Raw genomic sequence first — 56,204 nt, forward strand, 5'->3', positions numbered from 1 at the left:
CCCTTGGCGCCCTCCGGCGCCTCTCCGCAGCCCCCCCGCCCCCGGGGGCGGGGGGGCTGCGGAGAGGCGCCGGAGGGCGCCAAGGGGAGAGGCCCGGTGGACCTCGGAGAAGAACTCGCCGTGACTCGCAGGATCCGGCGCGACCTCCACCTCGAGGCCTCCGACGCCGCCAGCTGCACGGTTTGTTCACGGTAACAGGGCGTCTGCGCAAACTCAACGGCCCCCGTGAGCGGGGGTGGCATCACTTCACGGCGCCTGCGGTCCGCGCGGTCGCTCTCGTCACGGAGGAAGGATCCGCGGCGCCCCGTGGAACGGCGCAGGCGACGTGGGCCGGATCGGACGTTCGTCGTGAGTCGTGATCAGCACCGCCGTCCCGAGCCGCCGTCCTCTTTCTTCCACCGCCGCTCGCGCCTCCGCCGCCGCTGTCAAGAGGGGAGAGACGGTCCGCGCCCCTCGCCTAGGGTGCCGGGATGCACCGCACCCGGACGTCCCGCGCCGCCCTCGCCTGGCGGGAGGCGGTCACCGGCTCGCGCCTCATGCTCGCTCTCAAGACGGCGCTGGCGGTCGGCATCGCCTGGGCCGTCGCGCCGCTCGCTCCCGGAGTCGCGGAGCAGTACCCGTACTACGCGCCGCTCGGCGCCCTCGTCAGCATGTACCCGACCCTGATGGGCTCGGTCCGCACCGGACTGCAGACCCTGCTCGGCCTGGCGGCGGGGATCGGGCTCGCCGCCCTCGTGGTCGTCACCGTCGGACCGACCTGGTGGACGATCCCGCTCGTCGTCGGGATCGGCGTGGTCCTCTCGGGGACGGGGTGGTTCGGCGCGGGCCGCGAGTACGTGCCGATGGCGGCCCTCTTCGTGCTCATCATCGGCGGGGCCGACGCCGAGGACTACTCCCTCGGCTACCTCGTGCAGATGGCGGTGGGCGTGGTGGTGGGGCTGCTGGTGAACGTGGTCGTCGCCCCCGGGCTCACCGTCGAGGCGGCCTCCGCCCGGGTCGACGCGTTCCAGCGCGAGCTCGCGGAGCACCTGCGCCAGCTGGCCGCCGCGCTCGAGGAGACGTGGCCGCCCGAGCACGAGGCGTGGGCGCGCAACGGCGAGGAGCTGGCCCGGACGGCGGAGGAGGTCCGCGCGGCCCTCGCGGACGCGGACGAGAGCCGCAAGGGCAACCCGCGCGCGCTGCTGCACCGGCGCGACTCCCGACCCGACCACCTCCGCCTCGAGACGCTCGACGCGATCCTCTTCCACGTCCGCGATCTGAGCGGCGCCCTCGCGGACACCATCTGGGAGCGGCCGGGCGCGCTCCCGTTCGATCCGGCCCTCGGCCCGCCGCTGAGCGAGGCCTGCCGGGCGGTCGCCGACGCGATCGACCGCGACGACGTCGGCTCCCCCGCCGCGCACCGGGCGATCGGAGGCGCGGCCCGCGCGATCCGGCACCTCGTGCAGGTCGTCGACGAGCGGACCGCCGCGACCTCCCGGACCCTCGGGCCCGGCGTCCTCGCGGCGATGCACCTCCGCCGCGTCCTGGTGCGCCTGCAGCACGACGGCGCGGAGCCGCAGGAGGAGTGAGGTCTGGCGCCTCCCGCCCCATACTGATATGGTGATGGGACATCAGGAGGACGGGGACGACGTGGAGCGGACGGTGACGACGACGAGCCTCCGTGGTCGCACGCCGGAGCGGACGACCACGGAGGCTCACCTGGCCTTCGGGCAGGCGCTACTCGCAGACGAAGAAGGCGACCTCCACGTAGCCCATCGTCTGCGAACGGGTGTCGACGTCGGAGTTCTCGACGGTCACGCCGGACGCGGCGAAGCTGCTGCCTCCTGCGCCCGTCGACGCGTTGGCCGCGTAGGAGCCGCCACCCCGCACCCACAGGGAGGTGCCGCCGCCGGCACCGCCGAAGTAGCCGCCGCCGCCACCACCGGACGCATAGGTCACCTGGCGGCTCGCGTTCGTCCTGGCTGCGCCGGCACCGCCGTCGCGCCCGGAGCCCGGGCTGCCGAGAACCGTCTCGGACACGTTCACCGTCGTCACACCGGGCTGCCCCGGCCCGGTCTGGCTTCCGCCCGTGCTCGGGGCCTGCTCGGTGGAACCGGTGCTGCTGTCCGCGCGCGAGACGGCGCTGTCGTAGCCGGAGCCGCCGACGGGACCGCCGGACCCCGCGTTCGGCCCGACGCGGGCGGACCGGGTGAAGTCGTTCGAGGTGAAGCCGGCTGCGCTACCGCCGCCGCCGCCCGCGATGACGAGCAGGGAGCCCGCGGCGGTGATCCCGCTGGCCCCGCCCCCTCCTCCGGAGCCGATGTAGCCCGGAGTGCCCGGAGCCCCGCCGTTGCCGAGCCCCCGGCCGCCGGCCTGGTTGCTGCCGCCCGAGCCCGCGGTGATGACGATCTCGGACGCTCCGCCGAGCGCGTCGACGGGGATGGTGCCCGTCACCCGCGCACCGGCGCTGGTGACGTCCGACCCGGTGCGGACGCCGCCGCCGTCTCCGCCGACCGCCGTGAAGCGGACCCACTGGGTTCCCGCGGGCACGGGGATCGTCCGAGCCGCGAGCGCGGTGGTCGAGGTGGCGTCGATGCGCTGTGCGTCCTGCAGGGCGCACTGGGGGGCGGTCGAGGCCGACGCCATCGGAGCGGCGATCGAGGCGGCCACAACAGGAATCGCCCATGCGGCGCCCTTCACCACGGTTCGGCGCTGGGTCAGACGATCGGGGGCGCCGGTCGGCGTGCTGGTGTCTTCGTTCTGCATCGGAGTCCTTCTGTCATCGTGCACCCCTGGGTATCGGGGGCAGAGTCGGGTGAGAGGCGCGGGAGGATGCCCGTGCCGCTCCGACAGAGTCGCCTGCTCCGCGACGGGGCACGCCGCTCGAGGCCGCTCTGGCGCGAACCTGCCCTGAGGCGGCGCGCCGCGCCTCCCGCGCCTCATCCTCAGCAGCTTCCCCGCACCGCCGACCAGTCGTGCACGACGTCGCAGATGCCCCGTCGGACTCGCCGATACGGACCCTCCGAGCGGGCGGCCCGACTCGCGAGCACCCTGGACCGAGCGGCCCGGAGAGCCCGCGACGGCCGAGCGCAGAACCCGACGTCAGTCCGGCGCCGGCCCGCGACGGCCGAACGGGCAGCCCGGCGTCAGCCCGGCGTCACGCCCGGACGGCCGAACGGCCAGCCCGGCATCAGCCCGGCATCAGCCCAGCGCCAGCCCGGCGTCAGCCCGCGTCGGCGAGCAGCGCCTCGCGGTCGAGCCGCTTCGCGTAGCAGCGGGCGCTCGGCTCGTCGCCCCAGTAGCCGTAGCCCGCGATCGGGTCGTAGCCGGCGCTCGCATAGAGCGCCATCGCCTCCGGCTGCTCCGTGCCGGTGACCAGTCGGAGCAGCTCCACGCCCTCGCGGGCCGCCAGCCGCTCGACGCCGGCGAGCAGCACGCGGCTGAGCCCGCGGCCCCGCGCGGCGCTCACCACGAACATCCGCTTGATCTCGCCGATGCCGTCCTCGACCGCGAGCGCCACGCAGCCGACGAGCCCGCCGTCGACCTCGAGCAGCAGGGTCGGAGCGTCGGCGGGCGGACGCGGACCGGTGTCGTCGCCGCCGTAGCGGGCGAGGAGGTCGGCCTCCTGCAGGGCGAAGAGGTCCGTGGCTGCCGGGTCTCCGGCCGTGGTCTCGATCAGGCGGTGCACGGCACGATGCTACGGCGCGGCGGCGAGCCCCGCGGCGATCCCGGTCAGCTGCTCGAGCACGGCCCGCACGGCCGAGCGCTCCAGCGTCTCGGGCCGGGCGAGGCAGTCGATGTGGCGGCCGAGCCCCGGGATCCCGAGCGGCCGCAGCACCACCTCCGGCGTGCGCCGCAGGTCGGTCGTGTACCGCGGCAGCAGCGCCACGCCGTCGCCCGCCGACACGACCGCCGCCGCGACCAGGAAGTCGTTGATCCGGTGCGGGATGCGCGCGTCGCCGCCCGCGAGGACCGCGATGGCGTCGATCGCCCGTTCCAGGGGGAAGCCCTCGTGCACCGCGACCCACTCCTCGTCGCGGAGGTCGGCGGGACGGACGACGTCCTTCGCGGCGAGCGGATGGTCGCGCCGCAGCGCGAGGTCGAGCGGCTCGAAGAGGAGGGGCGTGGAGCGCACGGTCCCGGGCCACTCGGCGCTGCCGGCGAGCCGGTGCGCGACGACCAGGTCGTGATCCGCGGTCAGCCCGGCGAAGGCGCTCTGCGCCACGTCGAAGTCGGCGAGCGCGACGCCCGGCCGACCCGGTGCGCGCAGCGCCTCCAGCAGTGGGCCGAACATCGCCAGCCCCGCGCTGTGGAACGCGGCGACCGAGACCGTGCCGCTCGGCTCCCCCTCGAAGTCCGCGACCGCCCGGGCCGCGCGCTCGAGCGCCACCTCCACCTCGACCACGGCCGCCGCGAGAGCGCGGCCGGCGGGGGTCAGCGCAGTCCGGCGCCCGACGCGGAAGGTCAGCGCCGTCGGAGTGCGGCGCTGCAGCGCGCTGATCTGCTGCGAGACGGAGGAGGGGGACACCCGCATCGCGGCGGCGACGGCGGCGATGCTCCCGCGCTCGCCGAGCTCCCGCAGAGCCCTGAGCTGTCCGAGTTCCATGAGTTCCAACTTACGCGTCGGCGAAGAAGATGCAGTCTTGTCCTTCGGGTCTCCGTGCCGCCACGATGAGCCGTGCGTGCTCTCCTCTCCCGCTTCCGGGTCGACCTCCTCCTGCTCGTGGTCGCCGCCTCCTGGGGCTCGACCTACTTCGCGGCGAAGGAGCTCGTCACCGACTCGAGCGTGATGGCGCTGCTCGGCTCGCGGATGACCCTCGCCGCCCTGTGCCTGGCCGTGATCGTCGCGGCGCGGCGGCACCGGATCACCGCGGCGGAGTGGCGGGTCGGCGTGACCATCGGGGCGCTGCTCGCGACGATCTTCGCGCTCGAGACCTACGGCATCGCCGGCACCTCCGCCACCAACGCGGGCCTCATCATCAGCCTGACGATCGTGATCACGCCGATCCTCGACTCCGCCGTCTCGAAGCGCCGGCTCCCGGGCCGCTTCCTGCTCGCATGCCTCGTGGCGGTCGTCGGAGTCGCGCTGCTCGCGGGCAACGGCGCCCTCCGCCCGCTCTCCCCCGGCGACCTGCTGATCCTCGGCGCCGCCGTCGTGCGGGCCGTGCACGTCACGTCGATGCACCGCCTCTCGGCGCGGGCGCCGATGGACTCCCTCCGCCTGACCACGGTGCAGCTCGGCACCTGCGCCGTCGTCTTCAGCGCCGCGTCGCTCGTCGTCGGCGTGCCGATCCCCGAGTACGTCGCGGGGCTCGACCCCGTGGGCGCCGGCCTGTTCCTCTACCTCGTCCTGGTCTGCACCGTCTTCGGCTTCCTCGTGCAGACGTGGGCGGTCCGCCGCACCTCGCCCTCCCGCGTCAGCCTGCTGCTGGGCACCGAGCCGGTGTGGGCCGCGGTCGTCGGAGTCGCGCTCGCCCGCGACCCGATCGCGCCGGTCGGCTTCCTCGGCATCGCGCTGATCCTCGCGGGCACGGCCTGGGGGCGCTCCCTCGAGCAGCGGACGGCACCCGACGTGCCGACCGCGGCGGCCGCTCCGGAGGCGCTGCTCGCCCCCGAGCCGGAGGACGAGCAACGGCGTCCCGTCGAGCGGTAGCCGGGTCAAGGGACTCGCGTGCGGCGTCCCGATGTGGGGGAATCGGGTCGGGAGGCGTCCGCCGCGGGCGCCGCCGGAGGAGGATCCATGTCGCTCAGCGTGCTGTTCATCGGCGGGACGGGCATCATCAGCGCCGCCTGCGTCCGCGAGGCGCTGCAGCTCGGCCACGACGTGACCGTGCTGAACCGGGGGCGGACGTCGCTCCGCCCGCTGCCCGAGGGCGTCCGCGAGGTGCAGGCCGACGGCCGCGACCGCGACTCCGTCACCGCCGCCCTCGGCGACAAGACCTTCGACGCCGTGATCGACTTCGTCGCCTTCACGCCCGAGCACGTGCAGCAGGACATCGACCTGTTCGCCGGCCGCACGGGCCAGTACGTCTTCATCAGCTCGGCCTCGGCCTACCAGAAGCCGCCGCGCAGCCTCCCGGTCACCGAGTCGACTCCGCTCCGGAACCCCTACTGGCAGTACTCCCGCGACAAGATCGCGTGCGAGGACCTGCTCGTGGCCGAGTACCGCGCGAGCGGCTTCCCGGTCACGATCGTCCGCCCCTCGCACACCTACGACCGCACCGCGCTGCCCGTCGACGGAGGCTGGACCGTCGTCGACCGGATGCGCCGCGGCCAGGAGGTGGTCGTCCTCGGCGACGGCACCTCGCTCTGGACGCTCACGCACGCCGACGACGTCGCTGTCGGCCTGGTCGGCCTTCTCGGCGCCTCCGCCGCGATCGGCGAGGCGTTCCACATCACCGGGGACGAGACGCCGACCTGGGACGAGATCCACCGCTGCCTCGCCGCGGCGGCCGGAGTCGAGCCGCGCCTCGTGCACGTCGCCTCCGACGCGATCGCCGCGGCCGACCCCGAGCTCGGTGCCGGGATCATCGGCGACAAGGCGCACTCGATGGTGTTCGACAACGCGAAGATCCGCCGCCTCGTCCCGGCGTACTCCCCCTCGGTGCGCTTCAGCGACGGCGCCCGCGAGATCGTGGAGTGGTACGACGCCGACGAGTCGCGCCGCGTGGTCGACGAGCGGATGAACGGCCTGTTCGACGCGCTGATCGAGCGGTACCGGCCGCGCCCGTTGTGAGGGGCGGGGGGAGGGGGTGCGCGAGTCCGCCGGCTCCGCCCCTCCCGGCTGCCGCACCCCGCTCGGCTCCTCCACCTGCGCCGGCGCCCCCGCTCAGCCGATCGGCTCGAGCCGCACCAGGAACCCGCCCGGCACTCCCGGCAGCAGCTCCTGGTACTCGGACGGCACGCGGTAGGAGCCCTCGCCGACCGCGGTCACGGTGAAGGCGACGTCCGTGCGCGTGCCTGCGAGGAAGACGGTGTAGACGTCGGTGCCGTCCTCGGCGGTGCGCTTCCCGGCCGCCGCGCCGACCCAGCGGTGCCCGCCCGGATCGGCCGTCGCCGTCTCCCCGAGGGTCGCGTCGATCGCGGCCGGGTCGACGCCCACAGTGCGGATCCCGTCCTGGCACTCGCGCCAGACGCCCGTGAATCCCGGGTCGGGGTCGGAGTAGCAGAACATCATCGACCCGTCGGGCGCGACGTGCAGGTCGCCGTAGCCGCCGACCACCGGCCCGGAGACGGGGGCGGCCGTGGGCCCGGTCGTCGGCTCGGGGTCGGCCGGCGCGGTGCACCCGGCGAGCGCGAGGACGAGCACCGCCACCGCTCCCGCTCGCCACCTCATGTGCGAAACCTACTGGAGCCGCGCCCCCGCCCGTCCGTGTGCCGAGCCGGGAGTCCACCGGGAGGCGGCCCGCCCTCAGACCAGCCGGCGGCCGCTGAAGCGGTCGACGGGGGCGTCGTGCCGCATCGCCCGCTCGTACATCCGCCGGAACGGCTCGGTGAGCACGCCGTTCGTCCGGTCCAGCGAGTCCTGCCAGGCCACGATCTCCCCCAGCTGCGCGGCGAGATCCGCACGGAGGGCCGCCTCGTCGACGGTGGTCGAGACGCCCTTCGAGACGACGACCCGGCCCGCGACGATCACGGTGTCGATCGACGAGCCGTTCTCGGAGTAGACGAGCTGGTTCTCGAGCCGCTGGCGCGGGGTGAAGTTCAGCGTCTCGAGGTCGTAGACGACGAGGTCGGCCTGCTTGCCGACCTCGATGCTGCCGGTGACGTCGTCGAGCACGGCGCTGCGCGCGCCTCCGATCGTGCCGGCCGTGAGCACCTCGGACACGGTCGGCCAGGTGGCGATGTCCGGATCCGTGACCTTGTGCAGGAGCGCCGCGGCCTTCACGACGTCGAGCATGCGCGGAGAGTCGCTGCTCGAGCAGCCGTCGGTGCCGAGGCCGAGGTTCACGCCCGCGTCGTGCAGCGCGCGCCACGGGGCGATGCCCGAGCCGAGCTTGAGGTTCGAGATCGGGTTGTGCGAGACGGACGTGCCGGCGGCGGCGATCCGCTCCATGTCGGAGTCGGTGAGCCAGATCCCGTGGGCGAAGGTCGTGTTCGGCGAGAGCGCGCCGATCCGCTCCATGTACTCGACCAGGGTCGAGCCGTAGGACAGCTCCCCGGTCACCAGCTGCGTCTTCGTCTCGAGGACGTGGATGTGGCACTCCGCCCCGTGCTCGAGCGCCAGCTCGGTCGCCCCCGCGAGCAGCTCGGGCCCGCAGCGCTGAGGAGCGGACGGGGCGACCATGTAGCGCAGCCGCCCGCCTCCCCTCCCGTGCTGGGTCGCGAACGCCTCGCGGCTGAAGGCGAGGTAGCCCTCCGTCGTCGGGCGCGACGCCGACCGCGCCTGGTCGAGGATCTCCGCGGGCACGTACTCCTCGAGGAACGGCATCGTCTCGTGGAAGGGCCTGCTGATCACGTGGCCCGAGATGTTGGCGCGGACTCCGATCTCGTCGTACGCGTCGAAGACCGCGGCGAGCTGCTCCGCGTCCTGGTCCGGGTTCTCGAGCACGTCGTCGACCAGGGTCGTGACCCCGGCCTTCAGCGATTCGAGGGCGAAGAGCGACGAGCGCAGCCGCACCAGATCCGGAGCGACGCGGCTGTTCCCGAGGATCGGGTACGACAGCAGCATCCACAGCTCGAGCGGCAGGTTGTCGTAGCGGCCCTTGTAGAGGTACTCCCACGAGTGGGTGTGGGCGTTGACGAAGCCGGGGACGACCAGGCGGTCGCGCCCGTCGATCACCTCGTCGCCCGGCTCGGGGGCGAGGCCCGGGCCGATCGCGACGATCAGCTCGTCGACGATGCGGATGCTCGCCGTGATCGGGACGGCGCCCGAGACCGGGTCCATGGTGATCACGGCGGCGTCGGAGAGGAAGAGGGGCATGGCGGTTCCGTTCGTGGTGCGGGGTGGGACGGGGCGGGCCGGCTCGCGAGGGGGCCGGCCCGCGGAGGGGCTCGGGCTCAGCCGCGGACGGGCTCGGGCTCCGCGGCGACCGGCGCGGCCGACTCCCGGCGCTCGACCCAGGCGGGAGCGTCCCGACCGAGCAGGAGGTAGGCGATGCCGGCCGAGACTCCGCCCGCGAGCCACGAGACGTCGACGCCGCCGAGGGCGGTCGCGGCCGGACCCTGCAGGGCGGGCACCGAGCCGTTCATGAACAGCCAGGTCAGAGTCGCGCCGATCGCGAAGGAGAGCAGCGCCCGCCAGCGGACGTCCGGCAGCAGCGGCGAGCCGACCGGGGCGAACAGGTGCCCGAAGGAGCGGACGCGCGGCTCGAACACGGTGTAGTGCACCAGCACGATCGCACCCCAGGGGGCGACCCAGCCGACGAGGCCGACCAGCCACGCGTCGAGCGTGGTGGCGAGGTCGTCCTGGAAGACGAAGAACACCGCGGCCGCGAAGGCCAGCACGCCGACGATGAGGCTGAGCGCGCGGCGCCCGAGCCGGATGTCGAGGGCCTGGGTCGCCATGCCGAACGAGTAGATGTTCAGGACGTTGGTCGCGATCGGGCCGTGCACCACCAGGAGCAGCACGGGGATCGCGAGGGCGCCGAAGTTCTCGACGATCAGCTCCCCGGGATCCACGGAGCCGTTCTTCGTCGCGAGGGTCGCGCCGAGGACGCCGAGCCAGACCACCGGGATGAACTGGCCGAGGACGCTGGCCAGGTAGAGCCCCCGCTTCGAGGAGCGGGGCCCGACGAAGCGGGAGTAGTCGCCGGCGTAGGCGAGCCAGGTGAGGCCCCAGCCGATGCCGATGGCGGTCATCACGATGGACATGGCCGCGATGCGGTCGCCTCCAGTGAGCGCGCCCTCCGCGGGGCCGGCGTAGGACCAGTCGATGTCGAGGAAGAACCAGGCGACGACCGACATGATCGCCAGCACCAGGAGGGTCGGCGGGACGGTCCAGCGCTCGAAGGCGGCGATCGCGCGGTAGCCGAGGAAGGAGATCGCGACCTGCACCGCCATGATCACCGCCGCCACCGCGATCTTCCAGCCGATGTTCGCCTGCTCCGGGTCGACGACGCCGACGGAGCCGAGGAGCGCGATGACCAGGTCGAGGACGATCCAGGTGTTGATGGCGCACCAGCCGATCACGACCACGGCCTGGATCGCGGCCGGGACGTAGTTGCCGCGCCGGCCGAAGATCGCCCGGCCCACGAGCATCCCGGTCGCCCCCGTCCGCTGGCCGAGGAGGACGAAGAAGCCGAACACCGCCATCCCGACCACGTTGCCGAGCACGAGGACGGTGACGGTGTCCGCCAGGCCGAGGCCCATGTTCACGCCGAGGGCGCCGAGCACCCAGTTGATGGGGGCGATGTTGGCGCCGGCCCAGATCCAGAACTGCCCGTCGAGCCGGGCGGTGCGCCGGGAGTCGGGCAGGGGACTCAGCGCGTCCTCGGCGTCGGCGGTGCCGTGCAGGGTGTCGGTGCTCATGGCGGATCCTCTCGGGGAGGGGGATGAAGGGGAGGGCGGGGCGCCCGGTGAGGCTCCACTCTCGTGCGGACCCGTTTCGGGCGGCGCGTCCGCGTGTAAATTCGCCGTGACGCGAGAGGACGTTCTGTATGGCTTACCTGCTGTCGGACGCGATGCGGGATCCGCGCCTCGCCGCCATGCTCCCGGTGGTGGCCGCCGGGCACGCGGCCGCCGAGCGCGCCGTGATCCGCTGGGCCCACACGAGCGAGCAGCTCGACATCGCGCCCCTCCTCCTCGGAGGCGAGCTGCTCCTGATGGAGGGCGCGCTCCTCTCGACCGACCAGGACCCGGCGGAGTGCCGCGAGTACGTGCGGTCTCTGGTGGATGCGGGAGTCGGCGCCCTCGCTCTCGAGCTCTCGCCGCGCCTGCCCGCGGTGCCGCCGCCGATCGTCGCGGCGGCCGACGAGCTCGGCCTCCCCGTGCTCGCCCTGCCCCGGCGCGTCCCCTTCGTGCAGGCCTGCGAGAGCATCAACACCCACCTCACCGAGCAGAAGTTCCGGAGCATCCGACTGGCGGACAGAGTGTCCGGTCTGCTGGCCGACGCGGCCTCCGGGGACGCCGGTGTCGACGAGCTCCTGCAGGTCGTCGCCTCCGCGACGGGCGCCTCCGCCTCGCTCGTCTCGCTCACGGGCGACGAGATCGCCCGCGCCTCGCCCGGGCCGGGCGTCGACACGGAGCCGACGGCCGGGACGTTCTCGAACGTGCTGCACGCGGGCGACTCCCTTTTGGGCACCCTGCATCTGCGGGCCCACGCCGACGCCGACCTCCACGCCGTCGCCGTCGCGCTCGACCGGGCGCCGGACGTCCTCGCGATCGCCGTGCTCCGGCACCGCCCGCCGTCGGTCACCGAGCGGCTGACCGCCCAGCTCTTCGCGATCGCATCCGTCGAGCGCGCGGACCCGGCGGCCGACCTCCAGATCGACGCCTTCCTCGGCCGCCTCGGCGCCGGATCCCGGGAGCGCTACCTCGGCGTCCGGGCCGACACCGGTCACGACGACCGGCGGCTCCGCGCTCTGCTCCGCCTCCTGACGGGCGCGGGAGCGGATCCCGGCCCGGTGCTCTGCGTGGTCGGCTCCGAGCTGCTGGCGCTGCTGCCGTTCGCCACCGCCGCCGCGATGGAGGAGGGCCGGACGGAGCTCCTGCGCCTCGGCGCCGCCCTCGACTCGGACGCTCTGCTCTGCGTCGGAAGCGGGCTCGGCGGGCAGGAGCGGGTGCCGCGGGAGCTGGCGGAGGTGCGCGGCGCGCGCGAGTGGGCGCCCGCAGGCGGAGTCGTCGACTCGCGCCAGTACCGCCTGGAGCGGTTCGCGAGCTCTCTGCAGGACGATCCGGAGGCGGACGACCTCGTCGAGGAGGTGCTCGGGCCCCTGCGCGCCCAGCGCGGCGAGCTGCTCGCCACCCTCGAGGCCTTCGCGTCGCTGTGGGGGAGCAAGACGGCGACGGCGGCCGCGCTCGGCATCGGCCGGCAGACCCTCTACGACCGCCTCGCGCGGATCGAGGAGCTGATCGGCCCGCTCGACTCGTCGCCGGCCCGCGCCCGGGTCGTCATGACCGCCGTCTTCCTGCACCGGGCGCGCGCGGCGCTCCCGGCGGGCTCGCCTCCGGTCGGGCGGACGTTCCCGCCTCCCGCCGAACGCTGACGCGGCCGGACGGGATCGAACGGCTCAGGCGGGCAGCAGCTCCGCGACGAGTGACTGCACGCGGGCCCTGATGTCGTCGCGGATCGAGCGGACCTCCTCGAGCGGTCGGCCCTTCGGGTCGGCGAGGTCCCAGTCCTCGTAGCGCTTGCCCGGGAAGACGGGGCAGACGTCGCCGCAGCCCATCGTGATCACGACGTCGGAGGCCTGGACCTGCTCGGTGGTCATCAGCTGCGGGACGGCCTGCGAGATGTCGATGCCCTCCTCCGCCATCGCCTCGATCGCGATCGGGTTGATGCTGTCGCCGGGCTCGGAGCCGCCGGAGCGGACCTCGACGGCGCCGCCGGAGAGGGCGCGGAGGTAGCCGGCGGCCATCTGCGAGCGGCCGGCGTTGTGGATGCAGACGAAGAGGACGGTGGGGGCGGCCATCGGGGCTCCTGGTGTCGAGGGGCGGTGCTCGGAGGAGCACGGGGCGAGGGTAGCGCGCCCGGGCGAACGGCTCGCGCGCCTGCGGAGCCGGAGGAGACTCCGACGGCCGGGTCGGGAATATACCCCCCGGGGGTATGTTGCACTCCCCTGGACCGAACCGGAGGAGACACCATGACCGACCACGCCCACCACCACCCGACCACCTGGCGCGCCGCCGCCCTCGCGACCCTGCACTGCCTGACCGGCTGCGCGATCGGCGAGGTCCTCGGCATGGTGATCGGCTCCGCCCTGGGGCTGCCCGCCCTGGCGACGGTCGCCCTCTCGATCGTCCTCGCCTTCGTGTTCGGCTACGCGCTCACGCTGCGGGGCGTGCTCCGCTCCGGAGTGACGTGGCGCGCCGCCGTCGGCATCGCGCTGGCGGCCGACACCGTCTCGATCGCCGTGATGGAGGTCGTCGACAACACGGTGGTGCTCGCGATCCCCGGAGCGATGGACGCGGGCCTCTCGTCCGGCCTCTTCTGGGGCTCGCTCGCCGGCGCCCTGGCCCTGGCCTTCGTCGTCACGACCCCGGTGAACCGCCTGCTCATCTCCCGCGGCCGCGGCCACGCGGTCGTCCACGGCCTGCACGGCTGAGCCGCGCGGGTCTCGACAGGGCGCCTGCGGCGGCTGCTCGACCAGCAGGAGGCGCGTGCCGATCGAGCAGCACGCTCCTGCTGATCGAGCAGCGGGCGCCGCGAGATCCCGCCGGGAGTCAGCCCTGCAGGCGGCGGTAGTGGCGGTTGCGGACCGAGAGGATCGCGCCTCCGATCACCGCCGCGAGGAACGAGCCGGCCAGGACGCCGACCTTCACATGGTCGTCGGACTCGCTGCCCGCGCCGAACGACAGCTCGCCGACCAGCAGCGACACCGTGAATCCGATGCCGGCCACGAACGCCATGCCGATCACGTCCACCCAGCGCAGCGACGGATCCAGGCCGATGCCGCGGAACCGGGTCAGGAGGAAGGTGCTCCCGGCGATGCCGAGTGGCTTGCCGAGCACGAGGCCCGCGATGATGCCCACGGCGATCGAGTCCTGGAACGAGTCGACCAGGCCCGCGACTCCGCCGACCGTCACTCCGGCCGAGAAGAACGCGAAGACCGGCACCGCGACCGCGGTCGAGAGGACGCTCCAGCGGTCGGCGAAGTGCGCGGCGAGGCCGTCGTAGACCGGGCGCCCCTCCGCATCCGACCCCACCCGCACCCGGGCGCGCTTCGTCGCGACGACCGGCACGGTGAAGCCGAGCAGCACGCCCGCGACCGTGGCGTGGATGCCCGAGGCGTGCACGAGCGCCCACGTCGCCACTCCGAGCGGGATCAGCACCCACCAGGCGCGCACGCCGCGCTGCACGCAGACCGCGAAGACCGCCAGCGGCACCAGCGCGAGCAGGAGCATCAGCACGTCGATGCCGGCGGTGTAGAAGACGGCGATGATCGTGATCGCGATGAGGTCGTCCACCACGGCGAGCGTGAGGAGGAACGTCCGCAGCGCCGGCGGGAGGAAGCGGCCGACCACGGCGATCACCGCGACGGCGAAGGCGATGTCGGTGGCGGCGGGGATCGCCCAGCCGTCCAGCGCGGCTCCTCCGCGGGGCAGGTTCACCGCGGTGAAGATCAGGGCGGGGACGGCCACGCCGCCGACGGCCGCGACGATCGGCACGAGCGCCGTCTTGGGGTCGCGGAGCTTGCCGGCGACGAACTCCTCCTTGAGCTCGAGCCCGACGACGAAGAAGAAGATCGCGAGCAGGCCGTCGGCCGCCCACGACCCGACGCTCAGCTCGAGGTGCAGGGCCTCGGGGCCGAAGCGGAAGTCGCGGACCGCGGTGTAGAGCGCGGACGCGGGGCTGTTCGCGACGATCAGGGCGAGGAGGGTCGCGGTGAGCAGGAACGCTCCGCCGACCGTGTCCTTCTGGAGGGTCTGGCGGAGTCCCCGCCAGATCGAGTGGGGGGCCTGATCGGCGGGCAGGGGCTGGTGCGGCATGAGGGGTTCCGTCCGGAGGGGTGGGTGAGCGCGGGGACGCGGCCGCGGACTCCGGAGGAGGGGCGGTCGCGGGTCAGCCGCGCGGCGGCGGGCAGCCGGCGATCTCGCCGTGCGCGTTCGTCCCCCACGAGCTGAGCCATCCGTTCGTGCCCGAGGCGCGCTTGGTCAGCAGCTGCCGGGTCGGGTACGCCGCGGCGGCGCGCGCGCGGGCGCGGCTCAGCGGAGGGAGGGTCAGGGGCACCTGTCAAGGGTACCGGTGGCGCCCGTGAGGGGGCAGGGTGCGGACGAGCGCGCGGAGATGGGGAGCCGCTCTCCGCATGCTGAGAGAGCCGCGCATGCCGACGCCCGCGCCGATCCCGCCGCCGTCCGGCACCGCGGGCGCCCGGAGCTCGCCTTCGCGGCCGGCGCGGAGGCGCCCGTCGCAGCTCCCTGCTCCTCGGGCGGGAGCAGCCGCGACCCCTGCACGCTCCACTCGGCACCGGTACCCCTACCCGCGGATCCGCCGCAGGCGCATCGTGGAGCCATGAAGCAGATCCAGTACGCCGGCGCGACCTTCCAGGTGGGGGACGCGGTCGCCGACGCACTCGTCTCCTACGCCTCCGGGCTCGCCGCCCACGGCCGCACCGACAGTGTCGAGCTCCCCGTGCTCGGCGGCGACGGCCACGCGACGGTCGTGACGCTGCTGCTCAACTCCGCGACGAGCCTCTTCGTCTCCGGCGCCGCAGGCCTCCTGCCCGGGCTCGACGAGAAGGCCGTCGCCGCCGACCTCCGCCAGCGGACGCAGTGGCTGGACGCGGTCCCGGCGGTCACCGCCGTGGAGCCGAGCGCTCCGGAGGACCTGATCTGGCTCGAGTTCCCGGAGGTCGCGGCCCTGATGGATCCCGAGACCGGCGCCCGCTCCCCCGCGACGCTCCACCTCGTCGAGCACTCGCCGCGGCGCGACTCCCTCGTCTTCACCGTCGTCTACGTCAGCACCCTCGACCGCGACCTGGGCTCGGGGGAGATCCGCCGGCTGCTCGAGACGAGCCGCCGCAACAACGTCGAGCACGGAGTCTCGGGGATGCTCGTCTTCCGCGGCCGCCGCGTGATGCAGCTGCTCGAGGGCGAGGAGTCGGACGTGCGCTCGCTCTACGCGCGGATCCTCGCCGACCCGCGGCACGAGGGAGTGGTCACCGTCTGGACCAGCGTGCACGAGCAGCGGCGCTTCCCGGACTGGTCGATGGGCTTCGACGAGCTCGACCTGCCCGTCGAGAGGCCCGCCTCCTGGCCCGAGCCGGACCTTCCCGAGCAGTCGATCGACGCGGTGGCGGACGACTACCTCCGCCGCCGGTCGGAGGCGCTGCGGAGCGCGCTGGTGAGCAGCGACCCCCTCGTCGCGAGCCTCGCCGTCATCCTGCACGGGCACCGCCCCGAGCGCGTCCTCGAGGGCGGCGCCGGAGTGCGGCTGCGCTGCGCCGAGTGCCGCGCCTTCGACGCCCACGACGGGTACGACTCCTACCCCTGCGCGACCGCGAGGACCGCGATCCAGGCGCTCGAGGCGGCCTGACGCGAGCCGGGCGGCCGTGCGGGATCACCGTCCCGGGCGCTCCGGGCGCACCCCCTTCCGCGGGTCTGCGCAAGCCCGTCCGCTCGCCCCGGCGCGCCCCTAGGGTGAGGCCATGACCGATCCCGGCGCGGCCCGCCACGACGTCCTCATCATCGGCGGCGGCAACGCCGGACTCTCGACCGCGGGACGGCTGCGGCGCTCCGGAGTGGACGACGTCGCGGTGATCGAGCCCCGGTCGACCCACGTCTACCAGCCGATGCTCTCCCACGTCGCGGGCGGCACCGCACCCGCCTCCGCGGCGACCCGGCCCCAGGGCTCGGTGACGCCGAAGGGGGTCGTCTGGATCCAGGACCGCGTCGAGACGCTCGACCCGGTCGCGCACACGGTCACCCTCCTCTCCGGCCGCACCGTCGGCTACGGGCAGCTCGTCGTCTGCCCCGGGATCCAGAAGGACTGGGCCGCGGTCCCCGGGCTCCAGGAGGCGATGGACTCGCCGTTCGGAGTGTCGAACTACGAGTACGAGTACGCCCGCAAGGCGTCGCAGGTGCTCCGCGAGGTCCGCTCCGGCACCGTCGTCTTCACGCAGCCCGGCGGCCCCGGCACCTGCTCCGGCGCCTCGCAGAAGCCGATGTACCTCGCCTGCGACTACTGGCGCGCGACCGGCGTCCTCGACCGCATCCGCGTCGTGCTCGTCGTGCCGACCCCCACTCTGTTCGGGATGCCGCTGATCGACTCCGAGCTCGAGCGGAAGGTGGCGGAGTACGGGATCGAGGTCCGCTACGGCCGCGAGCTGGTCGAGGTCGACGCGGCCGAGCGGCGGGTCGTCCTCGCCGTCGACGAGCGCGCGACCGCCCTCCCCGGCCCCGACCGCGCGCGGCGCTCGACCGACGGCCCGCGCGAGACGCTGTCGTACGACGTGCTGCACGCCGTGCCCCCGCAGTCGGCCCCCGACTGGCTGGCCGGCACCGGACTGGCCGCCGAGGGCGACGAGGGCGGCTTCGTCGAGGTCGACCCGCTGACCCTGCGGCACCCGCGGTTCCCCGACGTGTGGGCGCTCGGCGACGCGGCGGCCACGGTCAACTCGAAGTCCGGAGGAGCACTGCGCCAGCAGACCACCACGCTCGCGAAGAACCTCGTCGCCGCGCAGAAGGGGCGCCCGCTCCCCCGCGTCTACAACGGCTACTCCGTCTGCCCCTTCGTGGTCTCGCGGTCGAGCGTGGTGTTCGCCGAGTTCGACGACCGCTACCGCCCGAAGCCGACCGTCCCCTTCTGGACGGGCCTGGCGAAGGAGCGGCGCCTCACCTACCTCGCCGACCGCCGCGTCCTGCCGTGGGTGTACTGGAATCTGATCCTGCAGGGACGGGCCTGAGCGTCCTCTTCCGGACATGTCCGGAAGAGGCGCTTGCCGCTGCCGGAGGCGCTCCCGAGACTGAGGGGTCGGCACCACCGTCCGACGTGCCCCCTCGTCTCCTGGAGGACCCGATGCGGCCCAGCCCGACTCCCGACCGCTCCGGCACCGCGCGATGACGACCGCGCAGGACTGGGGGCCCTCGACCGACGCGGACTCCGCCGGCGGTCCGCCCGCCTCGCGGAGGCAGCGCGTGCGCGCCTGGATGCGCGGCGGCTCCTTCGGGCCGACCGGCCTCACCCGGCGCGGCTGCCTCCTGGTGCTGGCGTCGGTGCTCGTGGTGGCGGTGCCGGTCGTCGCGCTGACGCTCGCGCACGTCGACCCGCACGCGTCGCTGAAGGTCTGGATCCTGGCGATCACGCTGATCGCGCTGGTCGGAGCGCTGCTCCGGGTCGTCGCCGACGCCGGTCCGGACCCGCAGGCCGACCTCGACCGCGCGGGCAAGGCGGTCGGAGCAGTGGCCGCGGCCTACACGGCGCTGGCCGTGATCATCGACTGGGGGATGCTGCACCTCTGAGGCGCGGTCAGCGGGCCTCGTCGCGCGGGTCGTCCGTGCCGTCGGGAGCGCTGCCGATCACGTCCGGTGTGCCGCCGGTGCCGCCCTGCGCGCTCCCGGTCCCGCCCTGCGCCGCTCGCTCGTCCTCGCGCCGGCTGAGCCAGCCCGGGCCCTCGCGCCGCAGCCGCTCCGCCTCCGGACTCGGGACGGGCGGCGCCGCCGGCCGCCGCAGGAGCCGCACCTGCCGGACCGCGCCGAGCACCACTCCGGCGCCGAACAGCGGCAGGCCGAGCAGGAGCACCAGCCACAGCGGCGCGTGCCGGCGTCCGCCGCCGACGACCGCGCCGAGATCCCAGCCCGCGTCCGCCGCCAGCCAGAGCATCCCCGCCACGAAGACGGCGCTCACCAGCGAGAGCGCCCAGGGCTGCGCGAGGAGGAGCGCCTGCGCGCGCTCCGTGCGGAAACCCTTCGCCATGCGCCGATCCTAGGCGGGCGTCAGCCGGCGAGGATCCGGTCGACCAGCCCCTGCGCGTCGCCCTCCGCGGGAACGATCTGCACGGTGTCGCCCTCGATCGGCTGCATGACGGAGAGCGCAGACTCGACCCGGTCGCCCACGCGGAGGAGGAGCCGGGCGTCGGCCCCCTCGTCGATGGCCGCCTGCGAGCCGCGGCGCAGGAGGGCGGCGCCCGCCTCGTCGAACCGGACGTCGACGACCCCCGTGCTCGGATCGGCCTCGACCGCGGCGACGCCCGCGCGGGTGAAGTCCTCGGGATCGACGAGGACGTCCTGCCCGCCGACCGGGACGCACTGCGGATCGGAGCCGGGCTCGCAGAGCGCCGAGACGGCGACCCCGAGGCCGCCGACGGGCTCCGGAGTGGCGGACGGGGACGCCGCGGGCGACGACCCGGCGGAGCAGCCGGTCAGGGCGAGCAGGAGGAGCGCGGCGGCTCCGGGGGCGGTGCGGCGGATCACGGGATCTCCTCGGGTCGCGTCGGAGCGCGCCACGATACCGAGGCTCCGGCGCTGCGGCCACTCGGCGGCACGGCTCCGGCGGAGCGGCTGCGGGCGGAGCGGCCGGTCCGCGGCACGGCCTGGGCGGGCGGCGGCGGCCCGCCCTCAGAGCCGGACGACCAGCTTCACCGCCGACACACCCTCGTGCAGCCGGTCGAGGGCGGGCTGCAGCGCGGCGAGCCCCTCACCCACCACCTCGGGCGCCGGGGCGCAGACGTGACGGCCCTCGGCGAGCGCCGCCGGCAGGTGGTCGCGCCACAGCATCGGCCCCACCTCGTTCGTCATCAGCGAGCCGCCGCAGACGAAGCGGGCGCGGATGCCGCGGCGACGGGCCGCGATCTGCAGCGCCGCGGTGCCGCCGACCAGGCGCAGCATCGTCCGCACGAAGGCGGCGCTGACACCGCGCCGGCGCGGGAGCGAGCCGAACGAGACGGAGGGGCTGGCCAGGGCGACGCGTCGCGCTCCGGTGCCCGCGGCCACCGCCACCGACGGGGCACCGGAGCCCGTCCCGATCGCGAGCACCCCCGCGACCTCGTGGCCCGCGAGCGCCGCCACCAGGTCGGCGACGACGGTGGGGCTGCGGTAGTCGAGCACGATCTCGGCGCCCAGCTCGCGCATCCGATCGTGGTTGCGGGGCGACGCGGTCGTCGCCACGCGGTGCCCGGAGGCGACGGCGAGCTGGATCGCGTTGCTCCCCACGCTCGTCGTCCCGCCCCAGACCACGACCGTCCTGCCCGTCGGCCGGACCGGGACGCTCGGGTGCGGCAGGGCGAGGTGGTCCCGCTGGAACAGCGCCGTCGCCGCCGTCGAGACCGCGAGCGGCAGCACCGCCGCCTCCTCGAAGCCCAGCCGGTCGGGGATCGGCGCCGCCAGGTCCTCGCGCACGACCGTGTACTCCTGGAAGGCGCCCTCGTCGCGGTTCCGCCGCCCGCGCTCCATCCCGACCGCGTACGCGACGACCCGGTCGCCGACGGCGAAGCGCGTCACTCCAGGGCCGACCGCCTCGACCACTCCGGCCACGTCCTCCCCGAGCACCGCCGGGTACGGCACCCACCGGAACATCAGATCGCCCGTCCACTGCTTCATCTCGTCGACCGGATTCACGGCCAGGGCGCGGTTGCGCAGCAGGACCGCCCCCGGACCGGGGACGGGCATAGGAGCGGGGCGGACGACGAGGTCGGCCCGCGGGGCGGTCAGCAGGGCGGCGGCGTTCTCGGGCACGGGCGGCTCCAGTCGGAAGTGATGGCAGGACGTGTCGTCACACTACTCCTGATGACACGTCGTGTCGTCAGCTATCCTGGGCGGATGTCACGCTGGGCCCCCGATGCCGCCCTCCGCCTCGAGCAGGCGGCGATGGAGCTCTTCGCCGAGCACGGCTACGCGGGCACCACCGTCCCCGAGATCGCAGAGCGCGCCGGGCTCACCACCCGCACCTTCTTCCGCCACTTCGCCGACAAGCGCGACGTCCTCTTCCTCCGCGAGCGCGAGTTCCCCGAGATCGTCGGCCGCCTGCTCGCCGGCGCCCCCGCCGGCCTCGCGCCGATGGACCTCGTGATGCACGGCCTCGAGGCGGCCGCCTCGGGCGACCTCCAGACCTGGCGCGCTCCGATCGCCGCCCGCCGTGCCGTCGTGCGCTCCGAGCCGCAGCTGCGCGAGCGCGAGCTCCTGAAGTCGGCCGCCCTCGCCGAGAGCATGCGCGCCGCCCTCGTCGACGCCGGAGTCGCGCCGGAGGACGCGGCCCTCGCCGCCCTCGCGGCCTCCGCCCTCTTCGACCTCGCCCTGGAGCGCTGGCTCGCCGCACCCGAGGGGTCCCTCCTGGTCGACGTCCTCCGCGCCGAGCGCGCACGCCTCGGCGCGCTGCTCGCGCGCTGACCCCGCACGACGCTGTCGAGGCGTCGCGAACGGTCGTCCTCCGCGGCGGGAGGCGACCGTTCGCGACGCCTCGGACCGGCGAGCGGGGGACGATCCGCTCAGAGCGCCCAGGGGAAGGCGGGGGCGTTCGAGCGGGCGCCCTGCGCGGCCTTCGAGCGGCCGGGCTCGCCGAGCTCGGCGAGCAGCGCCTCCGACTCGCCGACGAGGACCGCGAGCGCGCCGGGCGTGAACCAGTCGGGGCGCAGGGCGAACAGGAGGTCCTCGGTCGCCGTGTTGCCGCTGGCGCCCGGCGCGAAGGGGCAGCCGCCGAGGCCGCCGAGCGCGCCGTCGACCACCGCGGCCCCGGCCTGCACGGCGGCGATCGCGTTCGCGACTCCCGAGCCCCAGGTGTCGTGCCCGTGGAACACGATCTCGCGGGGCGGGGTCTCCGCCGCCACGCGCGAGACGAGCGACGCCACCTGGCCGGCGTGCGCCTGCCCGAGCGTGTCGCAGACGACCACGTCGGCCGCTCCCGCCGCTCGCGGGTCGCGCGCGATCGCGAGCACGCGCTCCGGGTCGACCGGACCCTCGAACGGGCAGGTGAAGGAGGTGGCGATGCACAGCTGGATCCGCCCGCCGACGCTCTCGGCGAGCGCGACCGCCTCCGGCATCGCGGCCAGGCTCGCCTCGGTCGGCCTGCCGACGTTGGCGAGGTTGTGCGAGTCGGACGCCGAGAAGCAGTACTGGAAGCGGCGCGCCCCCGCGGCGGCCGCACGCTCGACGTGGCGCGGAGTCGCGACCCACACCCAGCACCGCTCCAGCTCCTCGGGAGTGAGCGCGGCGATCACGTCGAGTGTGTCGGCCATCGGAGGGACGAGGTCGCCGCGCGCGAGCGAGCCGATCTCGAGCTCGGGCACCCCTGCGGCGAGCAGCGTGCGCGCGAGGTCGACCTTGCGCTCGGTCGTCAGGAGCTTGCCGGTGAGCTGCAGGCCGTCGCGGAGGGTGACGTCTCGCAGGCGCGCGGAGGCGAGCGCGGTCACCGGCCGGCCTCCTCGGCAGCGGCGGCGGAGGGAGCGGCAGGAGCCCCGCCGGCGGAGGGAGCAGCGGGACCGGTGCGCCGGAGCATCCCCAGCACCTCCTCGGTGTCCTGGCCCAGGTCGGGCGCGAGCGAGCGGATGGGGAGGGAGCGGCCGCCGAGCACCGGCACGATCCCCGGGAAGCCCACGCCGCGCAGGGTGCCGCCGGCGTCCTCGACGTCGAAGGCCTGGATCATGTCGCGCGCCGCGTACTGCTCGCTCGCGCTGATGTCGGCGGCCGTGTAGATCGGGCCGGAGGGGACGCCCTCGTCGTCGAGGACCGCGAGCGCCTCGGCGGCGGTGCGGCCCGCCGTCCACGCGCCGATCGCCGCGTCCAGCTCGTCGCGCCGGGCCCAGCGCTGCTCGTTCGAGGCGAGCGCCGGGTCCTCGCCCAGGTCGGCGCGGCCGATCACCGCCATCAGCCGCTGGAAGATCGCGTCCGCGTTCCCCGCGATCACGATGCTCGCCCCGTCGGCGCAGGTGTAGGCGTTGGTCGGGGCGATGCCCTCCATCCGCCCGCCGACGCGCTCCCGGACGATGCCGTGCGCCTGGAAGTCGGGGATCAGCGACTCCGTCATCGAGAACATCGCCTCGTGCAGCGCGACGTCGACGACCCGCTCCGCCAGCGGTGCCGGATCCAGCCCCGCGGAGCGGCGGGTCTCGCGCTGGAACAGCGCCATCATCACTCCGTAGCCCGCGTACAGCCCGGCGATCGAGTCGCCGATCGAGACGCCGACGCGCACGGGCGGCCGGTCCGGGTCGCCGACCAGCTCGCGGAACCCGCCCATCGCCTCCGCGACCGCCGCGAACCCGGGCCGGGCCGACAGCGGGCCGGTCTGCCCGAACGCGGAGATGCGGCCGATCACGATGCCGGGTCGGGCCTCGTCGAGCACGGCCGGCCCGATCCCCCAGCGCTCGAGCGTGCCGGGCCGGAAGTTCTCGAGCACCACGTCGCACTCGGCGACCAGGCGGCGGACGGCGTCGCGCCCCTCGTCCGTGCGCAGGTCGAGCGCGATCGAGCGCTTGTTGCGGTTGATCGTGTGGAAGAGGAGCGAGGTCTCGGACCCCTCGTGCAGCCGCCAGCGGCGCAGCTCGTCCCCCGTGCCGGGCCGCTCCACCTTGATCACCTCGGCGCCGAAGTCGGCGAGCAGCCTGCCAGCCGTGGGCGCCGCGATGAAGTTGCCGAGCTCGAGGACGCGGACGCCCGCGAGCGGGAGGGGTGCGGTCATGGCACGGCCTTTCGCTCCCGTCGAGGCTAGCGCGGAGGACGGCGCCACCCCCTGCCCTCACGCGGACGCCCGACCTACACTTGCCGGACATCATGCGCAGACACACCCTCACTCCGCGACCGGACTGGCGAGCCCGCTGCGACGAGATCGGCTTCAGCTTCTACGACCTCCCCTCCGAGGGCGGCCGCCCCTACTGGAACGAGTCCGCGGCCTACTCCTTCGAGCCCGCCGAGATCGACCTGCTCGAGCGCACGACCTCGGAGCTCTTCGACCTCTGCATGGAGGCGTGCGAGCTCGTGGTGCGGAAGGGCCGCTTCGCCGAGTTCGGCATCCCGCCCCGCTTCCACGAGCTGGTGCGCACCTCGTGGGACGAGGACGACCCCACGGTCTACGGCCGCTTCGATCTCGCCTACGACGGCGCGGGCGCGGTGAAGCTGCTCGAGTTCAACGCCGACACCCCGACCTCGCTTGTCGAGACCGCCGCGGCCCAGTGGCAGTGGCTGGTCGAGACGAAGGGGCCCGACGCCGACCAGTTCAACAGCCTGCACGAGCAGCTCGTCGAGCAGTGGCGCCACCTCCGCCTCGAGCGCTGGAGCCTCGACGAGGGCGCCCGGCTGCACCTCGCGTCGCTGCACGACTCCGGAGACGGCGAGCTGATCGTCGAGGACGCCGACACCGTCGCCTACATGGCCGAGACCGCGGCGCAGGCCGGCTTCGACCCCAAGCTGATCTTCGTCGAGGACATCCGCTACGAGCTCGACGGCGCCGGCTTCCTCGACGGCGACGGCGAGCCGATCCGCCACGTCTTCAAGCTGTACCCGTGGGAGTGGATGCTCGGCGAGCAGTTCGGCGGCCTGCTCCTCGACCGGCGCGAGCGCACCCGCTGGGTCGAGCCGGCGTGGAAGCTCCTGCTCAGCAACAAGCAGCTGCTGGTGGTGCTGTGGGAGATGTTCCGCGGCCACCCGAACCTGCTGCCCGCCTCCGTGCATCCGCTGCCCGGCACCGCGCAGGTGCGCAAGCCGCGCCTGGGCCGGGAGGGCGCGAACGTGACGGTCCTCGACGCCGACGGCTCGGTCGTCGCGGAGAACGGCGGGAGCTACGGCGCCGAGGGCTTCATCCACCAGGAGCGCGCCGAGCTGGCCCGGGTCGACGGGAAGACCGTCGTCATCGGCAGCTGGATCGTCGGCGAGACCCCGGCCGGCATCGACGTGCGCGAGACGAGCGGCCTGATCACCGGCGACCTGGCGGAGTTCGTCCCCCACTACATCGAGGGCGGACGGAGCGACGGGGCCGCGACGGCCGCGGACGGCGCGTCGGCCGCCTCCCGCCCCGGGCACGGCGCCACCCCCGCCTACGGCGCTCCCGCGCCCGGCACCCCCGCGCCCGAGTACGGCGCCCCCGAGCACGACCGGCCGCAGGACACCCGCGCGGCCCGCCCGCAGGACGAGGAGACCCGATGACGGACGACGACCGCACCCCCGGCGATTCCGGGACGCCGAACTCCGGGAACGACTGGGGCAGCCGCGAGCCCGCGGCGGGCTCCGGCACGCCGAGCGGAGGCTCGAGCGGCGGCACCGGCCGCGGCGACGGCCCCACCCGCACCGCTCCCCACCGCTCCCGGAGCGTCGGCATCAGCGGCATCGCGAAGAACCGCCGCGGCCTGCTCATCGGCGGCGCGGTCGCGGTCGGCGCGGTCGGCCTCGCCGTCGCCCTCGCGAACGGCGGCCCCTCGACCGACGGCGTCGTCGCCACGGGAGCCGACGGCCAGGACTACGTCATCCCCGAGAACGCCGAGCGCCCCGTCTACGCGAGCCGTGAGGACTGCCTCGCCGACGTGCGGGAGCAGATCGCCCAGCTCCAGGCGCAGGGCGAGGAGGTCGGCGACGACCCCGAGCAGCTGTGCGAGGCGACCGACGAGTACCGCGGGCACTACGCCGGCGGCTTCTGGCTCGGCCCGCTGATCTTCGCGTCCTCGCGCTGGAACTCGACGCGGGCGACCAGCTGGGCGCCCGTCGCGTCCGGTGGCTTCGCGGCCCGCGGAGCGACCCAGCCCGACGTCGTGCAGCGCGCGCCGGCGGGCTCGACCGTCGGCTCGAAGGCGACCCTCTCCGGCGGCTTCGGCTCCTCCGGCAAGTCCGGCTTCGGCTCCACCGTCGGCGGCTGACCGCGGCGCACCTCGGCCCTCGCGCCCGAGACGCGCCGAGGCGTCCGCGCGCCGCCGGGACACCGCTCGCAGGCCGGCGTCTCGACGATCACGGGGACGGCTCGCCGCCGCTCCCTCTCTCAGGAGGAGGGCGTCGCGCTCGGGAAGAAGTGCCGCTCGACGGGATCGCCGTCGGCGTGGGTCAGCGCCGCCGCGCGGATCTCGCGGTCGCGGCCGGTGAGTCGCTGGGTCTCCTGCCGCCGGAACTCGCCCCACGAGGGCACCATGAACGTCTCCAGCTGCACGTCGGCCTCCTCCCCGCTCCGGTAGAGCGCCCACCGCGAGGCGCCGGTCCGGCGGCGGGAGCTCTCCAGCAGCCGCATGGCCGATCGGAAGTCCGCGAGGGAGTCGGGGCGGACCGTCCACGAGATCTGCACCATCACCGGCCCGTCCGTCGGCTCCGGCTCGAACACCAGCGTGGGCGTCGGCCACGACATCGAGATGCTGCGGTCGACGGTGCCCGTCCCCGGCAGCAGCGGCAGTACCCGCACGCTGGCCGCCACGAGGAGGAGCAGAGCGGCCGCCGCGGCGTACGCGGGCGCGGTGCCGAGCACCTGCGCGGCCAGGCCCCAGCCGATCGAGCCGACCGCCATGGTCCCCATGAAGACCAGGATGTAGATCGAGGCTCCGCGGGACCGCACCCACTGCGGCAGTGTGAGCTGCAGTGCCGCGTTCAGCACGGTGAGGGTGCCGATCCAGGCCAGCCCCGCGAGGACCAGCAGCAGCAGCGCCGGGACGAGGGGCAGGAAGGCCGCCGCGAGCGTCCCCGCCGCGAACAGCACGGCGCTCGCCCCGATGACGACGTCGTCCGAGAGCTTCCGGCGGGCGAGCGGCAGGGCGAAGACGCCGAGCACGGCACCGGCACCGAGGGCCCCGAGGAGGAAGCCGTAGCCGCTGGAGTCGAGCTGGAGGCGCTTCGCGGTGAGCGGCAGCAGCGCCCAGAGCGCACTGGCCGGCAGGGCGAAGAGCGCGGAGCGGAGGAGGATCCGGCGGACGAGGTGCGCGGAGGCGACGTACCGGATCCCTCCCTTCAGCGCGGCGCCGAACTGCTCGCGGTCGTCGAGGCCGGTCTGCGCCGGCCGCTTCCACCAGAGCAGAGCGAGCACCGCGCCGATGAAGCTCAGGGCATTGATGCCGAAGACCACCGGAGCGCCGAACGCCGAGAGGACGACGCCCGCCAGGGCCGGGCCGACCGCGCGCGCGCCGTTCACCGTCACCCCTCCGAGGGCCGACGACGCCGCGATCAGGTTCCGGGGCACGAGCTCCGGCTGGATCGCCTGCCAGGCGGGCGAGGTCAGGGTGGAGGTGATGCCGAGGAGGAAGGTGAAGGCCAGGATCGTCCACGGCGTCAGCGCACCGACCGCCGCCACGACCGTCAGAGCCGCCGCCAGCAGCGCGCTGGCCGACGACCCCCAGATGAGCAGCCGCCGCCGGTCGAGCGAGTCGGCCAGCACGCCCGCGGGGAGGGCGACGAGGATCGAGGGCGCCAGGCTGGCCGTCTGCACGAGCGCGACGACCGCCGCGCCCGCGGCCGCCTCGACCAGGTACCACTGGGCTCCGACGGTCTGCATCCAGGTGCCGATGTTGCTGCCCAGCTGGGCGAACCACAGCACGCGGAAGGCGGTGATCGCCATGGGCGCCCAGGCCGACGGCTGCGCCGGCGCGGACGTCTGCGCCGGGGCGGCGGGAGCCGGAGCGACGTCCTCAGTCACGGGACACGGCCTGCCGCACCGAGAAGAGGTTGCCGAACGGGTCCAGCAGCTGGCACAGCCGCTCCCCCGTGAACACCGTCTTCGGACCGCGGTGGGCGACGGCGCCGTTCGCCGTCCAGTCGGCGACGACGGCGTCGACGTCGGGGACCGTCCAGTACGGGCTCGTGCCGTCGGGTCCGGGCCCGTTCAGCTCGTCCCGCTCGTGCAGCGTCAGGCGGGTGCCGTCCAGGTCGTAGGCCACGAGCGCCTCGCCGCGGACGACGGGCTCGCGCCCGAGCCGCGCCGAGTACCAGTCGATCGCGGCGTCGAGGTCGTCGACGAAGTAGAAGACGTTTCCGACTCCGGCGAACTCCGTCGTCGTCATGCTCGGGCCGGCGGGAGGGCGTCGCGGAGGAAGGCGAGCGAGGGGCCGATGGCCGCCTCCGTGTACCCCTCGGCGTGACGGGTGCCCGGGATCAGCTGCAGCGTGCTGGCGACTCCGACCGCGGAGAGCGCCGCCTGCATGGCCTGCGCGTCGCTCACGGGGACGAACTCGCCGAGCGAGTTGGCCAGGAACACCGGCCCGCCGTCCGGGGAGGCGTGGCGCGTCGTGGAGGCGGCGGTGAGCAGCCCGCGGTCGCCCCCGACCTCGTTGAGGATCGTCCAGCGCAGGAAGGCGTCGTTCCGGCCGGTCTGGTTGATGTCGGCGCTCTTCATGGCGTCGAGGTCCTGCGTCGTCGGCGTGGCCGGGAGGTCGTCGGTCGCCTCGACGATGCCGAGGAGGTCGAACATCCCCGACCAGCTGACGGCGGGCCGGCCGGTGGCGATCGCGGCCTCCACGACCAGGTTCCCGCCCGCCGATCCGCCGAAGAACGCCAGCCTGCTCCGGTCGAACGCCCACTCGGAGGCGACCGCCCACCGCTCCGCGGCGAGCACGTCGTCCCTGCTGGCCGGGAAGACCGAGTCCGGAGCCTCGCGGTAGTCCGCCGCGAACACGAGGTAGCCGGCGTCGACCAGCATCGTCGCGAGCGCCCGCTCCTTGCTCTTGTCCCCCCGGAACCACCCGCCGCCGTGGATCAGCACGACGGCCGGCCGAGCAGCGTCCTCGGCCGGGGACACCGACCTGCTGTACACGTCCAGCACCTGCGGCGACGACCCCCCTTCGACGTACGGAACCCCGATGCTCACTGACGGCTCGTCCGACACGGTGACCCCCTCCGGTCCAGATTCTCGACTGCAGTCAGACCGTAGGAGCCGGGGGCGGCGCGAGCCAGGCCCTGCCGGGGTCACCCAGGAGGGCGCCCGCAGGCCCGCCTCCCGCGGCGGCGCCGATCGCGACTAGCCTCGGAGGGTGTTCCTGACCGAGCCGTACGGCTTCCGCGACCGCTCCGCCCTCGACGAGCGCCGGGCCCTGCTCGAGGACGAGCCCTCGGTGCAGCCCCTCCGGGTGTTCCGCGAGGAGCTCCTCGCCCGTCGCACGCGCAGGCATCCCGGTGCCGTGGTGCCCGACTTCGACCCGGCCGAGGCCGGCGTCGAGGCGCGTGCGCTCATCGTGCTGGAGGCCCCGGGACCGATGTCGACCGGCCCCGACGGCTCCGGCTTCGTCTCGGTCGACAACGACGACGCGACGGCCGCTTCGACCTGGACCCTCCGCGACGAGGTCGGACTGCACGCCCGCACCCTGATCTGGAACATCGTGCCGTGGCAGCTCGACGGCGCCCCCGACGCGGACGAGGTGCGGCAGGGCGCGATGGAGCTGCGCCGGCTCCTGCCGCTGCTCCCCGACCTGCGGGTCGTCGTCAACGCCGGGACCGCGCCGACCAGCGGCTGGAAGAAGAACATCGAGCCCTACCTGGTCGACGGCCCGACGGTCATCGACTCGTGGAGCCCCGGCCAGCGGGCGATGAGCCAGCCCCGCAAGCGCGACGAGCTGAAGCGCGCCTTCGAGCGCGCGACGCACCTGGTCGGCTGAGCCCCCGGGGCTCCGAGGCGTCACGAACGGTCGTCATCGGAGCCGGGAGGCGGCCCTTCGCGACGCCTCGACCGCCGGCGGACGGTCCGCTCAGGCCGAGCGGGCGTCCCGCAGCGCGTCGGCCGACTGCTGCGCGGCGCGGCGGACGTCGCGGTCCGGGTCGCGGAGCATGCCCGTCAGGACGGCCTCGACGCTCGCCGCGAACTCGCCCTTCGCGTCGCGACCGGAGGAGATCCCCGCCAGAGCGGCCGCCACGAGAGCGCGCGCTCCGGCCGCGCGGACCCGGGGGTGCTCGTCGGTGGTCAGGCGGGACAGCTTCTTCTGCCCGCCCAGCACGCGCTGGGCGCAGACGCGGGCGCACATCTCGCGGACGCGCCAGGAGGGGTTCGCGAGTCCGGCGGTCACCGCGTCGGCGGCGTCGTCGTCCCAGACGTAGAGGAGCGCGCGGGCACCCCAGAGCTCGGGCCAGTAGAGGGAGGGCGCTCCCTTGAGGATCCCGTCGGCGTGCTCGCCGCCCACGGTGAGGAGGAAGGACTCGCCCTCGTACCCGCCGGTGAGCAGGGCCGCGGATCGCAGAGCGACGTTGCGCTCCCCCTCGCGGGCGACCTGCGCGCGCAGGCGCTCCTCGAGCGGATCGGTGAGGGTGACGGTCGGTTCGTTGTCGCGTGCCATGAGGCTCCCGAGAGTACTCGCCCGCCCCGCGCCTTCGAAGACCCGCAGCGTTCGGCGCCGCGGCGGTCGGCCCTCTCCGTCCTGCGGCGATGGTCCGATCAGCACTCGTGCCACCGGCTGGTCGAGTGGCGCCGCAGGGACCACGGCTGAGGGACGCCTGGTAGATTCGATCCGATCGACCCCCTCCCAAGCCTCTCCGCGATGCTCACATGGGAGGGGCCTTTTTCTTCGGCACCGAGGTACTGCGATGGCACGGAAACCGAGCCTGTCGTGGAAGCAGCAGGTCCAGCTCCTCCGTGACCGCGGGCTCGGCATCGCCGACGGGGAGGCCTGCACGAGCTACCTGGCCGCGCAGAACCACTGCCGCTTCTCCGGGTACGCCCGCTACTTCCAGCGGGCTCCGCACGACGGGGACGACTCGTTCGCGGACGGAGTCTCGTTCGAGGACGTCCGAGCGGTCTGCGACGCAGATGAAGCGCTGCGGCAGAGCCTGCGTGCTCGACTGGCTCATGCCGAGATCCTTCTCCGCAGCCGTACGGCTCATGTCATCGCTCGTCAGCACGGCCCGTACGAGTGCTATCTCGAGAAGAGCTTCTACTCCGAGTCTCCGAACGCGGAGTCGACAGTCGATTCGTGCCTCCGCGACATCGAGCGCAGCAGGGAACGGCATGTCCTCCGCTTCACGGAGCTCCCCGGCGGCAGGGGCGCGGCCGCCTTCGGCGAGCTACCGGTGTGGTCGGCCGTCGAGGCCTGGTCCTTCGGAACTCTGTCGAGATGCATCGAGCGAGGGGCACGAGGATCGCTTGCGGGGGACGTCGCGTCCGGTCTGGGAGTCGCCCGAGCCGGTTTCGCCTACCGGGTCCGCGCACTCGTCTACCTGCGCAACCGGTGCGCTCACCACAGCCGGCTCTGGAACCACTCCGTGATCGATGCGGGCCCCACGCCCAACAACGTCCGCGCGAAGGCGAAACGTCTCGCCGGGCAGTTCACTCCGCGCTCGGTCGTGGACGTCATCGCTTCGTTGGACGACATCCTCCTACGAGGAGCGGACGCGGCCCCGATCCTTCCGGAGCTCGTCGCCGAGCATTCCCTGCACGACGTGTTCTGGCGAGGGCTCACGACGCCCCGGAGCCCCCTCGATCATCGAGGACCGCAGTGAGAGCGACGCGACCGGGACGGTCCCGCCCGCCCCGCGCCACGGCGGATCCGGCAGCGGAACGGACGATGCCCGCCCGCTCAGGAGGCGCCCACCGGGAGGTCGGCCCCGCCTGACTATGCTGGTGCCACCCCCGGCAGCCGAGCCCTCTGAGCCTCGTCCGCGTCGGGGTGGCGCGGCTCACCCGCCCGGGGAGCGGAGGAGGTCCTCTCATGGCCGATCGGCCGAACCTCCGCCATGTCGCGGCGGTCGCGGGCGTCTCGCACATGACCGTGTCGCGCGTGCTCAGCGGGCACCCCAACATCAAGGAGTCGACCCGCCAGAAGGTCCTCGAGGCGGTCGACGAGCTCAACTACCGGCCGAACATCGCCGCCCGCTCCCTCGTCACGCAGCGCACCGACCGCATCGGCGTGATGATCGAGAGCGGCGCCGAGTACGGGCCGTCGAGCACCCTCCGCGCGATCGAGCGCGCCGCCCGCGAGAAGGGGTACTCGATCACCTCCGTCGCGCTGCGGCCGGACCTCGAGATGACCCCCACCGACGCGATCGCCCACCTGATGGGCCTCGGGATCGACGCGCTCTGCGTGATCGCGCCGCGCTCCTCCTCCGTGGCGACCCTCCGCACCGTCGAGATCGGCGTGCCGACGCTCGTGGTGAAGAGCGACAAGGATCCGAGCTTCCTCACCGTCTCGGTCGACCAGCAGGCCGGCATGTTCCAGGCCGTCGACCACCTGGGCAACCTCGGCCACCGCGACGTGCTGCACCTCTCCGGCCCCCTCGACTGGCTCGACGCGCGCGCCCGCGAGCGCGCCTTCCACAGCCGCGCGAAGTCGTGGGGGATGCACGAGCGCCCCATCGTCATCGGCGACTGGACCCCGGACTCCGGGTACGACTTCGCCGCGAGCCTGCAGTCGGTGCCCGACTTCACCGCGATGGTCGTCGCGAACGACGAGATGGCGCTCGGAGTGATCCACGGCCTCGTCGAGCGCGGGATCCGCGTGCCCGAGGACATGAGCATCGTCGGCTTCGACGACCTGCCCACCGCCCGCCACTTCCTCCCGCCGCTGACGACGGTCCGCCAGGACTTCGACAAGCTCGGGACGACGGTCGCCGAGGTGATCCACGCGAGGATCCGCGGCCAGGAGATCCCGCAGCGCACCCGGATCCCCACGGAGCTGGTGATCCGCTCCTCCACGGCCGCTCCCCGATCGTGACCCTCCTGTTCCCGTCCCGCCGCATGCGCTCGCGTATCATCGGCGGCAGCCCCTGGCACGCCGGACCCTGACGGCGCGCCGCACACGAACCGAGGACGGCACGTGGCGATCTCATCGAGGACGACCCGGAGCTCCGCGGCACCCGTCGTCGAGATGACCGGCATCCGCGTCTCCTTCGCCTCCGGACCCGCTCTGAAGGACGGGAACCTGCGGCTGATGCCGGGCGAGATCCACGGGCTGATGGGCGAGAACGGCGCGGGCAAGTCCACGCTGATCAAGACGCTCACCGGCATCCACCAGCCCGACACGGGCGAGATCCTCGTCGACGGCGTCGCCCGGCGCTTCAGCGGCCCGGCGGAGGCGAAGGCAGCGGGCATCACGGCCGTGTTCCAGGACGAGCGCCTCACCGACAACCTCAGCATCGGCGAGAACGTGATGCTCGGACACGAGGTCCGCGGCCGCTTCGGCATCTCCTGGTCGCGCACCCACCACCGCGCGGCCGAGATGCTCGCCGAGCTGGGCCTGGAGGACCTCGACCCGCACCTGCCGCTGCGCTCGCTCTCGCCGGCGATCCGCCAGCTTGTCGCGATCAGCCGCGCGATGGTCGACCGTCCGCGCGTGCTCGTGCTCGACGAGCCCACCTCCAGCCTCGACCTCAGCGACGTGGCCCGCCTCTTCACGGTGCTGCGGAGGCTGCGCGACCAGGGCGTCGCGATCCTGTTCGTCTCGCACTTCCTCGAGCAGGTCCTCACCCTCAGCGACCGGCTGACGGTGCTCCGCGACGGCGGCACCGTCGGCGAGTACCCGGCGCACACCATGGACCGCGCCGAGCTGATCGCGAAGATGATCGGCAAGGACATCGATGCGCTGCGGCAGATCGGCTCCGACCGCCGCGAGCACCGCCGCCAGCCGGTCGGCCCGGCGATCTACCGCGCGCACGGGATCGGCCGCCGCGGCGCCGTGGGCCCGACCGATCTGGAGCTGCACCGCGGCGAGATCGTGGGCTTCGCGGGCCTGCGCGGCTCGGGGCGCACCGAGCTGGCGTCGCTCGTGAGCGGAGTCGAGAAGCCGGACACCGGCGAGGTGCTGATCGACGGCGAGCCCGCCCACATCTCCGACCCGGTGTCGGGCCTGCGCCACCGCATCGCCCACTCGAGCGAGAACCGCCGCGAGGACGGGATCATCGGCGACCTCTCCCTCCGCGAGAACCTCGTGCTGGGCCTGCAGGCTCTGCGCGGCTGGGCGCACCCGCTTTCGGCCGCCGAGACCGACACCCTGGTGCGCACCTACGTCGAGGCGCTCAACATCTCGCCGGCCGACCCGGACATCCCGGTGAAGTACCTCTCCGGAGGCAACCAGCAGAAGGTGGTCCTCGCGCGGTGGCTCGCGACCCGTCCGCGGCTGCTCGTGCTCGACGAGCCGGCGCGCGGGATCGACGTGGCGTCGAAGGTCGAGATCCAGGCGCACATCGCGCAGCTCGCGAAGGAGGGGGTGACCGTCGTCTACATCTCGTCCGAGCTGGAGGAGGTGGTGCGCCTCAGCGACCGCATCGTCGTGTTCAAGGACCGCGAGAAGATCGGCGAGGTCAGCAACGGCCCCTGGCTCACCGTCGACACGATCGTCGAGATGATCGCCGCCGACCGCGACGACGACCTCGACGACGACGACGACTGACCTCCCCCGCCGGCCGAGCGGCCGCACCGTCCACCGGGTCTCGATGAGCCGTCCGGGCTGCTCGACCGCCAGGACCTCGGCGCGCCGGCGGGTCCCGCTCGGGCGCCGGGCCTGCGAGGATCCGGGGGTGGACGATCAGCGACCGGACGAGCTCGCGGAGCTGCAGCGGCGCGCCTACGGCCGAGGCTCCGACATCGAGCGGGACCCCGGCGCGCTCGCCCGGCTCTCCGCGCTCGAGGCCCGCGTCCGTCCCGCCCTCGGCACCGCACTGCCGGACGCGGTGGTTCCCGCGGTCTCCGGGGACGCGGCGCCGGAGGACGCGGCACCTTCCGCGGACGCCTCCGCCGACGAGGAGTCCGACCCCCTCGGCCACGTCCCGCCCCGCCGCTCCCGTCGGCGCGGCCTCCTCCTCCTCGCCGCGCTGGCCGCGACGGCCGCCGTCGCCGCGGGGGCCACCCTCCTCGCCACCGCCGAGGACGGACAGCCCGGCCGCGAGGTCGCCGTGCTGCCGCTGTCGAACGGCACCGACCTCCCCGGCTGGGAGGGACTGGGGTTCGACGGATCGGTCACCACCGAGGACTTCGGCGGGCTCACCGTCGTGCGGCAGAGCCTGCCCGCCGACACGGGGCTCACCGTCGTCCGGCAGCGCCGCTCCTCGAGCGCCGGCTCGTGCCTCTCCATCGTGCGGACCGCCGAGCCGCAGGACGGCCTGTTCTTCCAGGGCTGCACGGCCGGAGCGTTCCCCGCGGTCGCGCAGTTCACCGTGACGTCGGCGGCGCCGGAGGCCCTGCGCGAGCGGTTCCCGATCGGCACGTCCCTGCGGTTCGCCCTCGAGGGCGACGAGATCCGCGTCCGATCCGACACACCTTGACCACTCAGATCCCCGTCCGTCCGTGCGGATCGCCCACCTTCTTCGACTCGCTCGACCCGCGCTCGCGCAGGAACACGGCGAGCGCCGCCATGCTGCCCACCGCGAGGAACTCCGACTGCCAGTTCTGGAGCGTCCGGTTCCAGAAGTCGGCGGAGGAGACGTAGCCGAGCCAGTCGACGGGCGCCTCCAGGCTCGTCAGCTGCTCCTCGTTGTAGGCCACGACGCCCGTCACCGACTGCGCCGCCCAGGACAGCAGGAACACCGCCCCCATCACCAGCAGCAGCGAGTGCGAGAACAGCGCCTGCCGCAGGCCGCCGGCGGACGCCGAGGGCGGCGAGTCGTCCTCCGCGGACGCCCCCCGCCTTCTGCTGCTCGTCGGTCTCGAGGCCCTCCTCGCCCACCCGCTTCGACTCGGGCGAGCCGCGCTGCACGAGCCAGACGGTCGCGCCGATGTAGAGGAAGAACTGGAGGTACTCCGACTGCCAGTTCTCGGCGACGTCGATCGCGAAGTCGGAGGAGGTGACGAAGCGCCAGTAGCCGACCTCCCGCAGCCCCTCCGCTGTCTGGGTGTCGTTGTAGGCGGCGAGCCCGGCGAACGACTGCCCGGCGAGAGCGAGCAGGAAGATCGCGAGGAAGAACAGCGAGAGCCCGTTCTCGCGCAGGAAGCGGCGCATCCGGCTCATCTCCCCAGGATCCCGACGGCGAAGAACCCGATCAGGCCGAGCACGATCACGGCGTAGTAGAGGGCGGAGGCGGTGCGCACGTCAGCTCCCGTCCAGGACGCACTCGAAGGGCGCGTCCGCCACCGGCGTGCAGCCGGCCGCCCTCACCAGCCAGCCGTCGTCGCCCGGAGTGAGGAACACCGCGGTGCTGCCGGAGCGCACGATCGCCGCCCGGCCGTAGACCTCGGCGTCCCCGGCTCCGTCTCCCGCGATCCCGAGCTCCAGCACGTCGGCGGGGCAGTCGCCCTCCCGGTCCTGCACGGCCTCGCGGGCGGAGTCGGTGAGCAGCGCGCACGCCGCGGCGCCGTCGCCGTCGGCGAGCGCGGAGAGGAAGGCGTCGGCCGCGCGGCGGGCCGCCGTGCCGTCCGCGGAGCATCCGCAGAGCGCGAGCACGAGGGCCGCCGTCGCGGCCGTCGCGGGGACGGAGCGCGATCGAGGGAGCTTCATGGCCAGGGAAGCTACTCCCGGCCCTGAGCCCCGGGGAGAGGGTTGCCATCGGGCCCTGCGGGGCCCCGCGACCGGATCGTTACCGAAGCGCACCGCCGTGCTGTTGCGTCACAAGAATTGTTCACGGTAACATTTCGACGCGGCGCTGCTTCGGCCGGCGTCCACTGCACATCCTGCACTCACCGCACCTCGGGCCGCTAGGCCCGCATTCGAGGCCCTTCGGGGTCCACCATCTCGGGCACTCTCTTCGTGCCCGCGATCTCAAGGAGGAGATCTATGTCCAAGACGAGGCGTATCGGCCAGTTCCTGGGTTTCGCAGCAGTCGGCGCACTCGCGTTCGGACTCGCGGGCTGCTCGGGCGGTTCCGGCACCGATTCGGGCTCCGGCTCGAGCGGTGACCTCACCACCGTCGGCTTCGTGGCCGTCGGCCCCGAGGGCGCGTGGCGCCAGGCGAACGAGACCAACATCGAGGACACGTTCACCAAGGACGCCGGCTTCGACCTGAAGTACGCACCCGCCACCAACGGAGACCAGAAGTCGCAGATCGACTCCTTCACCTCCTTCGTGGACGAGGGCGTCGACATCATCCTGCTCTCCGCCACGGAGGGCTCCGGCTGGGAGGACTCGCTCGAGCGCGCCCAGGAGGCCGAGATCCCGGTCATCCTGATCGACCGCGGCATCGAGCCGGACAACACCGACCTCTACGTGACCCGCATCGCGCCGGACAACATCGCGGTCAGCACCTCGGTCGCCGACTGGGCCAAGACCACCTTCCCGAGCGGCGCGAAGTACTTCACGCTCGAGGGCCCCGCGGGCGTCTCGGTCGTCAACGAGCGCAACGAGGGCTGGGACGAGGTCATCGGCGCCGACTCGAAGTTCACCAAGATCGGCGCGCAGACCGCGAACTGGTCCACCGAAGAGGCCAAGAGCGTCTTCGAGACCGTCCTGAAGTCGAACAACAACGACGTCCAGCTGGTCTTCGCACAGAACGACGAGATGGGCCTCGGCGCCGTCCAGGCCGTCCAGGAGGCCGGCCTCACCCCCGGCACCGACGTCAAGATCGCTACGATCGACGGCACCAAGAACGCCCTGCAGGCGCTGGCCGACGGCGAGCTGAGCTTCGTCGCCGAGTACAACCCGCTGTTCGGCGAGACCGCCCTCGACGCGGTCGAGAAGACCCTGGCCGGCGAGACGGTCGAGTCCTCGATCGTCGTCCCGAGCGAGACCTTCGACTCGCCCGAGGCCGCCACCACCGCGCTGCCCGACCGCAAGTTCTAGTCGCTCAGCACCACCGGTCGCCCGGCGTCGTCCTCGACGCGGCACCACTCCCCCGGAGCGACCGGGGCCGGCTCTCCGCCGGCCCCGGTCGCTCCGACCCTTCGGCGCACCTGTTCGGCTGCGCCCCGCTCGAGAACGGAACGACGCGACATGACAGGTTCGCCTCCGATCGTCGAGATGAAGAACATCTCGATCAGCTTCCCCGGCGTGAAAGCCCTCGACGGCGTCGACTTCCGCCTGTTCCCGGGCGAGGTCCACACCCTCATGGGTGAGAACGGCGCCGGCAAGTCCACGCTCATTAAGGCCCTCACCGGCGTCTACCGCATCGACAGCGGAGACATCGTGATCGACGGGGAGACCCGTCGCCTGACCGGCACCGCCGACTCGCAGGCCGCGGGCATCTCCACCGTGTACCAGGAGGTCAACCTGGTCACGAACCTCTCCATCGGAGAGAACGTGATGCTCGGCTACGAGGTCCGCGGACCCTTCGGCATCAACTGGAAGGCCACCCACCAGGCCGCGAAGGTCGCGCTCGAGAAGCTCGGCCTCGGCCACCTCAACACGCGCCAGTCGCTCGCCTCGCTCTCGATCGCGATGCAGCAGCTGGTCGCGATCAGCCGCTCGACGGTGAGCGACTCCAAGGTGCTCATCCTCGACGAGCCGACCTCGAGCCTGGACGCGAACGAGGTCGAGAACCTCTTCGTCGTCATCCGCCGCCTCCGTGCGGAGGGCGTCGCGATCCTCTTCGTCTCGCACTTCCTCGACCAGGTCTACGCGATCAGCGACCGCCTGACGGTGCTGCGCAACGGCACCTTCGTCGGCGAGTACCTGACCCACGAGCTCGACCGCACCTCGCTGATCTCGAAGATGATCGGCAAGGACATCGCGGCGCTGCGCTCCCTCGACTCCGAGCGCGAGAGCCATGACCACCTCTACCGCGACGCCCCGCTCTACACCGCGAAGGGCATCGGCAAGAAGGGCTCCATCGAGAGCACCGACCTGACGCTGCACCGCGGCGAGGTCGTCGGCTTCGCCGGGCTCCTCGGCTCCGGCCGCACCGAGCTCGCGCGCCTGATCTACGGCGTCGACAAGCCCGACACCGGCGAGATCACGATGCACGGCAAGAAGATCGACGTCCCGACGCCGACCGCCGGCCTCGCCCACAAGATCGCGTTCTCGAGCGAGAACCGCCGCGACGAGGGCATCATCCGCGACCTCTCGGTCCGCGAGAACCTCATCCTCGGCGTGCAGGCCAAGCGCGGCTGGGCCCGCCCCCTCTCCAAGAAGGAGAAGGACGAGATCGTCGGCAAGTACCTCGTCGAGCTCAACGTGCGCCCGGCCGACCCCGACCGCCCGATCAGCAAGCTCTCCGGCGGCAACCAGCAGAAGGTCCTCCTCGGCCGCTGGCTCGCCACCGCCCCCGAGATCCTCATCCTCGACGAGCCGACCCGCGGCATCGACGTCGGAGCGAAGGCCGAGATCCAGGAGAAGGTCGTCGCCCTCGCCGGCGAGGGCGTCGCCGTGGTCTTCATCTCGTCCGAGCTCGACGAGGTCGTCCGCCTCAGCGACCGCATCATCGTCCTGAAGGACCACCGCGTGATCGCGGAGATCCTCAACGGTCCCGCTGTCACTGCGGAGTCGATCGTCACTACCATCGCCGCAGAGGGAGTCGTCGACGAGGACGTCGTCGTCCTCGAGAGCGCCACGCAGGAGGCCGCATCATGAGCAGCGACACCCGACCCGCCCGGGGGTCCGTCCTCGGCGGGATCATCCGCCGCCAGTACTTCTGGGGAGTCGTGGCGATCGCCCTGCTCCTCCTCGTCAACGTCGTCAAGGACCCGGGCTACCTGGCCGTCTCGGTCAGCCCGACCACCGGATACCTCGTCGGCAACGTCATCGACATCGCCCGCGCCGCCGCTCCGATCCTGATGATCGCCGTCGGCATGTGCCTGGTCGTCGCGACCGGGGGCATCGACCTCTCGGTCGGCTCGATCATGGTCGTCGCCGGCGCCGTCTCGATGGAGTTCCTCAACTCCGCGGGAGCGCCCGACTCGCTCGGCGCCGCAGCGGGTGCCTTCGCGCTCGCCCTCCTCGTGGCCGCCGTGCTCGGAGCCGTGAACGGCGTCCTGGTCTCGGTGGTGGGCCTCCAGCCCTTCATCAGCACGCTGGTCGTGATGCTCGCGGGCCGCGGCCTGGCGAAGGTCATCACCGGCGGCCAGAACACCGCCGCCACCAACGAGCCCTTCCGCTGGCTCGCGAACGGGTACGTCTTCGGGCTCCCGGTCGTGTTCCTCCTCGCCATCGCCATCGTCGTGGTCGTCGGAGTCCTGGTGCGCCGCAGCGCGCTCGGCCTGATGATCGAGGCCATCGGCATGGACCCGAAGGCGGCCCGCCTCGCGGGCATCAACCGCCGGGGCCTGCTGATGACCGCCTACATCGGCAGCGGCATCCTCGCCGGAGTCGCGGGCGTGTTCGCCACGGCGAGCGTGATGACGGTCGACGTCTCGCGCACCGGCTACCAGCTCGAGCTCGACGCGATCCTCGCGGTCGTCATCGGTGGCACCTCGCTCGCCGGCGGTAAGTTCAACATCACCGGTGCCGCCGTGGGCGCGATCCTGATCGCCACCCTCGACAAGACCGTCGTGTTCCTCGGAGTCTCGTCCTCCGCGACGCCCGCCTTCAAGGCGATCGTCATCGTCGCGCTCTGCCTCCTGCAGTCCGAGCGCGTCCGCTCCGCCTTCAAGTCCCGTCGCGAGGCGCGCCGCAGCGTCCCGCAGAAAGAGGCGATCCCCGCATGAGTGCCGTGATGACCCGCTCCGCCCCTCCGGCGAGCACCAAGCGCACCTCCGGGGCGCGCGGCTGGCTGAGCCAGCACCTGGACAAGCTGCCCACCCTGGCCGCGCTGATCATCTTCTTCGGGATGATCGTCTACGGCGAGGCCGCCTACGGCCGGATCCTGCAGGCGAGCACGATCTCGAACCTGCTGGTCAACAACGCGCACCTGATCATCCTCGCCGTGGGCCTCACCTTCGTGATCCTCACCGGCGGCATCGACCTCTCGGTCGGCGCGGTGATCGCGTTCAGCAGCGTGAGCGGCGTGCTCCTGATCAACGCCGGCTGGAACCCCTGGCTCGTGATGGTCCTGATGGTCGTGATCGGCGCCCTGTTCGGCGTGATCTCCGGCGTCCTGATCCAGTACTTCAACGTGCAGCCGTTCATCGCGACGCTCGCGATGATGTTCCTGGCCCGCGGTCTCGCCTCCATGCTGAGCACCGTCCCGGAGCGCCTCCCCGAGGACTCGGCCGTGCTGAGCCTGGCCACGCCGATCAAGCTGATCGACGGCCCCAAGGTCAACGACTTCGTCATCAGCCCCGGCGTGATCATCGCGATCCTCGTCGTGGCCGGCGCGTTCTTCGTGCTGCACCGCACCCGCCTGGGCCGCACGGTCTACGCGATGGGCGGCTCCGAGCAGTCGGCGGCCCTGATGGGCCTCCCGGTGGTGCGGACCAAGCTGTTCATCTACATCATCAGCGGCACGCTCGCCGGTCTCGCCGGTGTGGTCTACACCGCCCGCCTCGGCAGCGCGCAGAACATCACCGGCACCGGCTGGGAGCTCGACGCCATCGCGGCGACCGTCATCGGCGGCACGCTGCTCACCGGCGGCGTCGGGTTCGTGCTCGGCTCGGTGGTCGGCGCCCTGGTGCTCGGACTGATGAACGTCCTGATCACCCGCGACGGCGGCATCCCGCCGGAGGCGACCACGATCATCACCGGAGGCATCCTCCTGGTCTTCGTCCTCCTCCAGCGCGCCGTCATGGCCCGCAGCAAGACCTGACCGGGTTCCCGCCCGATCTCCCCCGGCGCCCCCTCGTCCCTCCGCGGACGAGGGGGCGCCGTCGTGTCCGGGGCGCTCCGCCGGCCTCAGGAGGCGGAGCGGCTGAGCGTCAGCGCGGCCTGCTCGCGGGTGCCGTAGCCGCACTCCTCGGCGAGGCGGGCGAAGTCGGCAGGGCCCCGCCGCCGCAGGCCGATGCGGCGCCGGAGGGTGCCCGCCCGACGCGTCGCGATCTCCTCCGCCGGCGTGCGGCCGAGGAACGCGAACGCCTCCGCGAGCATGCGAGGGGAGACGAGCAGCTCCCGGGCGAGCACCGCGGCGGAGAACGCCGGGTCGCGGTGACGTGCCTCGATCACCGGGATCGCCTCCGCGTAGACCTGGTCGGCGCCCCGGGTCCGGACCCGCGGAGCGCTGTGCTCGACGATCCCCTCCAGCAGCAGCTCGCTCGCCCGCCTCACGCCGGCGGCGCCGAGCACGGCCGGATCGTCCTCGATCAGGCTGTTCGCGAGGGCGCGGGCAGGCGTCCAGACCGACTCGCGCACCGGCACGACCTCGTTGATCCGCTCGCGGACCCACCGGTGCTCGAGCACGGCGGCGTCGAAACTCCAGGTGTACGAGAGGGTGGGCCGCCGGCAGTCGATGCGCGCCGGGACCCTGGCGTCGAGGAGCAGGACGCTGTTCGGCGTCGCCTCGAGCACGCCCTCGTCGAGGACGACCTCTCCCCCGCCCTCGACGATCAGGGAGATGTGAACGCCCGCCGGCCTGTCCGCCCTGTCGACCGACGGCGAGGGGGCGACCCTGATCCCGTTCGGCCCCCACACCCGCGTCAGCGCGAGTCCCGGTCCATCCGCTGCGTCCATCCGCAGACCGGGAGCGCCGGTCCCGCGCTCGTCCCAGGCGCGAGCGAACGCCCGCGTCCGCTCCTCTGCGGCCCCCATCTCCCGCCTCCTCCGCGTCGAACGAACAGAATCCCTCATCTGTCGATCACCGCCGGACGTTCGCACGGATCTCCCAGGCCTCCGCGCCTCGCGCTCGGAATCCGGCCGCACGCCGTCGCCGGACCGGGAGGACGGCCACGGGGACCGTCGCGGTCAGCGGCGCTGGGAGAGCCGCCACAGCGCGCGGCGAGCGCTCCCCTCGGAGGCGAAGCCCGCCTCCTCGGCCGAGCGCGCGAAGTCGGCCGTCGCCAGGGACCGCCCGCCGATCAGGAGCAGGAGGGTGCCCGCCCGGCGCCGCTCGAGCTCGTCGTCGGCCGTCCGCCCGAGGAAGGAGAACGCGCGAGCCAGCGTCAGCTCCGACACCAGGAGCTCGCGGGCGAGCCGGGCGGCGGTGAAGGCGGGATCGCGGTGGCGCTCCTCGATCAGGGCCATGGCCTCCCCGTAGACGTCCTCGGCGCGGGGACGCCTGCGCGGTGCGGAGCCCTCGACCAGCTCCTTCAGGAAGGCCTCGCCCGCCCGGGCGACGGCGGGCTGCTCCGCCAGAGCGGGGTCGCCGTCGAGGAGACCGTTCATCAGCGCCCGCGCCGGGGCCAGGAAGCAGCCGGCGACGGGCAGGACCTCGCCGAAGCGCTCCGTGATCCAGCGCTGCTCCAGCGCCCGCTCGCCGAGCACCCAGGCGTAGATCACGGTCGAGCGGGGGAAGCGCGCCCCGGTCCGCGGCTCCGCGTCGATGACCACCAGATCACCACTGCCGCACTCGAGCATCCGTCCGTCCTGTCGGATGCGTCCTCCGCCCTCGACGACCAGCAGCAGATGCGCGCCCGGCGGGCAGCGCGACTGCGGCTTCTGCTCGAGAACGCAGCCACCGGGGATCCACAGTCTGGCGATCTCGAAGCCGAGCGAGCCCGTCGCCTCGACCCGCAGTCCAGAACGGGCCTCCACGCCGTTCCAGTGCTCGGCCATCCGCCGGTACATCTCGGCCGATCTCGACCTCATCGGGCGCCCCCTCCTCGCGGGCACGCTGACGCCTCACCACAGGAGTGATTCGCAGCCCGCGCGTGCTCCGTTTGTCACAGGACCGGTCACAGCGGACGGCGACGCTCCCGCTCACCGCGCCGGCGGCGCCCCGGCGGCAGCGTGCGACCGAGGGGATCACCGGGTCAGGAGGGCGATCGCGACTCGGGACGGCGCCGGAGCCCACCACTCCCTCCTCACGGCGGCGCCACTTCCTCCTCACCTGCCCCCGAGCGCTTGGGCCGACCGCCCGCCCGCGGGAAGACTCCCCAGCGGTACGGCGCCCGTCGTACCCGCCGAAGCGCCCGAGCGGACGACGACCGTCCTCCGAGCAGGCCGCCGGCGAGAAGACAGACCGAGGAGCTTCACTGTGACTTCCGACAACTCTCCCGCTGAGCAGGGTCCGCTGAGGCGACGCACCGTCGTCGCCGGCGCCACCTGGTCCCTGCCCGTGATCGCCGCAGCGACGGCCACCCCGGCCGCCGCCGCCTCTGCCACGCAGACCCTCGTGTTCAGCTCCATCCCGACCATGATCGCGTGCATGCCCAACACGGCGCCGATCACGCTGACCCTCACCGGCGGCAACGTCGCGAACGTCCCCGTGCGGGTGAACACCCCGCCCGGCTTCCGCTTCGGAGGGAGCGGGACCGACACCTTCGTGACCGACGCGAACGGAGTCGCCACCATCCCGGTCGGCGGCGTCATCGCGGGCCCCTCGACCGGCTCGGCCCTCGCCTTCGGCGGCTCGGCGAAGACGAACGCCCCGTTCCCGGTCCGCCAGACCGGCGACCTGCAGTACAGCACGGGCCTCGCCACTGTTCCCGAGAACTCCGGATTCATCCACACCTCCTCGCAGGGTGTGAACGGCAACGTCTCCGTCAAGGCGAACGGCGACATCTGGCAGTACCGGCGGTCGGACGGCTGGCAGAAGCTCGGCACGGGCGCCTCCACGGAGCCCAGCACATCCGGGCTCACGCAGCAGCCGGACGGAACCTACAACGCGCACTGGATCAAGGACGGAGTCCTCCAGTACGGCAAGGCGCTCGCGACCGTTCCGAGCAACTCCGGATTCGTCCGCACCTACGGTCAGGGCGCGGACGGGAACGTCTCCATCAAGTCGAACGGCGACGTCTGGCGGTACAACCGCCAGACCGACGAGTGGACCCTTCTGGGCACCGGCGCCAGCACCGAGCCGAGCGCGGCCGGCATCTCCGCGAACCCGGCCGGGACCCTGAACGTCCACTGGATCAAGAACGGAGTCCTGCAGTACGGCACCGCAGCGGCCACCGTGCCGACCAACTCCGGATTCATCCGCGTCTACGGCCTCGGCACCCGCGGCACGATCGCCGTGAAGTCGAACGGCGACATCTGGCGGTACACCCCGCAGGGCAACGTGTGGGACCTCGTCGGCACCGGAGCCAGCACCGAGCCGAGCGCCGCCGGACTGACCCAGCGGCCGGGCGGGACGTTCGAGATCCACTGGATCAAGGACGGGGTCCTGCAGTACGGCACCCGGCTCGCGACCGTCCCGGAGAACTCCGGGTTCGTCCGCACCTACGGTCAGGGAGCGGATGGGAACGTCTCCGTGAAGGCGAACGGCGACATCTGGTACTACAGCCCGGCGCAGAACACGTGGACCAAGATCGGCTCCGGTGCCAGCACCGGCCCCGATGCGGCCGGGATCACCGCCCAGGGAGACGGCGCGCTGAACCCCCACTGGATCAAGGCGAGAACCGACTGCCGCTGATCCGCGCCCGGCGGCCCTCTCCGCCCGCGTCCTGCCGGACCGCGGGCGAGGAGGGCCGCCTCCGCCCTCCCGCCGAGGACGGGCGCCTCGTCCGAGGAGGAACGCGCCACCCCGTCTCGGCGCCCCTCCCCCGGCCTAACGTGGTCACCGCCCGCGCACCCCGTCCCCGCTGCGAAGGAGCCCGGTGACCGCTTCCGAGCAGCCGGCCGCCCCGCGCGGTCTCGTCGAGACGCTGCAGCTGAGCGGTCCCCGCGTGGAGGCGTGGCTGAGGAGCCTCGGCTGGGCGAGCGACGGAGCTCCGCCCCTGCACCTCGCCGGGGACGTGCTCGCCGTCGACGGCTTCCGGCTGAGCCGCCTCTGGCACACACCCGGCACGCTCCGGACCGACCCGCCCCTCCCCGCCCCCGACCGGGCCGAGGTCGACCTCATCGTCCCGGTCGCCGGCGAGATCGTCGTCGACGGCCCTCTCGAGGCCGCTCGTCTGCGGCCCGGCGGGCTCGCCCTCCTCCGACGCGACGACTCCGCTCGGTTCCGGGCGGAGGAGGACTCCGCCTGGCTGGCGCTGAGGACGTCCTGGGGCAGGCTCGGCCTCACGAGCGCACAGTCCGACGGGCCGTCCTGCACCCTGCTCGCCGCCGACAGCTACAGCGGCGCCTTCGTCTCCCTCGTCAACGCGACCCTCAACGCGGACCTCGCGGCGGGCGATCCCGGCTTCAGCGAGCTGCGCCGGGCGCTCGAGGCGACCGCGTCGGCCCTGATCAAGCAGAGCCTGCCGCCCGCCCGTCCGGAGGACGGACTCGAGGGCGTCCTCCTCCGCGCGATCGCCGTCATCGATGCGGAGGCGGGTGACGCGGACTTCACCGCCGGCGTTCTCGCGATGCGGCTCCGCGTCTCGCGGGCGACGCTGGACCGCGCCTTCCACCGCCGGGGCACGACCGTGGCCGCGACCCTCCGCGAGCGGCGCGTGCACCTCGCCGCGTCGCTGCTCGCCGCGAGCCCGTCGCTCTCGCCCTCGGCTCGCGCGGCCGTGGCCGGGCGGGCCGGCTTCCGGACGCTGAGGGCGATGGACCGCGCGCTGAGCCGTTCGCGCGACGTCGACCGCGGCTGATCCGACCGGACATCGGCGTACGCGTCGCTCCAGGATGCACTCGGGATTCGTCGAACCGGTTCGCCTCTCCTCTGGAGTGTCGGGAAATGATCCGGTTAGGCTCTTCACGTTGTCGTCAACATAGTGTTACCGTGAACATTGCCGCGTACGAAGCCGGCACACTCCCTCCCCTCAGCAATGGTGCCGACCCTGGAGCAAAGCGCGATGAAGCCTTTCCTGCGACCACTCGTCCTCGTGACGGCCGTGGCCCTCACCGTCCCCCTTCTGACGGCCCAGTCGGCGAGCGCAGCTCCCTCCGACAGCCTCGTCCTGCGCTACGCGCTCGACGAGACGAGCGGCACGACCGTCGCCGACAGCTCGGGCAAGGGCCGCACCGGCACGCTCGTCAACGGAGCCGCTCCTCGCGGAGCCGCGGGCGTCGCCCTCGACGGGACCGACGACTACGTCAAGCTGCCCGACGACCTGCTCGCGGGCCTGAACTCGATCACGGTCAGCACCGAGGTCCTGGTGAACGCGAACCAGGGCACGCCCTACTTCATCTGGGGCCTCGGCAACACGACGAACGGCGCCGGGAACGGCTACCTCTACACGACGGGCAACGGCTACAAGGCCTCGATCGCCACCGGCAACTGGACCACCGAGCAGACCGTCAACTCCAACGCGAACCTCGCGCGCAGCGTCTGGAAGACCCTCACCTACACGCTCGACGACGCGAGCGACACCGCACGCCTCTACCTCGACGGCACCCAGGTCGCGCAGCAGACAGGAGTGACCATCACTCCCGCCGCGATCGGCAACGGCACCACCACCGCGAACGCGATCGGCCGCTCCGTCTACACGGCGGACAAGACCCTCGCCGGCTCGGTCCGCGACTTCCGCGTCTACAGCACGGCGCTCAGCGCGGCCGACGTCGCGACCCTCCAGGCCCCGGACAGCACGCGCGTCTCCCGCGACTCCGCCGCCCTGGACCTCGGGAGCCTCTCCTCGGTCTCCGCGAACCTCACCCTCCCGACGACCGGCCCCAACGGCTCCGCCATCGCCTGGGCCTCGAGCAACTCCGCGGTCGTCTCGACCAGCGGAGTCGTCACGCCACCCGCGACCGGGGTCGCCTCGGTCGAGCTGACCGCCACGACCACCCGCGGCTCGGCCACGGCCACCCGCACCTTCACCGCCACCGTGCCCGCCAAGGACGTGAACGCCGACGCCCAGAAGGCGCTCGACGCCCTCTCGATCGTCAACTCCGGCGACGTCCGCGGCAACGTGACGCTGCCTGCGAAGGCCGGCTCCTACGACGTCGCCTGGTCCTCCTCGAACACGGCCGTGCTCAGCACGACCGGCGTCGTGAAGCGCCGGTCCGCCGCCACGCCCGTCACACTCACCGCGACGATCGCCGGCACGACCGCGACCCGGCAGCTGCCCGTCACGGTGACCGCGGCTCCCGCGGACCTCGACACCCAGTACGACGCGGGCTACCTCTGGACCCACTTCGCCTCGACCGACTACGAGAAGATCTACTTCGGCTCCAGCACCGACGGTCTGCACTGGTCGAAGCTCAACAACGACAAGGCCGTGCTCGCCAACCTCGGCGGCACCCTCGGCGTCCGCGATCCGCACCTCGTGCGCTCCCCCACCGGCGACGAGTACTGGATCATCGGCACCGACCTGCACGCCGAGGGCACCGCTCCCGGCGGCACCTGGGACCAGACCAACGCGAGCAAGAACCTCGTCGTCTGGCGCTCGACGGACCTCGTGAACTGGAGCGATCAGAGCATCGTCTTCGCCGGCTTCCCCGACGCGGGCAACGTCTGGGCTCCTGAGGCGATCTGGGACGACGCGACCGGCCAGTACTACGTCTACTGGGCCGCCCGCGACAAGACGCTGACCGGCGGGGCCTCCGCCCAGCGCGTCTACGTCTCGACCACGCGCGACTTCGTCGGCTTCTCCACCCCGAAGGTCTGGCTGGACGAGAACCCCGCCGCCGGCGGCGGGAGCCGCGGCAGCATCATCGACACGACCATCGCGAAGGAGGGGGACACGTACTACCGCTTCTCCACCGCCGACTGGCGCACGGTCGTCGACAAGGCCCCGAGTCTCGCCGGCCCCTGGACCCGCGTGATCGGCTTCGGCGAGGAGAAGTCCCGCGGCCTCTCCGACCACCTCGAGGGCCTCACCGTCTACCAGCTGCCCGACGGCCGCTGGGTCGTCATGGGCGACTCGTTCGGCTACTCCGCCTACGTCACCGACACCCTCGCGGACATGCGGTTCACGGCGCTTCCTGTCGCCACCACCGGCGCGAACACGTACTCGTTCTCGAAGCCCTTCCGCCACGGCTCGGTGCTCCGCCTGTCGAGCGCTGAGGAGGCGCGCCTGACGGCCGCCTACGGCACCAGCAGCACCGGCCCCGCCGCGAAGCCGGTCAACGCGGCCGGCGAGATCCTCCGCTACACCTTCGACGGCGGCTCGGGCACCACGGTGCGCGACAGCTCGGGCAACAACCAGAACGGCACGCTGCCCTCGGGTGGCACCTGGAAGGACGGCGCCCTGCAGCTCGACGGCACCGACGACTACGTCAAGCTGCCGAACGACCTGCTCGCCGGAGTGACGGACCTCACCATCCAGTCCGACGTCTGGATCGACCCCGCGCAGGGCGGCGCCTACTTCCTCTACGGCCTGGGCAACACCACGAACGGCGCCGGCGACGGCTACCTCTTCACCTCGGGCAACAACTACCGCACCAGCATCGCGACCGGGAACTACACCACCGAGCAGACCGTCGCCGGCGGCTCGGCCCTCCCCCGCGGCACCTGGGCGCACCTGACGTACACGCTCTCCGGCACCACCGGCACGATCTACCTCGACGGAGTGAAGGTCGCCAGCGGCACCGTCACGACCGACCCGAAGGACATCGGCGGCGGCTCCACCTCGGCGAACTACATCGGGCGCTCGAACTACGACGCCGACAACCGCTTCCGCGGCCAGATCCGCGAGTTCTCGGTCTACAACCGGGCCCTCAGCGCCTCCGAGGTGCTCGCCGCCTCCGGCAACACGTCGGCCCTGGTCGACCTGTCGCTCAGCGGCGACGTCCTGAAGACGGCCCCGATCGTCGACTCGGCGAGCAGGACGGTCACCTTCCCGGTGAAGCCGGGGACCGACCTGACGAAGCTCACCCCGACCTTCTCCACCGCGGCCGGCGTCACGGCGAGCCCCGCCTCCGGCACCGTCCGCGACCTCTCCACCCCGCAGACGGTCGTGCTCACGCCCGCCGCCGGCGGCACCGCGACCACCTGGACCCTGAAGGCCGTCGTCATGAAGTCCCCCGTCCTCGCAGGCCTGAACGCCGACCCGAACATCGCGGTCTTCGGCGACACCTACTACCTGTACGCGACCTCGGACGGCTTCGCCGGCTGGGGCGGCAAGACCTTCTACGCCTGGTCCTCGAAGAACCTCATCGACTGGACCCGCTCGGAGCAGCCCTTCCTGACGCTCGACGGCGCGAACGGCAACGTGCCGTGGGCGACCGGCAACGCCTGGGCGCCGACGATCATCGAGAAGAACGGGAAGTACTACTTCTACTTCTCCGGCGAGAACTCCTCGCTGAACCGCAAGACGATCGGAGTCGCCGTCTCGGACAGCCCGATGGGCCCGTTCACGGCGCAGCCGACCGCGATGATCACCAACGGCGAGTCCGTGCGGTCCGGCCAGGCGATCGACCCCGCCGCGTTCACCGACCCGAAGACCGGCAAGAGCTACCTCTTCTGGGGCAACGGCGACCCGCTCTACGGGGAGCTGTCCGACGACATGCTCTCGATCAAGACCGGCACGATCAAGAAGATCAGCGGTCTGACCGACTTCCGCGAGGGTGCGTTCCTGAACTACCGCGACGGTCTGTACCACCTCACCTACTCGATCGACGACACCGGCTCGGAGAACTACAAGGTCGGCTACGCCACCTCGACGAGCGTCGACGGACCGTGGACCTACCGCGGCGTGGTCCTCGAGAAGGACACCTCGCAGGGCATCCTCGCCACGGGCCACAACTCGATCGTCAACGTGCCCGGCACGGACGACTGGTACATCGCCTACCACCGCTTCGCCATCCCCGGCGGAGACGGCCAGCACCGCGAGACGACGATCGACCGGGTGACCTTCGACAAGACGACCGGGCTCATGCAGAAGGTCGTCCCGACCCTCACCAGCGTCGCCGCGCAGACGATCGTCGACACCGCGCCGCTCGCAGCCTCGATCACGGGGAAGGCGACGGTGGGCAGCACGCTGACCGCCTCCGCCTCCTCCCCGTGGACGGCGACCGGCTTCCAGTGGAAGCGCGGGGGGACCGCGATCAGCGGGGCGACGGCGTCGAGCTACACGCTCACCGCCGCCGACCGCGGAGCGACGATCTCGGTGGCCGTGACCGCCGCGAAGCCGCAGTGGACGCCGGCGACGGCCTCCGCCTCCGTCGGTCCCGTGACCGACTCGGCACCCGCGATCGCCGTGACTACGACCTCCACGACGCGCTGCGCCGCCGGGAAGATCGTCGTCACCGCGACCGCCACGAACCCGAACGCCTTCGCCGCGAAGATCGTGATCGGCACGACGTGGGGCTCCAAGAGCTTCGCCGACGTCGCTCCCGGCGCCACCGTCTCGGCCGCCTTCACCACCCGGGCGACGAGCGTGACCGACGGATCCGCGACCGCCACGGCGACCGCGTTCATCAGCGGGAAGCCGGCCACGGCCTCCGCGACCGCCCCCTACTCCGCGGCCAGCTGCAGCTGATCCGCGGGCACGACCCACACCCATTGAGATCGAGCCGGCGACGACGCCGGCCGGAGAACGGAGAACACCCGACATGAATACCCGATCCCTTCTGATCCGCGGAGCCGCTGGACTGGCCGGAGGCGTCCTCCTGCTCGGAGTCGCCGGAACGGCGTTCGCCGCCGAGGTCAACTACGGCAACGACGACGTCGACATCAACGTCGAGATCGCCGACCTCCCCGGGACCGGCGCCCTCTCGATGACCGTCGCCGCGGACTCGACGACGCTGACCGAGACCGGCTCGGACAACGTCCGCCGCCAGTTCACCGGCACCCTGCCCACCGTCACGGTCACCGACACCCGTGACGCCGCGGACGTCTCCCCCGACTCCGCGTGGTACGTCATCGGCACGGCGAGCGACTTCACGTCGGCCGACGGCTCGACCATCGGCGCCGAGAACCTCGGCTGGACCCCGGACCTGGTCGACGGTGGAGACCTCGGCGAGGTCGCCGCGGGCGATGAGGTCGGCACCGCCATCGACGGCGGCGCCAACGGCGTCGGCCTGAAGGGCAAGGAGCTGCTCGCGATCGTCGCCAGCAACTCCCAGCAGGTCAACCCCGAGGGCTCCTGGAGCGCCGACGCCGACCTCTTCCTCCGCACCCCCGTGAACGTGGACGCCGGCGCGTACTCGTCCACCATCACCCTGTCGCTCTTCGAGTGACCCGTCGCGGCCGGGGGACGCACTCCCTCGGCCGCGATCCCACCACGGCCGACGCGGCCGGGCCCGCCCGCCCGGCCGCGTCGTGCTTCCCCCGTGCGACCATGAGGTTCTGATGACTGCTCCGCGCCGCTCCGCCGCTCCCCGCCGCCCGCTCCTCCCCGCGCTGCTCGCGCTGATCGTCGCCCTCCTCGGCGCGGGAGTCGCTCCGGCGGCCGTCGCGGCCGACGGAGCGATCACCTGGGCGGTCAGCCCCTCCACCGACGGCGTCCCCGACAAGCGCGCGTGGGTCGAGCTCGAGCTCGCCCCCGGCGCGAGCGCCTCGGACGAGGCGGTCGTGCGGAACCTCAGCGACCAGCCCGTGACCTTCAGCATCACCAGCGCCGACGGCTACTTCACCGACACCGGCCGCTTCAACATGCTCAACTCGGACCAGGAGTCGGTCGACGCCGGGCTGTGGATCTCCGCCCCCGAGACCGTGACCGTCGATCCGGGCAGCAGCGGCGTGGTGCCGTTCACCGTGACGGTCCCCGACAACGCCACCCCCGGCGACCACGCCGCCGGCATCGCCGCCTCCGTGCTCTCGCAGGGCACCGAGGCGGGAGGCGCGAACGTCGGAGTGGAGAGCCGCATCGGCTTCCGCGTGATGACCCGCGTGACCGGCGAGGTGACCCCCTCCTTCTCCGTCGAGGACCTGGCCAGCGACTACCGCCTCTCCTGGAACCCGTTCCAGCCCGGCTCCCTCTCGCTCGTCGCCGACGTGGTGAACACCGGCAACGTGCGCCTGCTGCTCGACGGCACGGCGAGCGCCCAGGGCGCCACCGCCCCCGTCGTCGCGGCCGACGCGCCCCAGCAGGAGCTGCTGCCCGGCGACCGGCGCAGCGTCTCGGTGCAGCTCGACGGCATCTGGCCCCTCTTCGGGGTCGGCGCCGACCTGACCATCGCACCGACCGTCGCCGCCGCCGATCAGGAGCCGGTCGCCACCGCTCCCGTGACGGAGTCGATCACGGTCGCCGCCGTGCCGGTCCCGCAGCTGCTCGTGGTCCTCGGCGTCGCCCTCATCCTCGCGGCGCTGCTCGCCGGGCGCTCGCGCTCGCGCCGCCGCATCGCCGCCCTGGTGCAGCAGGCCAAGGAGGAGGGCCTGCGCGAGGGCGCGCGCGTCTCCTCCTGAGCACCCCCTCCGCACGCTCCCTCCCCCCTCCCTGCCGTCGAGGGGCCCCGGGCCGTCGAGGGGACCCGCTACACCGGGTTCCCCCGACGGTCCAGGGTTCGCTCATCGCGCGGCCATGCGTCAGAGTGAGCGGATGACCACCACCTCCCTGGAGGCGCCGACTAAGCGTCTCGGCCTCATCGCGCTCATCGCGACCCTCGGCGGCCTCCTCTTCGGCTACGACACCGGCGTCATCAACGGCGCCCTGGAGCCGATGTCGACCGAGCTGGGCCTCACCGCGCTGACCGAGGGGGTCGTCACCAGCTCGCTCCTCTTCGCCGCCGCGATCGGCGCGATCTCGGGCGGACGCCTCGCCGACGCCCTCGGGAGGCGGACCACGATCCGCCTGCTCGCCGTGCTCTTCCTCGTCGGCGCCCTGGTCTGCGTGGTGGCGCCGGGCTTCGGCGTGATGGTCCTCGGGCGGGCGGTCCTCGGGCTGGCCGTCGGCGGCGCCTCGGTGGTCGTGCCGATCTACCTCTCCGAGATCTCCCCCTCCGAGATCCGCGGCTCGCTCGCCGGCCGCAACGAGCTGATGATCGTGATCGGCCAGCTCGCCGCCTTCGTGGCCAACGCCGTCATCGGCACCGTCTGGGGCGAGCTGCCCGGCGTCTGGCGGATCATGCTCGCCGTCGCCGCGCTCCCCGCCGCCGCGCTCCTGCTCGGCATGACCCGGGTCCCGGAGTCGCCGCGCTGGCTGATCGCGCACGGCCGCCGCGACGAGGCGCTCGACGTGCTCACGACCATCCGGACGCCCGACCTGGCCCATGCGGAGGCGGAGACCATCGCCCGCTCGATCGGCGCGAAGGACGGCCCGAGGATCCCCCTGCTGCAGGCGCTGCGCGAGCGCTGGGCGGTGCGCATCCTGCTGGTCGGCATCGGGATCGGAGTCGCCCAGCAGCTCACCGGCATCAACTCGATCATGTACTACGGCCAGTCGGTGCTGAAGGAGGCGGGCTTCGACCACGACGGCGCGCTCGTCGCCAACATCGCACCCGGGGCGATCGCCGTGATCGGCGGCCTGATCGGGCTGCGGCTCATGCAGACGATGAACCGCCGCACGACCCTCCTGCTCGGCTACTCCCTGACCACCGCGATGCACTTCCTGATCGGCATCGCCTCCGTCGCGCTCCCCGTGGGGAACCCGGCGCGGCCGTACGTGATCCTGGTGCTGGTCGTCGCGTTCGTGGGGAGCATGCAGACGTTCCTCAACATCGTCACCTGGGTGATGCTGTCCGAGATCTTCCCGCTGCGGATCCGCGGCGTCGGCGTCGGCATCGCGATCTTCTGCCACTGGATCACGAACGCGGTGCTCGGCCTGTTCTTCCCCACCCTCGTCTCCGGCGTCGGCATCACCGGAACGTTCTTCCTGTTCGGCGCCGTCGGCCTGCTCGCGCTCGTCTTCATCTGGAAGCGCGTGCCCGAGACCCGCGGCCGCGCCCTCGAGGAGGTCGAGGCGGGCGTCGTCTCCGGCGAGCTCCTGCGCCGCTGACGCCCGCCCTCGGTCTCCGCCTACTGGTAGGTGACGAGGTCGGGGAGGGGGCGGACCTCGGCCATGGTCTCGGCGGGGGTGAGCATGGGCGCGTCCTCGTCGTAGAAGTTCTTCCAGCCCCAGCCGATGCCCTCGGGGGCGCCCTCGTGCAGCGCGTCCCAGGTCGCCTGCTTGTCGGGCTGCGAGCCCTGGCCGTCGACGTGGATGAGGAACTCCAGCTCGGGCCGGTCGCGGCGGATGCTGTCGCGGTCCTGCAGCATCGACAGCCGGAACTGGTGCAGCACGAACATCTTCGGCGGCAGCCCCTCGCTCTGCACCAGGTCGGCCAGCCACTCCGACACGCTGTCGACCTCGGCGGCCGAGACGCGCCCGATCTGCTGCAGCGGCTTCTGGCCGGGCAGCAGGCGCCACTCCGGGTCGAGCGCGAGGCCGACGTTGGGCAGCGACAGGAGGTCCGCGTACTGCTTCGCCTGGGTGAGGAAGTCGGTCAGCCCCGACTGCAGGTCGAGCACCACGTACATCCCCGCCGCCTGCGCCGCGTCGATGTAGGGGCGGATGTCGGCGGCGTCGAGCTCGTTGGAGTAGTCGCCGTCCTTACCGGGGTCGCCCGCCGCGACCGTGGTGATGATCTCGAGGCTCGGCACGACCTGCTTGTCGGTGAGCGCCCGGTACGGCTCGGCCACCGCCTCCGCCCGCGCGATCGTGGGCTCGAGGCCCTGCTCCCCCAGCACGCCGAGGACGGGAGCGCCCGGAGTGCCGTAGATCGCGACGAAGAGGTGCCCGCCGAACATCCGCTGGCCGCCGCCCGGCAGCTGCCAGCCGCTCGCGGCCGCGCGCACGGCCCACTCGGGCTCGGGCTGGGCGGCGAGCACGGGGCCGAGCAGCAGCGTGCAGGAGGCGTCGGCCGCGGCGATCGCGGTCACGGCTCCGCCCGAGGCGAGCAGGTCGTCGCCGTCGACCACGGTGACGGGCACGCCGGCCGCGCGGGCGGTCGCCAGCGCGGCGACGTCGGCGTCCTGCGCGCGGGCGAGGGCGTGCAGGCCGGTCAGGGCGTCGGCCCGGGCCGGGAGGGCGCCGAACGGAGCGTCGGAGGCGGTGGACGGCGCGGCGGCGGCGAGGTCGGCGAGCGCCAGGTCGGTCACGGTCACGCCGGACGCGCTGCTGAGGGCGGCCGCGTCGGAGGCGGAGGCGACGACGTCGACGCCCTCGGGCGCGGTGACGTCGCCGATCGCGAGCACGCGGGTCACGCCGAGGCGGGCGAACTCGGCGGCGAGGGCGTCGGAGGTCGGAGCGGCGGAGGACGGAGCGGCGGACGGGGTGGCGGATCCGGGCGCGGAGTCGGACGGGCCCCCCGGATCGGACGGCGTGTCGGAAGCCGTGGATCCCGCGGCCGCGGCGTCCGCGGTCGGGGCGGCCGTCGCTCCGGATCCCGCCGAGCCGACCAGCAGCGGCACGCCCCAGGCGATGCTCACCTGGGCGGCGCGCAGGCGGGACTCGGCGACGTCCTCGACCAGGACGACCAGCGGAGCCGCGGCGAACAGGGCCGCGCTCGCGGCGAGCGCGTCCGGGGCGAGCGCCACCGGCCCGCTCGGAGCCGCGGTGCGGGTGCGGGGCGCCTCCTGATGAGCGTCGTCCGGAGCGGAGGAGTCGGGCGTGCAGGCGCTGAGCAGCGGGAGCACCGCGAGACCGCCGATCACGACGCTGCGGCGCGAGAGCCCGGAGCGGGAGGGGACGGAACGGGGTGTCGAGGGCATGGCAGGCCTCTCCTCTCGGAGCCCGATCGGGGCTCTCTGGTGCGTGGCTGGTCCTCTCGACTATCGCAGGCCCGGCGGCGGCGAGCGCCGAGGGAGCCGTCCCGGGCGCGCCTCCGACGCCGTCCGGACATGCAGAAGGGGAGCGGCGCCGCAGCTCCGCTCCCCTCCGAGTGGCTGGATCAGACCGTGCGGGGGGCCTTCGCGAGGTTGGCCTCGAGCTCCTCGCGGTTCTGCCGCACCACGTAGGCGGGGCGGTCGCGCTCGACGCGCCACGACTCGCTCAGCGGCGTGATCGCGACGGTGTCGAAGCCGATCCGGTCGTAGAGGTCGGTCACGAAGTGGATCGCCTCGGGGTAGTCGCTCGACGTCGCGAGGGCACGGCGGTCGGGCGTGCCGACCGGGGTGCCGTCGGTGGTGATGTCGGCGGCCATGATGTGGTTGAACGCCTTGACGACCTTCGACTCCGGGAGGTGCTGCTGGAGCATCTCGCTGGTCGTGGTCTCGCCCTTGTCGAGCGCCTCGATGCGGCCGTCGCGCTCGAAGTAGTAGTTGTTCGT

At 73.1% G+C, this 56,204-nt stretch carries 50 protein-coding genes and 1 pseudogene (1 of these 51 cut by a window edge); 26 read left to right on the forward strand and 25 right to left on the reverse strand.

Going from position 1 to position 56,204, the window contains the following annotated elements:
* The first annotated feature begins 470 nt into the window (after positions 1–470).
* Entirely contained in the window at positions 471–1,568 is a 1,098-nt protein-coding gene (locus C5C54_RS08540) for an aromatic acid exporter family protein (RefSeq protein WP_104288144.1), read from the forward strand.
* Between the two features lie 148 nt (positions 1,569–1,716).
* On the opposite strand, the gene C5C54_RS08545 is transcribed toward C5C54_RS08540, so the two are convergent.
* The 3 genes from C5C54_RS08545 to C5C54_RS08555 form a co-directional block, all read right to left on the reverse strand.
* Complete coding sequence (locus C5C54_RS08545; protein WP_146078812.1) at positions 1,717–2,745, reverse strand: hypothetical protein; 1,029 nt, start codon at positions 2,743–2,745, stop codon at positions 1,717–1,719.
* Positions 2,746–3,202: 457 nt separating this feature from the next.
* On the reverse strand, positions 3,203–3,667 hold the full coding sequence (locus tag C5C54_RS08550; protein WP_104226986.1) for a GNAT family N-acetyltransferase: 465 nt from the start codon (positions 3,665–3,667) through the stop codon (positions 3,203–3,205).
* Between the two features lie 9 nt (positions 3,668–3,676).
* Positions 3,677–4,585: a LysR family transcriptional regulator gene (locus C5C54_RS08555; RefSeq protein ID WP_104288146.1), complete on the reverse strand. Its 909-nt coding sequence runs from the start codon at positions 4,583–4,585 to the stop codon at positions 3,677–3,679.
* Between the two features lie 72 nt (positions 4,586–4,657).
* On the opposite strand from C5C54_RS08555, the gene C5C54_RS08560 reads away from it, so the two are divergent.
* Together C5C54_RS08560 and C5C54_RS08565 are read left to right on the forward strand one after the other, a co-directional pair.
* Positions 4,658–5,632 (forward strand): DMT family transporter, encoded by a 975-nt coding sequence (locus C5C54_RS08560; RefSeq protein WP_219812173.1) that lies wholly within the window; start codon positions 4,658–4,660, stop codon positions 5,630–5,632.
* A gap of 87 nt (positions 5,633–5,719) precedes the next feature.
* Positions 5,720–6,715 (forward strand): SDR family oxidoreductase, encoded by a 996-nt coding sequence (locus C5C54_RS08565; protein WP_104288147.1) that lies wholly within the window; start codon positions 5,720–5,722, stop codon positions 6,713–6,715.
* A gap of 93 nt (positions 6,716–6,808) precedes the next feature.
* On the opposite strand, the gene C5C54_RS08570 is transcribed toward C5C54_RS08565, so the two are convergent.
* The 3 genes from C5C54_RS08570 to C5C54_RS08580 form a co-directional block, all read right to left on the reverse strand.
* A complete protein-coding gene (locus tag C5C54_RS08570) occupies positions 6,809–7,315 on the reverse strand; it encodes a hypothetical protein (protein WP_146078813.1) in 507 nt (168 codons plus the stop codon).
* A 75-nt stretch (positions 7,316–7,390) separates the two neighbouring features.
* Positions 7,391–8,902: an amidohydrolase family protein gene (locus C5C54_RS08575; protein WP_104288149.1), complete on the reverse strand. Its 1,512-nt coding sequence runs from the start codon at positions 8,900–8,902 to the stop codon at positions 7,391–7,393.
* Positions 8,903–8,979: 77 nt separating this feature from the next.
* Positions 8,980–10,449, reverse strand: a complete 1,470-nt coding sequence (locus C5C54_RS08580) for a cytosine permease (RefSeq protein WP_104288150.1) — start codon at positions 10,447–10,449, stop codon at positions 8,980–8,982.
* A 128-nt stretch (positions 10,450–10,577) separates the two neighbouring features.
* Here C5C54_RS08580 and C5C54_RS08585 point away from each other — a divergent pair, with 128 nt between their 5' ends.
* Positions 10,578–12,125, forward strand: a complete 1,548-nt coding sequence (locus tag C5C54_RS08585; RefSeq protein ID WP_104288151.1) for a PucR family transcriptional regulator — start codon at positions 10,578–10,580, stop codon at positions 12,123–12,125.
* Positions 12,126–12,149: 24 nt separating this feature from the next.
* On the opposite strand, the gene C5C54_RS08590 is transcribed toward C5C54_RS08585, so the two are convergent.
* Entirely contained in the window at positions 12,150–12,551 is a 402-nt protein-coding gene (locus tag C5C54_RS08590) for an arsenate reductase ArsC (RefSeq protein ID WP_104288152.1), read from the reverse strand.
* Between the two features lie 171 nt (positions 12,552–12,722).
* Between C5C54_RS08590 and C5C54_RS08595 the strand changes: the two genes are divergently transcribed.
* Positions 12,723–13,184 carry a DUF4396 domain-containing protein gene (locus C5C54_RS08595; protein ID WP_104234357.1) on the forward strand — a complete coding sequence of 154 codons (462 nt, stop codon included), beginning with the start codon at positions 12,723–12,725 and terminating at the stop codon, positions 13,182–13,184.
* 118 nt (positions 13,185–13,302) lie between these two features.
* Here C5C54_RS08595 and nhaA read toward each other — a convergent pair whose 3' ends face one another.
* The gene (gene nhaA, locus C5C54_RS08600; RefSeq protein ID WP_104255612.1) at positions 13,303–14,568 is read right to left on the reverse strand and encodes a Na+/H+ antiporter NhaA; all 1,266 of its coding nucleotides are present in this window, start codon (positions 14,566–14,568) and stop codon (positions 13,303–13,305) included.
* 73 nt (positions 14,569–14,641) lie between these two features.
* Complete coding sequence (locus C5C54_RS17920) at positions 14,642–14,809, reverse strand: hypothetical protein (protein WP_181027217.1); 168 nt, start codon at positions 14,807–14,809, stop codon at positions 14,642–14,644.
* 282 nt (positions 14,810–15,091) lie between these two features.
* On the opposite strand from C5C54_RS17920, the gene C5C54_RS08605 reads away from it, so the two are divergent.
* The 3 genes from C5C54_RS08605 (at position 15,092) to C5C54_RS08615 (ending at position 18,039) form a co-directional block, all read left to right on the forward strand.
* Complete coding sequence (locus C5C54_RS08605) at positions 15,092–16,114, forward strand: BLUF domain-containing protein (RefSeq protein WP_104234353.1); 1,023 nt, start codon at positions 15,092–15,094, stop codon at positions 16,112–16,114.
* 112 nt (positions 16,115–16,226) lie between these two features.
* Entirely contained in the window at positions 16,227–17,483 is a 1,257-nt protein-coding gene (locus C5C54_RS08610; RefSeq protein ID WP_104269292.1) for an NAD(P)/FAD-dependent oxidoreductase, read from the forward strand.
* 154 nt (positions 17,484–17,637) lie between these two features.
* Positions 17,638–18,039 (forward strand): hypothetical protein, encoded by a 402-nt coding sequence (locus C5C54_RS08615; RefSeq protein ID WP_104226999.1) that lies wholly within the window; start codon positions 17,638–17,640, stop codon positions 18,037–18,039.
* A gap of 7 nt (positions 18,040–18,046) precedes the next feature.
* Here C5C54_RS08615 and C5C54_RS08620 read toward each other — a convergent pair whose 3' ends face one another.
* From C5C54_RS08620 to C5C54_RS08630, 3 genes are all read right to left on the reverse strand, one after another.
* Positions 18,047–18,493 (reverse strand): hypothetical protein, encoded by a 447-nt coding sequence (locus C5C54_RS08620; protein ID WP_104255608.1) that lies wholly within the window; start codon positions 18,491–18,493, stop codon positions 18,047–18,049.
* 20 nt (positions 18,494–18,513) lie between these two features.
* Positions 18,514–18,990, reverse strand: coding sequence for a hypothetical protein (locus tag C5C54_RS08625; RefSeq protein ID WP_104234350.1), 477 nt, complete (start codon positions 18,988–18,990; stop codon positions 18,514–18,516).
* Between the two features lie 144 nt (positions 18,991–19,134).
* On the reverse strand, positions 19,135–20,250 hold the full coding sequence (locus C5C54_RS08630; protein ID WP_104288153.1) for a zinc-binding alcohol dehydrogenase family protein: 1,116 nt from the start codon (positions 20,248–20,250) through the stop codon (positions 19,135–19,137).
* 84 nt (positions 20,251–20,334) lie between these two features.
* On the opposite strand from C5C54_RS08630, the gene C5C54_RS08635 reads away from it, so the two are divergent.
* A complete protein-coding gene (locus C5C54_RS08635) occupies positions 20,335–20,901 on the forward strand; it encodes a TetR/AcrR family transcriptional regulator (RefSeq protein WP_181127864.1) in 567 nt (188 codons plus the stop codon).
* Positions 20,902–20,999: 98 nt separating this feature from the next.
* Here C5C54_RS08635 and C5C54_RS08640 read toward each other — a convergent pair whose 3' ends face one another.
* On the reverse strand, positions 21,000–21,920 hold the full coding sequence (locus tag C5C54_RS08640) for a hydroxymethylglutaryl-CoA lyase (protein WP_104288155.1): 921 nt from the start codon (positions 21,918–21,920) through the stop codon (positions 21,000–21,002).
* Positions 21,917–23,185: a CaiB/BaiF CoA-transferase family protein gene (locus C5C54_RS08645; protein ID WP_104288156.1), complete on the reverse strand. Its 1,269-nt coding sequence runs from the start codon at positions 23,183–23,185 to the stop codon at positions 21,917–21,919. The genes C5C54_RS08640 and C5C54_RS08645 overlap by 4 nt, the downstream gene beginning before the upstream one ends.
* A gap of 92 nt (positions 23,186–23,277) precedes the next feature.
* Here C5C54_RS08645 and C5C54_RS08650 point away from each other — a divergent pair, with 92 nt between their 5' ends.
* Together C5C54_RS08650 and C5C54_RS08655 are read left to right on the forward strand one after the other, a co-directional pair.
* Complete coding sequence (locus tag C5C54_RS08650) at positions 23,278–24,645, forward strand: glutathionylspermidine synthase family protein (protein WP_104288157.1); 1,368 nt, start codon at positions 23,278–23,280, stop codon at positions 24,643–24,645.
* A complete protein-coding gene (locus C5C54_RS08655) occupies positions 24,642–25,349 on the forward strand; it encodes a hypothetical protein (protein ID WP_104273952.1) in 708 nt (235 codons plus the stop codon). The genes C5C54_RS08650 and C5C54_RS08655 overlap by 4 nt, the downstream gene beginning before the upstream one ends.
* Positions 25,350–25,468: 119 nt before the next feature.
* Here C5C54_RS08655 and C5C54_RS08660 read toward each other — a convergent pair whose 3' ends face one another.
* From C5C54_RS08660 to C5C54_RS08670, 3 genes are read right to left on the reverse strand one after another with little or no spacing between them, the layout of a single operon-like run.
* On the reverse strand, positions 25,469–27,100 hold the full coding sequence (locus C5C54_RS08660) for an MFS transporter (RefSeq protein ID WP_244230571.1): 1,632 nt from the start codon (positions 27,098–27,100) through the stop codon (positions 25,469–25,471).
* Positions 27,093–27,464, reverse strand: a complete 372-nt coding sequence (locus C5C54_RS08665; protein ID WP_104288158.1) for a VOC family protein — start codon at positions 27,462–27,464, stop codon at positions 27,093–27,095. The genes C5C54_RS08660 and C5C54_RS08665 overlap by 8 nt, the downstream gene beginning before the upstream one ends.
* The gene (locus tag C5C54_RS08670; RefSeq protein WP_159940689.1) at positions 27,461–28,198 is read right to left on the reverse strand and encodes an alpha/beta hydrolase; all 738 of its coding nucleotides are present in this window, start codon (positions 28,196–28,198) and stop codon (positions 27,461–27,463) included. Before C5C54_RS08670 ends, C5C54_RS08665 begins: the two co-directional genes overlap by 4 nt.
* 232 nt (positions 28,199–28,430) lie before the next feature.
* Between C5C54_RS08670 and C5C54_RS08675 the strand changes: the two genes are divergently transcribed.
* Complete coding sequence (locus tag C5C54_RS08675; protein ID WP_104288159.1) at positions 28,431–29,051, forward strand: hypothetical protein; 621 nt, start codon at positions 28,431–28,433, stop codon at positions 29,049–29,051.
* Between the two features lie 90 nt (positions 29,052–29,141).
* On the opposite strand, the gene C5C54_RS08680 is transcribed toward C5C54_RS08675, so the two are convergent.
* Positions 29,142–29,723 carry a HEAT repeat domain-containing protein gene (locus C5C54_RS08680; protein WP_258063278.1) on the reverse strand — a complete coding sequence of 194 codons (582 nt, stop codon included), beginning with the start codon at positions 29,721–29,723 and terminating at the stop codon, positions 29,142–29,144.
* A 247-nt stretch (positions 29,724–29,970) separates the two neighbouring features.
* Between C5C54_RS08680 and C5C54_RS08685 the strand changes: the two genes are divergently transcribed.
* From C5C54_RS08685 to C5C54_RS08700, 4 genes are all read left to right on the forward strand, one after another.
* The gene (locus C5C54_RS08685) at positions 29,971–30,882 is read left to right on the forward strand and encodes an Abi family protein (RefSeq protein WP_104288160.1); all 912 of its coding nucleotides are present in this window, start codon (positions 29,971–29,973) and stop codon (positions 30,880–30,882) included.
* A 209-nt stretch (positions 30,883–31,091) separates the two neighbouring features.
* Positions 31,092–32,093 (forward strand): LacI family DNA-binding transcriptional regulator, encoded by a 1,002-nt coding sequence (locus C5C54_RS08690; RefSeq protein ID WP_104222399.1) that lies wholly within the window; start codon positions 31,092–31,094, stop codon positions 32,091–32,093.
* 153 nt (positions 32,094–32,246) lie between these two features.
* Positions 32,247–33,767 carry a sugar ABC transporter ATP-binding protein gene (locus C5C54_RS08695; RefSeq protein ID WP_104288177.1) on the forward strand — a complete coding sequence of 507 codons (1,521 nt, stop codon included), beginning with the start codon at positions 32,247–32,249 and terminating at the stop codon, positions 33,765–33,767.
* A gap of 127 nt (positions 33,768–33,894) precedes the next feature.
* Complete coding sequence (locus tag C5C54_RS08700; protein ID WP_104273675.1) at positions 33,895–34,638, forward strand: hypothetical protein; 744 nt, start codon at positions 33,895–33,897, stop codon at positions 34,636–34,638.
* Between the two features lie 4 nt (positions 34,639–34,642).
* Here C5C54_RS08700 and C5C54_RS18450 read toward each other — a convergent pair whose 3' ends face one another.
* The 3 genes and pseudogenes from C5C54_RS18450 to C5C54_RS08710 all read right to left on the reverse strand — a co-directional run bounded on the left by C5C54_RS18450 (position 34,643) and on the right by C5C54_RS08710 (position 35,807).
* Entirely contained in the window at positions 34,643–34,948 is a 306-nt protein-coding gene (locus C5C54_RS18450) for a DUF6766 family protein (RefSeq protein WP_374953147.1), read from the reverse strand.
* Between the two features lie 109 nt (positions 34,949–35,057).
* Positions 35,058–35,321 (reverse strand): annotated as a pseudogene (locus C5C54_RS18455) (DUF6766 family protein); the annotation flags it as partial.
* Between the two features lie 81 nt (positions 35,322–35,402).
* Entirely contained in the window at positions 35,403–35,807 is a 405-nt protein-coding gene (locus tag C5C54_RS08710; protein WP_104288161.1) for a hypothetical protein, read from the reverse strand.
* A 276-nt stretch (positions 35,808–36,083) separates the two neighbouring features.
* Between C5C54_RS08710 and C5C54_RS08715 the strand changes: the two genes are divergently transcribed.
* The 4 genes from C5C54_RS08715 (at position 36,084) to C5C54_RS08730 (ending at position 40,920) form a co-directional block, all read left to right on the forward strand.
* Positions 36,084–37,085, forward strand: a complete 1,002-nt coding sequence (locus tag C5C54_RS08715) for an ABC transporter substrate-binding protein (protein ID WP_104222394.1) — start codon at positions 36,084–36,086, stop codon at positions 37,083–37,085.
* 150 nt (positions 37,086–37,235) lie between these two features.
* Positions 37,236–38,810 carry a sugar ABC transporter ATP-binding protein gene (locus C5C54_RS08720; protein ID WP_104288162.1) on the forward strand — a complete coding sequence of 525 codons (1,575 nt, stop codon included), beginning with the start codon at positions 37,236–37,238 and terminating at the stop codon, positions 38,808–38,810.
* Positions 38,807–39,883: an ABC transporter permease gene (locus C5C54_RS08725; protein WP_104273673.1), complete on the forward strand. Its 1,077-nt coding sequence runs from the start codon at positions 38,807–38,809 to the stop codon at positions 39,881–39,883. The genes C5C54_RS08720 and C5C54_RS08725 overlap by 4 nt, the downstream gene beginning before the upstream one ends.
* Positions 39,880–40,920 (forward strand): sugar ABC transporter permease, encoded by a 1,041-nt coding sequence (locus C5C54_RS08730; RefSeq protein ID WP_104222391.1) that lies wholly within the window; start codon positions 39,880–39,882, stop codon positions 40,918–40,920. Before C5C54_RS08725 ends, C5C54_RS08730 begins: the two co-directional genes overlap by 4 nt.
* Positions 40,921–41,006: 86 nt before the next feature.
* Here the strand turns inward: C5C54_RS08730 and C5C54_RS08735 are convergent, their stop codons facing one another.
* Positions 41,007–41,855 (reverse strand): hypothetical protein, encoded by an 849-nt coding sequence (locus C5C54_RS08735; RefSeq protein ID WP_104288163.1) that lies wholly within the window; start codon positions 41,853–41,855, stop codon positions 41,007–41,009.
* A 153-nt stretch (positions 41,856–42,008) separates the two neighbouring features.
* A complete protein-coding gene (locus tag C5C54_RS08740) occupies positions 42,009–42,851 on the reverse strand; it encodes a hypothetical protein (protein ID WP_104269278.1) in 843 nt (280 codons plus the stop codon).
* Between the two features lie 388 nt (positions 42,852–43,239).
* Here C5C54_RS08740 and C5C54_RS08745 point away from each other — a divergent pair, with 388 nt between their 5' ends.
* The 6 genes from C5C54_RS08745 (at position 43,240) to C5C54_RS08770 (ending at position 53,893) form a co-directional block, all read left to right on the forward strand.
* Positions 43,240–44,616, forward strand: a complete 1,377-nt coding sequence (locus C5C54_RS08745; protein WP_104288164.1) for a hypothetical protein — start codon at positions 43,240–43,242, stop codon at positions 44,614–44,616.
* A 184-nt stretch (positions 44,617–44,800) separates the two neighbouring features.
* On the forward strand, positions 44,801–45,724 hold the full coding sequence (locus C5C54_RS08750; protein WP_104288165.1) for an AraC family transcriptional regulator: 924 nt from the start codon (positions 44,801–44,803) through the stop codon (positions 45,722–45,724).
* A gap of 204 nt (positions 45,725–45,928) precedes the next feature.
* Complete coding sequence (locus C5C54_RS08755) at positions 45,929–50,497, forward strand: family 43 glycosylhydrolase (RefSeq protein WP_181127865.1); 4,569 nt, start codon at positions 45,929–45,931, stop codon at positions 50,495–50,497.
* A 73-nt stretch (positions 50,498–50,570) separates the two neighbouring features.
* Complete coding sequence (locus C5C54_RS08760; protein WP_104227017.1) at positions 50,571–51,197, forward strand: hypothetical protein; 627 nt, start codon at positions 50,571–50,573, stop codon at positions 51,195–51,197.
* 112 nt (positions 51,198–51,309) lie between these two features.
* Positions 51,310–52,365 carry a WxL protein peptidoglycan domain-containing protein gene (locus C5C54_RS08765; RefSeq protein WP_104288167.1) on the forward strand — a complete coding sequence of 352 codons (1,056 nt, stop codon included), beginning with the start codon at positions 51,310–51,312 and terminating at the stop codon, positions 52,363–52,365.
* Positions 52,366–52,498: 133 nt separating this feature from the next.
* Entirely contained in the window at positions 52,499–53,893 is a 1,395-nt protein-coding gene (locus C5C54_RS08770; RefSeq protein ID WP_258063280.1) for a sugar porter family MFS transporter, read from the forward strand.
* Positions 53,894–53,913: 20 nt separating this feature from the next.
* Here the strand turns inward: C5C54_RS08770 and C5C54_RS08775 are convergent, their stop codons facing one another.
* Both C5C54_RS08775 and C5C54_RS08780 read right to left on the reverse strand, forming a co-directional pair.
* Positions 53,914–55,647 carry a hypothetical protein gene (locus tag C5C54_RS08775; RefSeq protein ID WP_104288169.1) on the reverse strand — a complete coding sequence of 578 codons (1,734 nt, stop codon included), beginning with the start codon at positions 55,645–55,647 and terminating at the stop codon, positions 53,914–53,916.
* Between the two features lie 179 nt (positions 55,648–55,826).
* Positions 55,827–56,204 carry the 3' portion of an NADPH-dependent F420 reductase gene (locus C5C54_RS08780; protein WP_104222381.1) on the reverse strand. It continues 264 nt past the right edge of the window, so the window shows 378 of its 642 coding nt (coding positions 265–642); the start codon falls outside the window, past its right edge; its stop codon occupies positions 55,827–55,829.

Source organism: Rathayibacter sp. AY1F2 (assembly GCF_002930885.1).
Taxonomy (GTDB): Bacteria; Actinomycetota; Actinomycetes; order Actinomycetales; family Microbacteriaceae; genus Rathayibacter.

Coding starts and splice junctions, on each gene's coding strand:
- C5C54_RS08540 (WP_104288144.1), top strand. CDS start 471: ATGCACCGCACCCGGACGTCCCGCGCCGCCCTCGCCTGGCGGGAGGCG.
- C5C54_RS08545 (WP_146078812.1), bottom strand. CDS start 2,745: ATGCAGAACGAAGACACCAGCACGCCGACCGGCGCCCCCGATCGTCTG.
- C5C54_RS08555 (WP_104288146.1), bottom strand. CDS start 4,585: ATGGAACTCGGACAGCTCAGGGCTCTGCGGGAGCTCGGCGAGCGCGGG.
- C5C54_RS08565 (WP_104288147.1), top strand. CDS start 5,720: ATGTCGCTCAGCGTGCTGTTCATCGGCGGGACGGGCATCATCAGCGCC.
- C5C54_RS08570 (WP_146078813.1), bottom strand. CDS start 7,315: ATGAGGTGGCGAGCGGGAGCGGTGGCGGTGCTCGTCCTCGCGCTCGCC.
- C5C54_RS08575 (WP_104288149.1), bottom strand. CDS start 8,902: ATGCCCCTCTTCCTCTCCGACGCCGCCGTGATCACCATGGACCCGGTC.
- C5C54_RS08580 (WP_104288150.1), bottom strand. CDS start 10,449: ATGAGCACCGACACCCTGCACGGCACCGCCGACGCCGAGGACGCGCTG.
- C5C54_RS08585 (WP_104288151.1), top strand. CDS start 10,578: ATGGCTTACCTGCTGTCGGACGCGATGCGGGATCCGCGCCTCGCCGCC.
- C5C54_RS08590 (WP_104288152.1), bottom strand. CDS start 12,551: ATGGCCGCCCCCACCGTCCTCTTCGTCTGCATCCACAACGCCGGCCGC.
- C5C54_RS08595 (WP_104234357.1), top strand. CDS start 12,723: ATGACCGACCACGCCCACCACCACCCGACCACCTGGCGCGCCGCCGCC.
- nhaA (WP_104255612.1), bottom strand. CDS start 14,568: ATGCCGCACCAGCCCCTGCCCGCCGATCAGGCCCCCCACTCGATCTGG.
- C5C54_RS08605 (WP_104234353.1), top strand. CDS start 15,092: ATGAAGCAGATCCAGTACGCCGGCGCGACCTTCCAGGTGGGGGACGCG.
- C5C54_RS08610 (WP_104269292.1), top strand. CDS start 16,227: ATGACCGATCCCGGCGCGGCCCGCCACGACGTCCTCATCATCGGCGGC.
- C5C54_RS08615 (WP_104226999.1), top strand. CDS start 17,638: ATGACGACCGCGCAGGACTGGGGGCCCTCGACCGACGCGGACTCCGCC.
- C5C54_RS08620 (WP_104255608.1), bottom strand. CDS start 18,493: ATGGCGAAGGGTTTCCGCACGGAGCGCGCGCAGGCGCTCCTCCTCGCG.
- C5C54_RS08635 (WP_181127864.1), top strand. CDS start 20,335: ATGTCACGCTGGGCCCCCGATGCCGCCCTCCGCCTCGAGCAGGCGGCG.
- C5C54_RS08645 (WP_104288156.1), bottom strand. CDS start 23,185: ATGACCGCACCCCTCCCGCTCGCGGGCGTCCGCGTCCTCGAGCTCGGC.
- C5C54_RS08650 (WP_104288157.1), top strand. CDS start 23,278: ATGCGCAGACACACCCTCACTCCGCGACCGGACTGGCGAGCCCGCTGC.
- C5C54_RS08655 (WP_104273952.1), top strand. CDS start 24,642: ATGACGGACGACGACCGCACCCCCGGCGATTCCGGGACGCCGAACTCC.
- C5C54_RS08665 (WP_104288158.1), bottom strand. CDS start 27,464: ATGACGACGACGGAGTTCGCCGGAGTCGGAAACGTCTTCTACTTCGTC.
- C5C54_RS08680 (WP_258063278.1), bottom strand. CDS start 29,723: ATGGCACGCGACAACGAACCGACCGTCACCCTCACCGATCCGCTCGAG.
- C5C54_RS08685 (WP_104288160.1), top strand. CDS start 29,971: ATGGCACGGAAACCGAGCCTGTCGTGGAAGCAGCAGGTCCAGCTCCTC.
- C5C54_RS08690 (WP_104222399.1), top strand. CDS start 31,092: ATGGCCGATCGGCCGAACCTCCGCCATGTCGCGGCGGTCGCGGGCGTC.
- C5C54_RS08695 (WP_104288177.1), top strand. CDS start 32,247: ATGACCGGCATCCGCGTCTCCTTCGCCTCCGGACCCGCTCTGAAGGAC.
- C5C54_RS08710 (WP_104288161.1), bottom strand. CDS start 35,807: ATGAAGCTCCCTCGATCGCGCTCCGTCCCCGCGACGGCCGCGACGGCG.
- C5C54_RS08715 (WP_104222394.1), top strand. CDS start 36,084: ATGTCCAAGACGAGGCGTATCGGCCAGTTCCTGGGTTTCGCAGCAGTC.
- C5C54_RS08720 (WP_104288162.1), top strand. CDS start 37,236: ATGACAGGTTCGCCTCCGATCGTCGAGATGAAGAACATCTCGATCAGC.
- C5C54_RS08725 (WP_104273673.1), top strand. CDS start 38,807: ATGAGCAGCGACACCCGACCCGCCCGGGGGTCCGTCCTCGGCGGGATC.
- C5C54_RS08730 (WP_104222391.1), top strand. CDS start 39,880: ATGAGTGCCGTGATGACCCGCTCCGCCCCTCCGGCGAGCACCAAGCGC.
- C5C54_RS08735 (WP_104288163.1), bottom strand. CDS start 41,855: ATGGGGGCCGCAGAGGAGCGGACGCGGGCGTTCGCTCGCGCCTGGGAC.
- C5C54_RS08740 (WP_104269278.1), bottom strand. CDS start 42,851: ATGAGGTCGAGATCGGCCGAGATGTACCGGCGGATGGCCGAGCACTGG.
- C5C54_RS08755 (WP_181127865.1), top strand. CDS start 45,929: ATGAAGCCTTTCCTGCGACCACTCGTCCTCGTGACGGCCGTGGCCCTC.
- C5C54_RS08760 (WP_104227017.1), top strand. CDS start 50,571: ATGAATACCCGATCCCTTCTGATCCGCGGAGCCGCTGGACTGGCCGGA.
- C5C54_RS08765 (WP_104288167.1), top strand. CDS start 51,310: ATGACTGCTCCGCGCCGCTCCGCCGCTCCCCGCCGCCCGCTCCTCCCC.
- C5C54_RS08770 (WP_258063280.1), top strand. CDS start 52,499: ATGACCACCACCTCCCTGGAGGCGCCGACTAAGCGTCTCGGCCTCATC.
- C5C54_RS08775 (WP_104288169.1), bottom strand. CDS start 55,647: ATGCCCTCGACACCCCGTTCCGTCCCCTCCCGCTCCGGGCTCTCGCGC.